We start from the raw sequence: 57,671 nt of genomic DNA, 5'->3' as shown, positions 1-57,671 counted from the left end.
CGGTTTCTCGGGAGGAGAGATCAAAAGGTCAGAACTTCTCCAGCTGACCGCACAGCGGCCCGACTTCCTCATGCTGGACGAGCCCGAATCCGGAGTGGACCTGCAGAGCATCGACCTTATAGGGCGCAAGGTGCACGACTTACTTTACGATCAGACCAAATGCCGCAGCGGCGGCCCAAAGAATGTTTCTGCACTGGTCATCACCCATACCGGCCAGATATTGGATTACATAGGTGCGGACAAGGCCTATGTAATGGGCGAGGGAAAGATAAGATGCACAGGAAGGCCGACCGACCTGCTCAACACTATCAAGAAGAACGGATACGGAGAATGCGATTCATGTCAACAAATAGTAACGATAGAATAAAAGAGGCCCTCAAGAAGAAGGCCACTTACGGCGAGGACGTGGACCTCACAAAGTATGAGGCCGGCACCAGAGACGGCCCTGTTATCGAGGACCTGGGCAGCTCCAAGAACGAGTTCAAAGGTACGATGCAGAGTGTGGGCGTGACCACAGATGAGGATGCCCGTTCTGGAACCATTATGTTCATTGACAACTCGCTGAGCCACTGCTCGACCTGCAATCCGGAAGGCGTTGAGGTCATCACCACCCAGCAGGCCCTTAAGAAATACGACTGGGTCCGGGAACGTTTCTGGACTGCGGTCGCACCCGACAAGGACAAGTTCACGGCTCACACATACCTTGAGCAGTCGGACGGATACTTCATCAGGGTCAAATCGGGATACCACATCGATATTCCGATTCAATCATGTATGCTCCTGAACGCCAACAAGGTCATCCAGAACGTACACAATATGATCTTTGTTGAAGACAACGCCTCCATAGACGTGATAACAGGATGTGCCACAAGCCCTCATGCCAACGAGTCTGTACACGTGGGCGTTTCAGAGATGTTCATAGGGGAGAACTCCTCGTTGAAGTATTCGATGATCCATAACTGGGGAGACAAGACCTCGGTAAGGCCGAGGACCGGCATCAACGTGGGGAAGAACTCCAATTTCATCAACAATTATGTAATACTCGATAAAGTGGGAACTCTCCAAAGCAACCCTGTAGCCAATCTCAACGGACCAGGTGCGACGGCCAAGTTCAATTCCATGTGCATCGCGCACGAAGGGTCGAACATCGACAGCGGCTCCATAGTATCTCTGAACAGCAAAGATACATCCGCCGAGATCATCAGCAGAAGTATAACTGCGGGAGGCAGAATGATCGCCCGCGGGAGGCTCGTAGGAAACGCGCCCGGGGTGAAGGCTCATCTTGAATGCAAGAGCATCATACTCAAAGACGGCGGAACGACTCTCGCCATCCCTGAGCTGGAAGCCAACGTAGCCGATCTTGAGATGACCCACGAGGCCGCGGTGGGAAAGATAGCCAGGGACCAGATAGAGTATCTGATGTCCAGGGGTCTTTCGGAGGATGAAGCGGTGAGCATGATCGTCAGAGGTTTCCTTTCCGGAGGAATTACAGGACTTCCGCCTCAGCTGGAGGCCAAGATCAAAGAGGCCACGAACATAGCCGATCTGGGCAATTGATCAGAAGAACGAGTCCACGGCGTGCTTGTCGACCGCTCTGATCACATTGCCGTCGGTGTCGCGGAAAGACGTGTATACGCCGATGGGCCCCATTTCGGGATCTACCATGAAGACCACACCCTCGTCGATCAGGCGCCTGTGGAGCGCATAAGGATCGTCCACCCCTATGTAGAAGCCCGTATCGATGCCTGTGGAAGACGATACGACGAGCAGAATCACAGCCTCTTTACGCCTAAGGATCGCGTGGTTCTCCTTACGGGCCACGACCTCCATGCCCAGCATATCGGAATAAAAACCAATACTGGTGTCGAGATCGCTTGTTGGAATTCTGACAGCGATTATGTTCTTGGGAAGTCCCTCGTCAGTATACTCGAAATCGCCGCCGTGCGGATCACCTAAGGGCATAGCCTCCCATGTCCTCTTTCAGATAAATCCATTGCGCTGACATTTGACGGCCGATAGTTCTTAAAAGACGGAGTCGCTGACGGGACGATAGAAATGGCAGGAGTCATCAGCGCTAATAAGATAGAAGAGGACACCAGACTCAAGGACAGCCTCGGAAGGATTAAACATGTCATAATCGTTTTAAGCGGAAAGGGAGGGGTCGGAAAGAGCACCGTGTCCTCGAACCTTGCCTGCGCCCTGTCCAACATGGGATATGATACCGGCATAATGGACGTGGATATTACTGGTCCGAACATCCCGAAGATGTTCGGCATCGAGGACGAGAAGTTGGACGTTCAGAACAACAAACTTATTCCGGTTATCGTCCCGCCTTCCCTGAAGGTCATGTCCATGGCGTTCCTGCTACCCACTAGAGACACGCCTGTGCTCTGGAGGGGGCCCGTTAAGATGACCGCGATAAGGCAGTTCATCGAGGACGTGGAATGGGGGGACCTGGACTATCTTGTCATAGACATGCCTCCGGGGACCGGGGATGAGGCACTTTCGATAATGCAGCTTATTCCCAAACCTGACGGCGCCGTCATCGTCACTACACCTCAGGACGTCTCCCTGATGGACAGCCGCAAGACTATCACCTTCTCCGCCGAAGCGAAGATACCGATAATCGGGCTCGTGGAGAACATGAGCGGATTCATCTGCCCCCACTGCGGCCAGGAGACCGACATCTTCAAGAGCGGCGGCGGAGAGAATGTCGCTAAAGAGTTCGGCATCCAATTCCTTGGAAGAGTGCCGATCGAACCTTCTGTTGCACTGTCGGGAGATAACGGGATGCCTGCCGTGCTGAGCGACCCGGACTCTGCATCCGCAAAAGCATTCAACTCGATCATCAAAAAGATAATAGCGACGGTCGAGGCAAAATGAAAATAGGAGTGCTTGCAGAGGGGGACACGCTGGATTCCTACGTGGCCGATGATTTCGGTCGCGCACCCTACTTCCTGATCGTCGACATGGATACGCTGGACTTCACTGTTGTGGAGAACGAGCACAAGGATGCTGCCTCCGGGGCCGGTATGCTCGTTGCGGATTCCATAGTCGGCATCGGCGTCGATGCCGTAATCGTGGGCGGCATAGGTCACCATGGCTATGATAAACTCGTTGCCGCCGGCATAACCGTTTCAACCGACGAGGAAGGTACCGTCGAAGAAAGCATCAAAGATTTCAAAAGACGCTACGAGCACAGGAAAAAATTCGAATCCCAAAAAGATTCAGACTGAACGCCTGTCGCCCCATATGATCTTGTGCAGTTGGGGCAGCACACGGACTTCGAGCTTTCTGCTCAGCACCTTCTCAGCGAGCGGCCTGAGGTCCATCCCCCCCACCGGCGAGAAGATCACGTTGGTCCCAACCGTATATTTTTTCAACACGTCCACGGCAAATTCAAAGTCGGCATCGTCGCTGATGATGAATTTTAGCTGGTCTTTTTTCCCGAGAACGGCTATGTTGGACATCATCATGCAGTTCGTCATTCCGGACGAGGGGCATTTGATGTCCATGCTTATCATCAGGTTTTCATCCTTGGGAAGTCCGCTCACATCGATAGATCCATTGGTTTCAAGAACCACATGCTTCCCCTCGGAGAGAAAAACGTCTAAGAGTTCGGGCAGCTCGTCCTGTAGCATTGGCTCTCCGCCGGTAACACATATATTGGAGATGTCGGCGGCCGATTCTGCCAAAGTTCCAATGCTGGCATCATATCCGCCGCTGAATGCATATTTGGTGTCGCACCACGAGCAGTCGAGATTGCACCCCACCGTGCGGATGAAAAGAGTGGGTACCCCCATCATGAGGCCCTCGCCCTGCAACGATACGAATGTTTCACATATTTTCATTGGATCACTCGTAATCTATCTCGTCCTTGTATCCTGCCTCTTCGAAGCCTTTTAGCCTCAGTCTGCAGGAATCGCAATGGCCGCAGGCCTTCTCTCCTCCCTCGTAACATGACCAGGTCAGGTTCAGAGGGGCGCCGAGCTTCTTGCCGAGAAGAACAATATCCGCCTTGGACATATGAAGGATCGGCGTTACGATCTTTATCGGATTTCCTTCGACACCTGCCTTGGTCCCCTTTGACAGCATGTTCTCGAACGACCTGAAGAACTCGGGGCGGCAATCCGGATATCCCGAATAATCGACCACGTTGGCCCCGATATATATCTTGTCTGCATCCACAGACTCGCACAATCCGGCAGCGATGCTTAGAAAAATTATGTTCCTCGCCGGAACATAGGTTATCGGTATTACTTCGTCCAGGGACCCTTCGCGGTCCATCGGGACATCGATATCCTGATTTGTAAGGGCCGACCTGAAAGACGTGAGGTTTATATCGATGATAGTATGCATCACGCCGTAGTGCCTGCATACTTCCGTTGCGGAAACAAGCTCCCTGCTGTGTTTCTGGCCATAGCGGAAGCTGACCGCATATACCTCGCAATCGTCCTCTATCGCCTGAGCCAGCGTCGTAGTTGAATCCAATCCTCCGGATAGAAGGACGACCGCTTTATTCATCTGATCTCCACTGTATACCATGCTGTCTGTCCCCGCTCCTCGTCCAGACCTATTGACACAGCCCTTACGTTCTCCGGGAACTTCACATCGTTGATCATCTTGTGGACCATCAGTTTGGCCATCTCCTCGGCCGTGGTGTTTGGAAGATCCAATATAATCACGTCATCTGCCGGGAACACATACCTCTTCCCGCATGTAACAGCCTCGACGGATGTCTCGGTCAAGGTAATGATGACGTCTTCGGATGCTGAAGGCAACAAAGTCCTGTGGTCCAGCAACATCATGATTTCGCGGAGCTCCTTTTTTAGGACTACGAAGTCCATGAGCATACCGTTCTCTCCGATATCCCCTTCCAGCTTCAGACGGACCACATAAGAATGGCCGTGGAGCCTGGAGCACTTGTCATGTCTCGGAATGAAATGGCAGGCCGAGAACCTTATGCCCGAATATTCTCCATCGATCTCTAATTGCATTTTTATCTCTCCGTAAGTCTTAGTGCCAGGGCGATAGAGTCGCGATAGTCCTTTTTCGCCCTGGACGTGTCTATGAATATTTTTTCCGCGTTTACTATGGGTGCTCCTAGCGCCATAGTGTTACCGACAAGGTGCATTGCCCTGAAAAGCAGATTGCCGGATATGCCTTCAGGCGCGATAACTATGTCGGCCTCCTTAACTGCATCTTCTATCAATATTTGAGAGTGGTATGCATCGTACCCTCTCTCTTTCAACATTTTTACCAACGATCGAGCATCATCTATGCTGCTGTTCACGGCCTTACAACGTCCGTAATCCTCGCATCTGCCTCCCGACATGACAGCGATTTTTGTTCCGAGGCCTATCTTCCGTGCAAGGCCTACCGAACTTACGGCCAGCCCGAATTTCTGCTGTACGGTCCAACCTTCATCGATTCCCACGGGAGATAAAAGGAAAAGCTTTCCTCCGGGGGGCTCCATCAGAACCACTCTTTCAAGGGTCTTTAAACCGAGTGCCTGTTTTACCAGAGGCAATAGGACGGATGACGACATATCTCCCCGCACAGCGGCATCTATCTTACCAGACACCAGATCTTCCACCAGTTTCGGAGGATCGTCGTATATTGTGACGCAGCCGCTTTTGAATGCTTCAGCGCTCCTCTCCACATTTCCTTGGTCCGACCCGCGGCCGATGCCGACGCGGGCATCGGGCAAAGGCCCGGAAAGGAACTCTTCCGACGTTACCATGGGTGACCATTACTTCGGGATTATTTTAAGGTACTCGGCCACCGGCAGAACAATATCATTTACGTATTGCATCGAACTCGTAATCTTCCCAGTCACGGAGGCCCAGTGCGATCTCGGCCTCCGGGACCGTAAGTATGGGTTTGTTGAACCTCGCTGATTCGTCCATGGCGATACGCGGGCACGCGGTGTTCACAAAAGCGTCCACACGGTAATGTGCCAGAGTTTCAGGGTTAATCTCATCTAAAAGCATGATATATGCCTTTTTTCCTGCGCCCCTTATCTTATTTGTAATCGTTTCCGCTTCTGAGGAACGGTTCTGTCCGACTTTGCTGCATACGATTACCATGAATGCCTTTGCCTCGGATGCGACCGTAATAGCGGCAAATCGTTTCCTGAGGATACGGTCCTTGATGCTGTCGATATTTCTCATCTCGCCCGTGACCGGATTCAGGACGAAGAGTGCCTTTTCGGTTCCGAATGCGGCGGCGAGTGGGTGAAAGTCCCCCTCGCCCAAGAAAAGGAATCCGTCTACAGACTGCGACACTGCTTCTGCTGCGCTGCAGTCACAGCCCAGAACCTGTCCCGGATACGTTATGCGTTTGTCTCCGCCCGAGACGAAGGCCTTCCTGCCCGACGACTCGATTATCTTTACGGCCTCATCGATGAGGCCTATGTACTGGACTGATGCCAAAACTCCGACGTTTTGTGGAAGTTTCACAACCGATTCGTTGAGCGGACCGGTAATGGAGCAATCGGCGCGGGCTTCGATAAAAAGTACATCCGGATCGTTGCCGAGAGAAGGCATTGCAGAATGACCGTAATGCACCAATGCATCGGCAATCTTCTTGTAATCAGAATAATAGTCGCAGGCACCATAACATGGGCGCCCGATTATTATTACCTCGGCGCCTGCGGAACTCAGGGCGTCGGAAATATCCGACGACCTGAGCTTAAGTCCTTCCGGGAGCTGAACTGCCACCCTGGAATAACCGTTAGATTTTATCCAGTCGGTGGTCCGTTCAAACTCCAGGTCGAACATCACTTGGCGTATTCCTTGCCCTCTTCTACATCGATGTAGCAGGGAGATGGCATTTTCATCGATGCTCTCCAAAGAGCATCTTTGGCGGAGTTGAACACGGCAGGGGTGCAGCGGATGGTGTAAATTGCCTGTCCGCGCTCGACCCTGGCGGCCGTTCCTACATTCTTTCCGAACGAGTTGCGCATTCCGCTTGAAACACGGTCAGCACCTGCTCCGGTAGCCATCTTGTTCTCTCTCAGAACCATGTGGGGATATGTCCTCAATGTGAAGTGATAGTTGCTTGATCCGAGCTTACCGAGAACCCTGTTGGCGGCAATACGTCCGGACTCTAAGGCCGTGTGCCTTATCTGAACTCTGTTCTCCACTCTGAGCGTAATCTTGATCGGGAATTCTGCCGTGAGGTCGCCCATTTCAAACTGGCTGATCCTGCTTGCGGGGACTCCTCCCATGTATTCGCGGCGAGTATACGCCTGTCCTTTAATTTCTCTGTACATCGATGCGGGCTTTCTTACCATTTGCACCACCAAGTGATTGCGACGGGCACACATTCCTGATTTTATATTTAAGGGCTACTGTCTTTTCTTTTAATAAAAGGCAGACCTGGTTGTGTGACTCTCGATGTCACTTGATATACAGGTGCGCTAAATAACTTGCTACGACGGATGTCGTTCGCATTCTTCAGGAATCATGTTAAAAACAAGGAATGCATTGCGCTTTTGCCCATATGGATAATCTGACTTTCAAGGTGGTCCCCGATGGAGGGAGAGAAATTTCTGCAGAACAGGCGGACCGGATAATGGGAGATATCCAAAGCATGCTTTCGCATGTGGGCATGTTTATCGTCACTGCCGAGATGGGGCTGCAGGGGAGACCGCCGGAGGGATTTGATAGAATATTCGACCTAAGCACAGATCCCAGGGGTCACCGGGCCGAAGAAAACTCGATACTCGGGGCAGCTTTGGGAAAACTTGAGAACACCCTTGATGTCGCAGGTAGTGAAATAATAAACCGCTGGCTCTCTGAAAATTATGCAGATCCGCGCTACAGGGCGGCAGTCGCAAAAGACCTTATGAAACTTTGCAGCGACCTTGAGGGATGCAGACTGAGCTATGGACGCGGAAGAAGGACAAAGGACCTTATGAATGCCAGTCCAGAACGTTTCCAGAAAAGTGCCAGCACTGAAACAAAGATGTTCACTTGCGCTCTGGCCGGAGCGATTTACAAGAAGAGCGATATGAAAGGACGCAACACATACTATCTAGATTCCGGAGACCGTAATTCAAAGATTGCAATCGGCAAGGATTTTTCCGAGAAGAACGCCAAAGTGTGTTTGCAGATGGGCGCGTGCCTGGTTTCCGGAATGGCGGTTCTTGACGAAAACGACAATATCATAGAGATACGCGATGTATGCGGAGTGAGTGATTTTCCAGGCATCGTATTCAAACGCATCATTACGCCCAATAAAGATCTGGCACTCCTGAATCCTATGACTGCCGAGGTGTCTTTCGACAGAATTTCCCACAAATGGACGCTGACTAACGACCTTGTGGGAATTACGGCTTCCAAAGCAAACTGGAACGAAGCCGTCGCGGCCTTCCACGACTATTTTATGTTTGTATGGGAAACATATGTCGAACAGCCCAAAGACGGCCTGAGTGAAGAGGAGATCGAAATACGCGAATACCTTTTGTCGCTGGTTCCTTTCTGAGTTTTTCTCCCTAATATTTATATCACCCGCGCATTGTGACCAATCAATGTCAAAGAGACGCGTCTCCTCCAGACAGGCAACTGACCTGGGCCTGCACCGCATAGGTGTTCTGACGTCCATGGCCTCGGAAGCCACAAGGGAAGGGAGAGCGGATAGGGCAAGGCGTTACGTTGAACTCGCCAGGCGCATAGGTATGAAGACCCGCACCGGAATCCCGAAGGATTTCCGATATTGTGAAGGGTGCCTCGTTCCTTTGGTCCCGGGAGTCAGTTGCACGGTGAGGCTGAACAACAGTAAGGTCAGCATCACGTGTACGGAATGTGGCGCCGTGAAACGTCTTCCATATATGAGGGAACAGAGAGATGACCGAGAAAGAAGCCAGAAAAGAGCTGATGAGACGCGCCAATGAGCTGAATCCGACAGTTCACGTCGGGAAGGAAGGTACGGACGAAGGTCTAACGGAAGAGATCGTTAAACAGCTGAAGAAAAACAGGCTGATAAAGGTCAAGGTTCTCCCCAACTCCGAAAGCGATACTTCAAAAATCGCTGCGGAACTTACAGAAGCAACCGATTCCGTCGCAGTGGATGTCCGCGGTGGCGTGATCGTGCTGACAGACAAACGTACATGGAATTCGTTGTGCCAAAAAAAATTCTGAGATGATAGGATGCTTGATGTCAACATCATAAGGTCTGAACCCGAAAAAATTAGAAAGATGCTCGTCGACAGAAATAAGGAAACTGTCATTCTCGACAGATTCTTGGAGGCCGATTCCGAATGGAGAATCCTCACCAACGAAAACAATGAGCTCAGGAAGATCCGCAACGAAGTATCCGCGAAGATCGCCAAAATTCAAAAGAGCGAAGAAAAGGATGCGATGATCGCCGAGATGAGAGAAATAGGCGATAGGATCAAAGCCAACGATGCAAGGATGTCCGAGCTGGAGGAAATAAGGAACGAATGCGTCCTTAACATACCTAACATTCCTCACGACAGCGTTCCGATAGGAAAAGACAGCACCGAGAACGTGGTCATCTATGAGTGGGGACAGAAAAGAAAATTCGATTTCAAGCCTAAAGAGCACTGGGAGATCGGAGAGGACCTGGACATCATCGACTTCGAGAGGGGCGCAAAGGTCGCAGGAAGCGGCTTCTATTGCCTTAAAGGCGACGGCGCAAGACTGGAAAGAGCGCTTATCAACTACTTTTTGGATGTTCACGGAAAACAGGGATACAAGGAAGTTTTCCCGCCTGTAGTAGTCAACAAGGCAGCAGTGACCGGAACTGGACAGTACCCGAACCTGAAGGATGACATGTACTACATGGAGAAGGATGACCTGTACCTGAACCCTACTGCCGAAGTTCCGCTCACCAATATGCTACAGGACGAGATACTGATGAAAGAGGACCTTCCTGTATTGTTTACGGCATATCTTCCTTCTTTCCGCAGGGAGGTCGGAAAGCACGCAGACACCAGGGGGATAATCCGGGTCCATGAGTTTAACAAAGTGGAGATGGTCAGATTCGTTCTTCCGGACACATCCTATGATGTGCTCGAAGATCTGAGAGGAAACGCCGAGGACCTTATCAAAGGCCTAGGAATTCCATACCGGGTGTTGCTTCTCTGCACGGGGGATATGAGCTTCTCGTGCAGCAAATGCTACGACCTTGAGATATTCGCACCGGCAAAAGAGGCCTGGCTCGAAGCATCTTCGTGCTCCAACTTTACTGACTTCCAGGCCCGCAGGACCAGGATCAAATATCGTCCAGAACCTCACCTTAAGAGCGAGTTTGTGCATACGCTCAACGGCTCAGGTCTGGCATTGCCTAGGACAATGGTGGCAGTACTGGAAAACTATCAGAACGGGGACGGCACCGTAACCATACCGGAAGTGCTCAGACCTTACATGGGCGGCCAGGAGACCATCGGCAATTAAATCTTGATGCGACCGAGCCTTATCACTAGCTCTCTGGCATTGATTCCGCCACCGGCGTCCATCAGACGCGTGAGCAGCTCCTGCTCGCCTTCGGTTAGCGACTGCGAGGATATCCCATAGCTTGCAGAGACATGGGCTTCCATGTATGCCGCCAGTAAGTCGCATGTCTTGATGCTCTTTCCGTCACGCGGTCTTTGATCTGAATTGCAGCATGATTCAAAGGGGTCGCATATCATATATCTCATCTCGTCGTGCCAGGACCCAGGGATCAGCGGCATTATATTGGACTCGATCAGCTCCCGCTCATAACTTTCCAAAAGTACTGCTAGACCGCTCACGTTATTTTTAACGGGCGATATTACGTCCTTGGTCAGAACTTCCGGCAGGTCGTGGAAGAGAGCAGAATAATAGTCGTAATACAACTGCCGGCCCGTTATTTTTGCATCCAGATCGTGCAAGAACATTGAATTTGCCACCATGAGCGAATGTCCCAGCACTGTTGTTTTAGGTATCCTGGGAGTTCTCGCCCATCTCTGTTGGAACCTTAGCTGTCCAAAAAGGTCGATGAATCCCTTGATGCCTTTGTCGTCCGTGATCTTTTCTACACCTACGAATTCTTTGTATCGGGAAATTTTGCCGCCTATATTTTTTTTCGTGTTCTCCGCATCGAACATCCCCCGGTTCATCTCGAATATAAGATCGAATTCCCACTTGGTTGCAAGATAATGTGCGGCATCTATTATGCGGTCCTCCCTGGAGTCCCGTTTTGAGCTCAGGTATTCGGAAAGGCGGTCATGAAAACCCTGGTCGGTATCGGGTACGTACCTGTCGAACTCCTCCATCACGTACTCGTTCACCTCTTTGGACTTTTCTTTGACTATACGGTGATATAACTGGGGCTTGAGATCCGTCAGTACGAGACGGCTTATTAATTCGAAAATATTGTGCTCTATAAGGGCGGCCCAATCTATCTCCCTACCTTCGTCCTCCTCGTATTTTGCAATGACCCAGGCTATTGCAGCCTTGTGAGCCTGTTTATCCTGTTCGGTGAGGTCGAGCGGTCGGAGATGGTCGTTCCACCTGTGCATATTTGCCGACTCGAACATAAAATATAACATCTCGGCGTTCAGAGCGTTTCCCATATCAATCGTCTCCGTTATCCTGTTCTTCCTCGACGGGGGATTCTGCCTCGTCTTTGGTTTCCGGCCCCTTGAGCAGGCCCAGCTTGAAGGCATCGTAGAATACGATAACTGCCGACAGCATTATCAGAGATGTACCGGCGATGAACATTGTTAACCCTCCCTCGAAATCCATAAGGCCTATTACGCCCAACATGCCCAATACTGTTGTGATGATTCCCACAACGTTCAGAACCAGCCAAACCCATCTGAAGCCTCTGACCATCGACCACCCAACGTCATGACGATATAAAATCAGTGCTAGTGGCTAAAATAATATAGGAAGCGCACACGATTACGGCGTATGAAACCATCGAAGAGACTGTCTTCAATCCCGATGTCCGGGATTAGAAAGATGTTCGACCTCGCGGGGCCGGGATCCATAAACCTCGGACTCGGAGAACCGGACCTTCAGCCTCCTAAGGCGGCCGTTGAGGGAATGAACAAGGCCGCGTCCGAGGGAAAGAACAAATACGGTCCGACCGCTGGGATTCCCGGCCTCAGAAAGGCCGTGGCCGACAGATACAGGATGTACGGTGAAATAACGGATGAGAACATCATGATCACTCCGAGCGGCTCCACGGCCCTCTTGGAAGTGTCGCAGTCTTTCATCGACCCGGGCGACGAGATGCTTGTCCCGAGCCCCGGATTCGTTATCTATGGGCCGCATTCAGTTCTGGCCGGAGGTACATATTCAGAATACAGGCTTACCGACGGGGACTTCCAGCCTGACATCGATGATATCCAGAGCAAGATTACCGACCGCACAAAGATGATTGTCGTGAACAATCCTTCGAACCCGACCGGCGGAGTTCTTTCACAAGAATCGTACAATGCGCTTCTAGACGTTGCCGATGATCACAACATCTGCATCCTTGCGGACGAAGTCTATGATTCCTTCGTCTACGAGGGGAAACACCTATCGTTTATGAACAGACTCGACCGCGCCGTCGTGGTCAACGGATTCTCTAAGATGATGGCCGTCACCGGATGGAGATTGGGATTCATCTGTGCAAGCCAGGAGTACATGGCGGACCTTATCAAGATGCAGTACCACGTATGTGCCAGCCCTGCGATGCCACCTCAATACGGTGTGCTGGCCGCACTTCCCGAGATCGATACGTACTTGGAGGAAGCCAGGAATGTGTTCAGATTCAGACGCGACCTGATAACAGAGAGGATCAACGATATTGACGGAATGAGCATGGCTCCGCCCAAAGGTGCATTCTACGCCTTCCCGTCTTTCGACATAAAAATAAGCTCCCAGGAACTTGCCAACACGCTGGTTACCAAAGGTCTGATATGCACTCCCGGATCTGCGTTCGGAAAATATGGAGAAGGCCATCTGAGATTCTCATACGCCGCCGACGAGAAGAAAATATCAGCAGGAATGGATATACTCGAAAAGACTGTCAAGGAGCTTAGAAAATGAACGATGACAATTACGACCCCAACGCGGGACTGTTCGGAAACGATGAAGAAGAATCTGAGGAGGAAATACTGGCTAAACAGCTTTTCGGCAAGAACCCCAACAGGGTTTCGGCACTCCGCGACCTGATCTTCAAAGAAATGATGGAATCTATCGATACTGAGAAGATGCCGGAGGACGCTAAACGCGAGCTGATATTCAAAATGGCCATCAACTCCGTCCTGGATATGATCATGGAGGCCACACCTGACGAGATATCTGAAGAGATGACGTACGCCTTCGACAGCTACATAGGCGTGGCACTTACCAACAGGAAATACGGCGTGGACCTCTTCAAAGAGCAGAACAAAGCGCTCCTGAGCGTCGACCCGAAGCTTTTCAACGATGACAAGCAGTATGAAGACGCCCTCAGAGAGTTCGAGGAACAGTGGTGGTCGATACCTCAGCCTTTGCTCGGACAGAGGAATCCTAACGATGCTATAACCGAAAGCATGAAGAAATACGGGCTGCTCGAATGATATCGGTGACCGCATCTGCTCCGGGGAAGTTCGTAGTACTGGGAGAGCACGCTGTCGTATATGGAAAACCCGCAGTGGCACTGGCGATAGACAGACGCTTCAGGTGTACGGTCACGGAAAGTAGCGGGCTCCTATTGAACGGAATGCCCGATGACCTGTCCTTGCACCCACACATGAGACATATCCTTAAAGAACACGGAATAAGGAGCATGAGTATCGGGACGGACAGCGACCTGCCGTCTGGGTCCGGACTTGGCTCCTCCGCTGCATTGTCGGCGGCGCTCTCCTGCGCTGTACGCACCCTTATTGAAAAACCCGCGGATGAGAAGGATATAATAAACGAGGCTTATGAGGCCGAGTTCAGCGCCCAAGGCATCGGAAGCCCGATGGATACCTCTGCATCCGTGCACGGAAAAGGCATTGCGGTGAACATACCCAGTGATGAGGATCCGCTGTGGACCATAGAACGCAACGGCAATAGATGGGAGGTCAGCGACATCCACGCGCCAGAAATGACATTTGTTGTCGGATATACGGGCATAAAGGCACTGACCGGCCCTCTGGTGGAAAAGGTCCGCAGATACAAGGACCGCAACCGTTTTGCCAAAGATATTGTGGATGAGATCGGCTCCGTAACTCTTGAGGGCACTGACGCGTTGCGCAGGAACGACAGAGTAAGGCTGGGCGAGCTCATGACCGCCGACCATAAACTGCTTTCGATATTAGGGGTCTCCAGCCCGGAACTTAACCGGCTGGTTGATGCGGCGGCCGAATATTCCTACGGTGCCAAGCTGACTGGTGCCGGGGGAGGCGGGAGCATGATCGCTCTGACCGATGAACCAAAAAAAGTCTGCGAAACCATCCGCCTGCACGGCGGTACGCCCATGATCGTCAAGACCGGTGTGCCCGGCGTGACGGTAGATAAAACTTTATAAAAATATCACACCGGCCTTCCGGCCGGTAAAATTGTTTCAGATAAGGTCTTCGAAGCCTTCGACGACCTTAGGATACTTGTCCTTGATGACCTTCAGAAGGTTATACACGTTGACTTCTTCGATGGCGGACGTGCTTATGATCTTGATCAGATCGTCGATCGTATCATCATCGAGCTCGTTGAGCCTCTCTTTGGCCATCCAATTCCTGTATATCTTGTCCTCCATCCTGTCACGCCAGAGTTTCTCGTAAGGTTTAAGCGCAACCTTCGAGAAATCCTTCTTTTTGGCGCATTCGGCGAGCACCTTTCCGGCATACATCCCTGTCCTGCAGGCGTGGCATATGCCTCCGCCGGTGATCGGGTCGATTATCCTTGCCGCGTCCCCTACGATCACAAGGTTATCGGCGGTGGCGGAGTCGAGTCCGGGGCAGGTGGATACCATGCCTCCTACGATCTCCAGGATCTGCCCGTCCTTCAGGCGGTCGTCGCCTGCGACGAATTTGTCAAGATAGAATTTGGGGTCGCCCGGCTTCTTACAGCGCTTGGCCATTACGCCGATACCGACGTTGGCGGAGCGGTTTCCCTTAGGGAATATCCACAGGTATCCTCCCGGCGCTATCTCGTTGCCTATGACGAACTCGCAGTACTTCTGATCGATATCGATGTTGGACATCCTGTACTGTATGCATGTATCGATATCGTTCATCTTTGGAGTCGTTTCTACGCCTGCCCATCTTGCCACCTGGGACTCATATCCGTCCGCCGCGACGACGCAATCTGCATAGATCTCGATGGGCTCTCCCATGACCTTGGCCTTGATGCCTACCAGCTTTCCGTCCTTCTTTATCACGTCGGTGCACGAGGTGCGCATCATTATCTTGGCGCCTGCTTCCGCAGCGTCCCTGGCGAGGGCCTTATCAAACAGGTGTCTCTCGAGCACGTATCCGACCTCGGACCCCGCCCTGCTCTCGTCGAGCTGGAACGTATATCCGCTGGGGGACCTGATCACGGCTCCGGCCATATCGGCGCAGATCCATGCCGGGTCAGGCTCTATCCCGACCTCCGCGAGCCATTTCTTCGATACGCCTTCGGCGCATCTCAGGGGTGCGCCTATCTCGGCCTTCTTTTCGATCATGATCGTATCCAGCCCTGCCTGTGCACAGAATTTGGCGGCCATGCTGCCGCCCGGTCCCGCACCGACGATCACTATGTCGCAGTTGTAGATTTTCATATTATCATTCCATCCTGAGCGCCGCGACCGGGCATATTTTAACGCATCTTCCGCAGGAATTGCATTTATCGTTGAATTCGAGAACAAAGTCGTTCAGGAATATCGCGTTCTTCGGGCATGACCCGGCACATCCCCCGCAGTGCAGGCATTTGTAAAAATCAACCAATATCGTCATATTATCACCTCAGGCCCTCTGGTCTTCAGGGACCACCATTGCTTCTTCCAGCGCTTTCGCCTCTTCCTTGTTCCGCTGTTTCCATTCCGCGAGAGGGATCGAGAACTTAGCCTCGACCTCGTCACGGTATTCCGGTCCGCCGTTGTAGGCGCAGAATGGTATGATCTTCAGGTCCGGCGTTATGTAGTGGATCGCGCAACGCTCGACCCTTGCGACGTCGTAGTTGAACGAGTCCTGGAAATGCATAGCGCCGACGTACATCATCTTCCATGAAAACTTAGCAAGGGTCTTCTTGGATTTGCTTCCTACAATACTTGTTATTGCTTCGATGAACTTCTTCTTGGTCATTCCCGGGGGCATCTTGCTGCTGTCTACGCACTTGTTGAGCAACCTCAGTAGGCTGATCGCCCTCAGTTTCCTGAACCTGGAGCCTTCCATCTTCCCTGCAATCTCGTTGATTCCGTCGGAGAACGCTCTTATGTCGACGAATCTCGGAAGCGGCGTGACCTTGCCGTCCTCCGACTGGAACAAGTATGTGGCAAGCCCGCAGTGCGGGTGTGCCGTGAACGTGACCTTGTTCTGAGAAAGGAACTCCGAAGCGAAGTTGGAGATGGGAGCGACCACCGGGACCGGGTACCAGTCTTCCGGCACTGTGTATCCGGTCTGTTCACCGAACTTGTGGACCAGATCGGTCAGCGTTATCCTTCCCTTGGAAACTTCTTCCCTGGTTATCCTGCCCGTGAACGCCACCGGCTGGAAATTTACCCCGCGGATAACGTCGGAGTGCTCGAATGCGAATTCCGTTATGGCCCCGACCTGATGGTCGTTGACGCCCCTTACCAATGTGGGCACGAGGACGATGGACGGCGAGTGCCCTATTTCCTCCTTGAGCTTCCTGCAGTTCTCTATGACCTTCAGTTTTACGTCGAACATCTTCCTGTCCCTCGCCTGAAGGTACACGTCGTCGCTGACACCGTCGAAAGAAAGATAGATGGAATTCAGGCCTGCCAGCTTGCATGCCTTCAGCTTCTCATAGTCCTTTGCGAAAACTATTCCGTTGGTGGCTACCTGGACCTGCGCGAATTTGAGCTCCTTCGATTTCTTTATTATGTCGACAAGTCTGGGGTGGACCGTCGGCTCCCCTCCGGAGAACTGGATTGCAGTGCACTTTATGGGCTCCTCGGCGCGCAGGGCCTCCATCATTGCGACCACTTCGTCGTAAGAAGGTTCGTAGACGTATCCGGACTGGTTCGCATTGGCGAAACAGATGGGACAGTTCATGTTGCATCTATTGGTAAGGTCTATCAGAGCCAGAGCGGTACAGGACAGCATGTCGTACCTCTTGCCGTCGACCAGGAAATTGACGTTCTCTCCTTTGGCGAGAGACGCGTCATGGGGGTTCCTGAGACCGACGCCGTCGTATGCGTAGTGCTCGGCCCTGAGATATGCCTCGGCATCTGACCAGTATATATCGGAGAAATGCCCGTGCTCGGGACATTCCTTTTCCATGAATACTTTACCATCTTTTTCGTAGATGTTCGCCTCTATGAGTTTTCCGCATTCCGGACAAAGTGATTCCGTCTTCTTGGGAAGCCCCTTCTTGAGTGCGCTAGGTTGTGTTGTTGAAGACATGGTTATCCTCTTCGAATTAATGCACACGTATTATTCTTCTTATTAATAATACTCCGTGACTGACCGAGGGCGACATTTGGCCTGTTGTATATGCTAATTGCTGTTGGGAACTTTAAGTCCGTAGGCGAAGAATCATGTCGATATGAGAAAAATCGCGGTCAGGAACAGCAGACGCGGCAACATGCCCTTCGCAATAATTGCAGTTACGATATTGGCCATAACTCTGGCATATTCGGTGGTCAGCGCTCAGACCGAGAGGGCCGAGGAGAACGCGGGAGACGTCGCCGAAGAAATCGAATCCATAGGAAATGCCGTACGGGATACCGAGATCTTCGTCAACAGGGGAATGGGCGAGATAATAGCATCCATCGGTAAAGACCCGGGAGCGGGCACGATCTCTTCCAGATCGGAGCTCTTCGCCAGTTCGGCGAAAAAATGGATAGGATCTCAATTCCCATCTGTGAACGGATGCGTTCGCATAACGGCCCTGGATTTCGATGTGGGCATGACCTCCGAGAATATTAACGTCGACGGGGGAGGCTACATGCCTACCTACTTGAAAGCGACCGGCTCTTTTACCGCCAGATACGAAAGCGATTCCGGATCCGCAGAAAAAACGGTCATAATATCATCCGACGGAAGCTGCGCACTGCCGCTTGTAGCCGAGCAGGGCTCTCTGTTCGAGCTTTGCCTTAGCGGGGAAGGTTCGGTACTTTCGCAGATGATGACCTATCAGCTCACGGCACTGGCACAACAGAGGGTCATAAATGGGTATGGGTCTGCGGCGGCGGTCGGGAGCATGGGCACCCGTCAGATAATAACCGATGAAGACGTCATGGAATCATACAGGTGCTGTGTTTCCGCGATAGAGATGATGAGCTTCAGGAGCTCTTCCGAGGGGCCTGTAAGCGGCACAGGCGGCCTGGACCTGGCCGACGCCCTTGCAGCAAAAGACGGAAAAATAAGCATCGACCTAGGGGCCGTCTATGCACAGGCCCTGATATCTGTTCTGGACGATATCGTATTGCAGTGGGCGGATTACTTCTGCGGCAACCTTGTGATCGATTTCCTGGACGGCGCGTCCGACAGTGTTAGGAACGCCTGGGACTCCATCGTTAACTTCTTCACCGGCAAAGATACGATGTCGGCTTCGCCGTACATCCGGGAGATAATGGAGTCTAAGGGATATTCCGAGGCTGAATACAGGTACCTTTGGAACAATAAGTCCACAGACTATTACGTGCCCGAGTTCACTGTGACAAAGGAGATAGAAGGCCAACAGAAGACGTTCAGCGTGGGAGGATACAGCGCCCATATCGAATATCCGGACGTCGACATTCTGAAATGGGACGGGCTGAGCCATTTCAAGAGCGAATATAGACTTCAGAGCAACGAAGTACGCGAATGGATAAGAAGCGTCCTTAACACGGCGGCCATAAATATCGGGGCCGATCGCTCGATGGGGTGCATCTCTATATCGGTAGATGAAAACGATGGAGAACCGTTCACCGATGAAATAAGGAGGTGCCTCAACGGCTCCCTTTCTAAATTGGACTCAGATGTCGAGAAGGTCGTGAACAGCTCTATCCGCGACCAGACGATCTATGATCCGTTCTATTCGGCCATCTGCGATAAGCTGACCCGCAACTTCGAAAACGCCTTCGGCGTGGATCAGTTGAAAAATGACGTTATGAAAGCCATTGATTTCGACGAAATCGAGAGAACGCTGGAAACATACCAATTGAACGATGAAGAGAAAGATTACCTCTTGGAATCCCTGAGATCCGCATCGATCTACGAAGAGATAGTCTCCGATTACGAGAGGGCCGCACATGAAATGCTGAAGAAGTTCGACGCCCTCATGAACGTCTCGGACGGACAATGCGGCCTTATCAAAAAGTTCCTTACGATGATCTGCGAAAAGGCCATGCCTATGCTCGCGGTCATTAATGATATCCCGGAAAGGATGAACAACCTTTGCAACGAAATGTGCCAGAATATGTATATGAATCCGTATTGCGGCATAATCGACATTCCTGCGGAGGGATCTTTCACGCTAACGGGCTTAGACGGTACAGCTAAAGAGACCATATCGATAACGGACGGCCTGTCCCCCGATATCAGGGTATACGGCCCGAACGAAAATCTTGCTGATTGCGTCCACTTTGTGGGATTCAACGAAAACAAAGGCGCCTCGTATTGTACGGTTTTCAGAGTTGGTCTCAAAGATACGATCGATTACACCGCCGAAGGCACAGGTACAATAGCTTCTCTGCTGGGAATTAACGATTCCTCCATATCTGGCACAGTGCCTGTTTCTTTGAATATCAAGATAATAGTGATCAGCGGATGGGGCCTTTCTGGGGTTTCGTCTTACATTGCCAGCAACAGCATCTTCAGCGACGGATGGAAACTGCTCATGAAAGCCGTGGAGCCGCTCTTGGAACCGCTCACTAAGATCTTCGCCATGGTACGCGAGGTTGTCGTTCTCATCAACTCGGCACTTCTCGATGTTTCCAAGTATGTCTCAAAGGTGATCGAAAGGCTGTACGAATCTATAATGGGGCCTTTATTGGAGCTGAAGAAATTCGTAGATGAACAGCTCAACACCCTTATGAACCGGACGATTGGAGGGTTCGCTGACATTATCCAGTTCATATTCGCCGTGACAATGAAGAAGCAGACGGTCGGAATGTCCTTCATGGGCCTGACCCTCACATTCTCCACCGACGTCGTGTCTTTTGTCAAAAGCGTAAGAAACCTTCTCACCGTCAGGCTTTCTGGCGATATCAGCGGCCTGGAAATAGATTGCGGCATGACCGTAAAAGAAAAGGACACTAGAGGCGAAAGGGATTATTTCATAACCGGCGAGGCCGAGGTAGTGGGGGAAGATTGGGACCTGGAACTCGATTTCGATCCGTTGATGAAATCAACGGACCACCTGGTCACCATCAACGGGAGTGTCCGTGGAACTTCCTTTGATATTGTGATGCCGGATATCGTACAGTACAGGGAGGCCAGCATTTGCCTTTCTGACATAGAGGGGATAGGTGCTGTTCTTTCGAACATACCTCTTCCTGCCCTTGGACTTAAGGGGAGCCTCGACGCGGGGCTGAACCTGAAATACAACATCCCATTCGAGTCCGGCGTCGTTGTTAACGAGTTCGAATCAAATCCTGCAGGAGAGGATTCGGGCGAGGAGTGGGTCGAGCTTTACAACTCATCGAACCGTTCGGCCGACATATCGGGATTCAGCATTTGCGCGGGATCCAACGAGAAAATGAAAGTGATGAAATTAGAAAATCATGAGATGGTTCCCCATGAGAGGCTGCTTATAATGCTGGATAAAAATGTAAGGCTGCTGAACGACAAAAACGATTCCCTGTCCGGGGAATGTATCATCCTCAGGGACCGCGAGGGCATCGAGATCGACAGGACCCCCGTGGCAAAGGACACGCAAAACAGTAGCTACACGTGGCAAAGGGTGGCCGACGGCGCATTGGATTGGACGTTCGCGAAGGGGACGCCGCTGACCGGCAACTGCGGAGGACTGGTGAACGGGGACCTTGTCAAAGGGCATATAAAGAATATTTTCAAGGAGTCGGCCATGAAAACCCTGGAGGACATGGACGGCGTCCTGAATGGCACCGAAGACCTTAGCGAGTTCCTCCAGAGGGCAATACAGGATGCTATAACGACTTCGATAGAAATGATCGCTGGATGCCTTGTGGAGGCCTCGATTTTCATTTCGTTCGAGGTCTCGGACGCCGTTGGTGCAACGGCCACCGGCATCAGGGTCGCTTTGTCGATAGATTCTAAGACGGTCGGAGATACGATCAAGTATCTTGTCGGAAAGATAGAGACCTTGCTGTTCAACATGGAGAATCCCTACGGTATTGACGGCAGCACGATGTTCTATGACAACATCGATCTCGCCATGACAGCGTACACCGGCATGAAAGCGCCCAAAATACTTGCAAAGACAGACAGCATACCGGACGTGAAACTCGGAGTATATATCTCCAGTAATATCTCCGGGCTTTGCACGATATTCGGAAACGACATTGGAAAATGGTCGGTCACTGCCGGGGTGCTGATCGAGGACTGTCCGTCCGCGCTCATCCCTTCGAAAATGAGCACTGACCCCGATTTGAAGTCCGACCTCTGGCTTATAAGAGCGATTATAGGGGAGTCCTGACGCGGGGGTTGTTTATTATACGCGATTCCCATCACTCTTTTATGGCTTCACTGGAACGCAAAATACCGACCGTCCTCACTTCCGAGGAGTTGATGGATAAGGCGTACAGCAGAGCATCTAAGATCACAAAGAACGGCACCAACGCCCTGGACGGCAAGAAGAAAACGACCTTGGCGAAGGTGACCGCTTCGGGCGACATCGTCGTGACTACTCTCAACGGATATGTAAGCCGCTTCCCCAGGATGGACAAAGAGGAGGATTTCTTCCCTCAGCTCGTTGACCTGGTGATCGGCATCGACCAATACAAAAAAGCCCTGGGTGCACTGAACTGGGCGGCCGGGCGTACCGATAAACTAAAGAATGAAAGCCTCCGCGAGATAAGGCGCAGCAAGGACATCTCATATATCGACTCGATAAGGACCAGCTTCTACGGAAGGATGTCCTCGTATATCCGCCAAATATCCAAGGACCTGCTGTTCCTGCAGGAGGCCAAGAATAAATTCAGACATCTGCCGGCGATACAGCCCGACATTCCGACAATAGTGGTCGCAGGGTTCCCGAATGTCGGTAAGAGCAGCCTGGTAAAGGCGGTGAGCACAGCAACGCCCGAAATAGCGCCGTACCCGTTCACTACCAAAGGAATAATCATAGGACACATCGAGGACGACTGGAGGAAGTTCCAGATAATCGACACGCCCGGCCTCTTGGACAGAAGCTTCGAGGAGCGCAACGACATTGAGAAACAGGCGGTACTGGCCCTCAGATATCTTACCAACGTCATGATATTCGTTCTCGACCCGTCGGAGAGCTGCGGTTACTCGATGGAAAAACAGACTGCCCTGCTCAGATCCATACAGCAGGGTTTCGTCGGTGTTGATATAATAATTGCCGAAAGCAAATCAGACATTTTGAAGACGGACAGCGGAAATCTCTTCTTCTCTGCGCAGACCGGAGAGAACATGGAAGAGATTAAAGACCTCATCATCAGCAAGCTAAGAGCTCTGGTGGTGTCGGAAGATGAGTGACGGTCCCGTCGCGAGCAAGGAGATGTACGATTACTTCTCCGAACTTTCAAGGCAAAAGGACATTTGTTATACCGTTGCCCAACAGGCAAGGATGCTTGGTATAGATCCCGAGCCTTTCGTGGAAATCCCCCAGGCGGAGGACCTGGCCTCGCGCGTCGAGGAGCTTCTGCACGATTACGACGTCGGAGGCGTGGCCGAGGATATAAGACGGCTAACATCGGAATACAAGAACCGCGAACTCGTCTCTCTTATGGTGGCGAAAGAGATTGCCCACCGTCCGGCCGAAAGTACCGAAAAAGCGCTTGAAAGAGCCATCAGGGTGGGGTTGGCCGTTCTGACAGAGGGGATATTGGTCGCCCCGCTGGAAGGAATTGCTGACGTTAGGATCAAGAGGAACGACGACGGCACCGAGTTCGTGGACCTCCTGTTCGCCGGACCCATAAGGGCCGCCGGCGGTACTGCGCAGGCCATGAGCGTTTTGATCGCAGACGTTGTAAGAAGAGAACTGAACCTCGGAAAGTACACTCCGACAGACCAGGAAATTGCCCGTTTCGACGAGGAAATTCCGCTTTATAAACAGTCCCAGCATCTTCAGTACTCTCCAACTTCCCAAGAGATAGACCTCATCGTTAGGAACTGTCCGATCATGATCGATGGTGAAGGAACGGAGGACGTAGAGATATCGGGTTTCCGGGACCTTCCGCGCATCGAGACAAACCATGTACGCGGGGGAGCCTGCCTTGTCATAGCGGAGGGATTGTGTCAAAAAGCGGCAAAACTGAAGAAGCACGTCGATACCCTGAAAATTGATGGCTGGGACTTTATAGGCAAATATCTCGAGGCCCACGCGCCGGCCAAGTCAGAGGAAGAGGAAGATACCGTCAAGACGGTGCAGCCGAAGGACACGTATCTTATGGATATCGTCGCCGGAAGGCCCATATTTGGGCATCCCAGCAAGGCTGGGGGATTCAGGCTCAGATACGGCAGGGCAAGGACGGCAGGGCTCGCCGCCCTTGCGTTCAGCCCGGCAAGCATGTACGCCATGGAGGAGTTCATGGCCATAGGCACACAGTTGAAGACCGAAAGGCCTGGGAAGGCGTGCGTCGTCACGCCCTGCGACCAGCTGGAGGGGCCGATCGTCCTTCTGGACAACGGAGACCTGGTCTACTGCGCGACAAAGAATGAAGTTCAGGAAATCAGGAAAAGAGTCGTTAGCATAGTCGACAGCGGAGAGGTCCTGGTACCATTCGGCGAATTCTGCGAGAACAATCAGAAACTTGTTCCGCCGGGATACTGCATAGAATGGCACAGGGAGGAGTTGAAATCCAAAGGAGCAATTCCCGAAGACTGGAAAGAACCGACATATGCCAGGGCGAAAGAGATGAGCATCGATCTCGGAGTGCCGTTGCACCCTCGTTATAATCTTTTCTGGTCGGATTTCGATGTCTCCGCACTAAGCGGGCTGAGAGATTACATAGCCGAAAATGGTTCGTTCGACACAGGCAACATATCGATCCCCTCTGAGAAGGAGATAAAGAAAACACTTGAGAATCTTGGAGCCCTGCACAGGTTCCGGAACGGACGTATAGCGATAACCGACAGATACGGGGAACCCATTTTAGACTGCCTGGGTCTTTCGGTTCGCGACGGAAAAATAGTCAAAAGAGGGGACTTCGGCGGGGAAACAGCACTTGAGGCCGTTAGCTCTGCCGCCGGATTCGAAGTCAGGGGCCGCGGCGGCACTCGCATAGGAATGAGAATGGGACGTCCCGAGAAGGCAGACGCAAGGGAGATGACCCCTAGTGTCCACAGCCTGTTCCCGGTCGGGATGGATATGGACGCAAACCGCGAGATAATGTCCGCCATTGCATCTTCCAGGAAATCGGCCAGCGGCGCAAGGTCCTCGAACACAGATATACAGCTCGAGGTGGGTGCCAGAAGGTGCACCAAGTGCGGAAAGATCACCTGGAGGTCCTGGTGCAGAGAGTGCCAGGCGCACGCGGCCTATGATCCCAAGCACAGGTCGTCCAACCAGACGGGCGGTGCCCATACCATGCCGGTGAACCTGGATGCGGAGCTTGCGGCCGCTTGCGAACTTATCGGCGAGAGCAAACCAAAGGCGCTTAAATGCGTTAAGGGTTTGACATCGAAAAAGAAGGTGCCAGAGGCACTTGAGAAGGGCATACTCAGAGCTAAGAACGGCGTCACCACATACAAGGACGGCACCGTACGTTACGATATGACGGATATCCCTCTCACCCATTTCAAACCGAAGGAGATCGAACTCAGCGTCGAGAAGGCCATCCGGCTGGGATATACACATGACTGGAACGGCGCTCCGCTGACAGACCCGAACCAGATCTGCGAGCTCAAGGTTCAGGATATCGTTCCCCCAAGGGAATGCGGCGACTTCATGGTGAAAGTTGCTACGTTCGTGGACGACGAGCTCGAACAGCTTTACAAATTGCGCCGTTACTATAGCGTAACCGGGAGGGAACAGCTGATCGGACAGATCGTATTCGGACTGGCACCTCATACTTCCGGCGGGATTTTGTGCCGCATCATCGGATATTCGACCGCAAGGGGATGTTTTGGGCACCCGTTCTTCCATGCGGCCAAGAGAAGAAACTGTGACGGTGACGAAGATTGCATCATTCTCGCGATGGATGCTTTGCTTAATTTCTCTTTCAGCTTCCTGCCGGACAGGCGGGGCGGACTTATGGACGCCCCTCTCGTTCTGACCACAAGACTGGACCCTAATGAGATCGATAAGGAGGCCCACAACGTGGACTGCCTGAGGGAGTATCCCCTTGAGCTGTATAATGCGGCCATGGATATGGCAGATCCAAAAAGCATCGATAAGATTATGGATCTGGTCGCCGGACGCATAGGGACTCCATCCCAGTACCAAGGGCTGGGATTCACAAACGACACCGATGATATTTCCGAAGGTCCCAGATATTCGGCCTATATCACCCTCGAATCCATGGCGGACAAGATGGATGCACAACTTTTGTTGGGTAAAAAAATCAGGGCCGTCGATGAAAGAGATGTAGCGACCAGAGTCATCAACAAGCACTTCCTGCCAGACATGGCTGGAAATCTGAGAAGTTTCTCGGCCCAGAAGTTCAGGTGTACCAAATGCGGTGAAAAATACAGGCGCATACCCATCACAGGAAAGTGCCAGAAGTGCGGTAACGGCCTCACAATGACGGTCCACAAGGCCAGTGTCATGAAATATCTGGCAGTCTCTAAGAGAATAAGCGAGGAATACAGACTTGATGCCTACACTCGCGACAGAATAGAGATTCTGGAGATGAGCATGAACTCCGTTTTCAACAACGACAAAGTGAAGAAGTGCACTCTGTCAGATTTCTTCTGAAATCAAAAAAAAGATAAAATAGGGGCGGGTGCCCCTTGAGATGTTTAAATCAGCTGTGCGATCTCTTCGGACAGAGCAGAAGCATTCTTGGAGAGAATCTCGGCCGCCTTGTTGAGGGTCTGCTCTGCCGTGAGCGAACCGTCTGTCTCGAATGTGAACAAGAAGTTCTTATCATCGCCCTCGACAACGATGGACCCATCGTTTTCTACAGAGTCCATGCACGACTTGCAGAGAGTGCAGTCCCTGGGGCGCGCTACCACCAGTTTGCCGTTAGATACGTCGAATACGTCCTTGGGGCAGACTTTCATGCAGTTGAGGGCGCCTTCGGAGGAGGCCTTTGCGGGGTCCACCTTGATTTTGGGCAGATATTTGTAACCCACTCCGTTTGCGACCTGCCACTTCACGTGCTTCTTTGCAGTGCCCATCACGGCCGTAGCGTAGATCAGGACCGCCTGTCCGTCTGTCAGTTCTACGATCGGGATGAACTCGTCCTTAACCTTAAGATCCGGGTTCCCGAGGGGAATCATATTGCCTGACAGCACTGTACCGGGCCCGATTTTATTCAAGCTGTACATTATGGTGCAGTTAGGGCATCCGTCTCCGCCGCAGACGCACTGGTCCTGTGGTGTGAAAAGGTCCAGGTCCGTGGGGACCGGGACCAATCCGAGCCTGTGGGCAACGATCTCGTCGAACAGGGGCGTAACGCTCTCATACTCTTTGTCGTTGGCCATGATCGGGCCGAGATGGAACTCGACCTTGTCTATTGCCATTTTGGGTATGTCAGACAGCATGGTCCTTCTGAGCGCGTTAGCCATGGCGGGCGAGGAATTCTTCAGTATGAACTTGGCCTTCCTCTCAGCCATTTCGATGATTTCAATTTCCATGTCCGTCCCTCAGACCCTGCGTCCTCTGCGTCCGCCTTTCTTCTTGGTACCGTCGTGGGGTATTGGAGTAACGTCCTCGATGCGTCCAATCTTGATGCCTGCCCTTGCGAGGGCGCGGATCGCTGACTGCGCACCGGGTCCGGGCGAGGTCGCTTTGTTTCCTCCGGGGGCACGTACCTTGACGTGAATGCCGGCGATGTCCCTCTCTCTTGCGATCTCGGCGATCTTCTCTGCCGCCCTCTGTGCCGCATAGGGCGAGGACTGGTCCTTCGCCTGCTTGACCACCATTCCGCCTGTGACCTTTCCGATCGTTTCCGCACCGGTTATGTCAGTAAGCGTGATCATGATGTTGTTGTAGCTGGCAAATATGTTTGCTATTGCCCATTTGGATGCCATCAGATCTCACCGTCCTTTACTGTTATTCCTGCCTCTTTGGCATCTTCTTTGGCCGCCTTGGCCTTCTTCTCGAAGTGTTTCTCGGTTACCGCTGCCTTTGCCTCGGTCTTAGCCACTATAGCGTCCGTGGAAACCCTCATGGGGTGCATATCGTCCGTGAACGCAGATGCCGGCGCGTACTCGACGGTGGGCTCCTCGCTCCTGAGAACGATGTATCCGGGAACGGTCACTCTGTGGCCGTTGAGGAATATGTGCCCGTGGTTTATCATCTGCCTCGCCTGTTTGATGGTGCTGGCGAGACCTTTCTCGAAAACAATGGTCTGCAGGCGTCTTGAAAGCAGATCCCTCTCTTTGAGTATCAGGATGTCGTTGAGGTCTCCTCCCGACAAGGGCAGGATGCCCATACGGCTGCACTTGGAGATGAGATTGTTGGCCTCGATGCTCGCCTGGGCATCGTTACCCCTGAGGCGTGCCTGAAGCTCCCTGGACTGTTTCCTGTAGTTCCTCAGAATCGACTGGGCTTTCCAGACTTCTGTCTTGTTCTTTAGGCCGAACTCTACGACGACCTCGTGCTCGGCTTTGATCCTCTCTCCCTGCCAAGGGTGAGAAGGTGTGTCGTAGGCCTTACGTGAAAATTTAGGATCTCCCATTTAAAACACCTCACTTCTTCTTGACTCCGAGAGTCAGTCCTTTCCTTCCGTTAGACCTTGTCCTCTGGCCCCTGACCTTGTGGTGGGTCTCGTGCCTGATTCCGCGGTAGCAGCGTATCATCTTCATCCTGTTGATGTCGTCTTTCTGGACCATGTCCAGGTCGTTCCCGATGAGGTGCATGTCGGCTCCGGACTCGTAGTCCAGCTGCCTGTTGACTGCCCATGAGGGAGCGTACTCGACGTACGTCAATACCAAGTTCTCGATCTCTTTGACCTTCTCGTCGCTGAGTGTACCGATCTTGGCGGACTGTTCAATGCCTGCTTTGTGTGCAATAGTGTGGGCTACTCTGGCCCCCACTCCTTTAATGCTCTGGAGACCGATAATAGTCTTCTTGTGACCGTCTATATCGCTGTTTGCGACACGGACGATAAAGTTAAAGTTCTCGTCCTCGGCCTTTGGTGCCTCTTTCTTTGCTTTTGCCATTTTGTTACCTCCGCAAATGTTCCGAAAGGAATTCATCAAGCGCGACCATGGTAGGTCTGCTCTCAGTGTTCGCTTATGGCGGGTCCTGAGTTTGCGTAATGGGTCGATGGGCTCTTTATTTAAAATGATTTGTGCGCCCAATTATTAAGCGCATCACGACGACATCATCGACAAGATTGTCTGGCTGTAGACGACCGCCGCCGTGGACATGCGATTCGGATTAAAAACAAGGGCCCCGCCCGAGCGTTCCACGATTGTCTTCCGGGCGACATGGTTGTGTGCCGCATATGAAACCTCTCCCGACGTGTAGCTGTAGAAACTCCGCTTTCGAACGTCGGTTCCTCTCGGATCCACACCGACGTTATTTCTGTATGTGGCACATCTTCATCGATGAATGGCGCCGTCGACTTCAAGCCGTCTTCGCCCATATCGGCAGAAACGTCCGTCCCAGAAAAATGCCATCTTTACCGAGGCTGCGGGCGCATGGAACTCTTGACATTCTTGCCGGGGATGTCTCTTGGAAATTGCCCGTCATTGTTCCAGAACCTATGGAACGTCGTAACTGCCAGATGAATGAAGAATGACGAAGTATCGCTACACCTGATCCCATGCTGGCCACCGTGTCGCTGAAGAGTGTCGGATTTGAGGCAACTATGAAAAGTGCCAGCTATATGATTGTTGCAGAAATCTTTATCTTTTTATCCTTATCTACAGCTTATTGGTCTGCCTGGGACCTCCCCTTGTTATCAATGCGCCTCTTGTCTCCGTCCTCGACTTTATCACGGTTTAACATCCTCGTCTCGGCATCTGATTTCAGATTGAAGACCGCCGGCCTGCTGTTTGATATCTCCGATAGAATGAATTTTGCCCCTCACCCCGGTAGTGTCCTGCAAGATAATGGTGCCCGATCCCTGGAAATTTAAACTGTCCCTCCCATCGCCTTTGGTCCCGGCCTCGTATCCGAAAACCCTGTTTCTGGGATCGCATTCTCTCATTCTGCAGCATAAACATCGAAATAAAGTGTCTCTTTTCCAAAATGCTTACGTTTTACTTTGAATGAATACGCATATGCGGGAATGACCGCCTGTACGAAAAAAATGAAAATTTAATCGACGCGCCATTGAAATGATGACTGGGGGCGAATAGAACAATATCGCCGAATCTCCCGATGCAAAGGCCGCCGCCGCGAGAAACAGCGTCTCGAAAGCCGGCAGCGCATGCCTTTGACGTTATTTTCTGCACCCCGTCATATCGATAGGCCAGTGCCGCTTTATCTAGTGTTAGTGCCGAAGGCCGGATTTGAACCGGCGAACCCCTGCGGGAACAGATCTTGAGTCTGCCGCCTTTGACCTGGCTTGGCAACTTCGGCTCAGATGATGTAGAATGCGGTTGTAAATAAACCTCACGGAAGAGTGGTCACTTCCGCCCGGTCGCCAGACACGTAGAATGTGTATTCATGCTGAGATACTATCCCTTTTTTGGCCTCTATAAGCTGGGCGTAGCTCGAGAGCACTCCGCGGCGGATCAATGCATTCACGTGCTTTTCCGCATTGGGAAAGTCACAGCTCCTGGCACAGAACGCAAACGATTTGAACTCGCCTTTCACGTACTCGAAAAACTCCTTCGTTGCCGGATCCTCTATCTCCCTCTCCCTCAGTATGCGCACAATGTTTCCGGGCGGTCCATTGATGACTTCCCCTGAACCATTGGTAGCGAATGGCTCCACAGCCAGTATTGTTCCCAGAGGTATGGTCGTCTTGTCGCCGTTATCGTAACTGGGGACCGACATCCCTGCATGAAGGATGTACTGCGCGATCTGATGTCCGCATAGGTTTCGGATAGGACGGAATCCGTCCTGAGTGATGCTCGTCTCGACCACGCCGCCGATTTCACGCAACGAACACCCGCCGCCGACGAACTCGGCAACCGTATCCCTGGCGCGTTTCGAAGACTGAATAAGTTTAGTGTATCTTCCGGTTCCCGCCTCGGCAGTGCCCGCCGTATCTCCGACCCATCCGTCTATCTCGGCGCCACAGTCTACCTTGACTACATCTCCCAGCTCGAAGACCTTCTTATCCGCAACGCTGGGAGTGTAATGCGCGGCGATCTCGTTTATGCTTATGTTGCATGGGAAAGCGAGTCCGCAACCTTTCTCCCTGATGTATCCCTCTACCTCCTGGGCTACATTGTACAGCTTAACGCCCGGCCGTATCATGCCGAGCCCGATCTCACGGGCCTCGGCGGACACTTTGCCTGCTTTTCTTAGTTTAGAAAGTTCGCTCTCGGTCAGCAACGCAAAGCCTCCTCTATCTGCTCCCTGGATATCGCACCCTGACGGACGATCTCGACCTCTCCCTTGAAGAGCCAAACGATGGTCGACGGCTTTCCGAGCGATGACTGGCCAGAATCAAGATATGTTTCGACTTTGTCGCCCAGGTCCTTGATCGCGGAATCAACGACGATCGCGTCGGGATGGGAGTGCGCGTTCGCCGATGTCGCAACGATCGGGCCGCAACGCCTTATGAGTTCGAGAGCTATCGGATTGTCGGGAATGCGCACGCCTACCTTATCGGACCCGGCGGTGACCATGTCGGATATCTGCGTATTCTTTTTGATTATAATTGTGAGGGGACCTGGAAGGAACGCATCGATCAACCTGTCCGCATTCTCATTCAGAACGGCGACCTGTTCCATCATCTTCTTGTCTGTTACAGCGACGGAGAGTGGCATGTCGAACGGCCTGTTCTTGGCCATAAATACTTTTTTCACGGCCTTCTGGTTGAAGACGTCAGCGCCTATTCCGTATACCGTTTCGGTAGGGTATACCACGAGCCTTCCCGCGGCGATGTCTTCTGCCGCAATAGCTACGGCAGACATGGTGGTTTCGTCCAATTCATTTCCCGAATTACATCTTAGGATCTTCATCTTATTCACCCGTGTATCTGAATCCGTTGATAATAGCTTCCTTGCCTCCGCGCTCCATGCACGGTCCGTGGCCAGGATAAAGGCCGTTGATATCAAGTTCTTTTAATTTGTAAAGCGACGCCCTGAGGTCGTCGATATTCCCGCCCCTGAAGTCCGTGCGGCCGACACCGTTGGAAAAAACCGTGTCGCCCGAGAACAGGGCATGGGTCTCCGTATCGTAGAGGCATATGCAACCTTCGGTGTGTCCGGGAGTCTCGATTACTTTCATAACGTGCCCTCCCAGATCTATTATGTTCCCCTCCGAAAGCTCATGGACCTCTGCAGGACAGGGCATCAGGTCCATGCCGGAGATCCTGTCCTTGCCGCCCTTACGTATTGCGTCAGCGTCCCTGGAACCGGCGAATACCGTTGGACGGAACGCCGGGACAATGTCTTTTAGACCGCCTATGTGATCATAGTGGCGGTGTGTGAGGATGAGCGCATCTAGCCTCCTTCCGTTAAGAAGATTGGCGATATATTCGATGATCGGGCCGGAAACAGTTCCGGACCCTGTATCAATTAGCATGGTGCGCTCTCCTATGATCAAAAACATGTTGGAATCATAGGGAACGAAAGAACCTAACCGGTATATCGTCATCGATAATGCCAGTTGATAATCATATTTAACGTTTAACGTAGAATGAAAAAACGCTAAAAGATAAAGATAAAAAAATAGGCAAATGACATGGATGAGAATTTCATACGCAACCTGTTTAACTGCTAGACCATACCCCAGCGGCGTCGAAGAACGTTAGTAAGCCAGGACTGAATACCTCGGAAACCCTCGGTACTTACATCCGGCTTCTATCAAACTCATCATTTATGAGTGTTCTATGGGTGCCTCTTTTTCAAGACGGCTTCGAGCTTAGATGCATTCAGCTCTTATCCGCTATCGCGTGGCTACTCAGCATGCCTTGTCAGACAACTGATAAACTAGAGGCGACGAATCCCTGTTCCTCTCGTACTAAAGGATCCTTCTCGTCAGGCACCTACACCTCCATCAAAAAGCAACAAAACTGTCTCGCGACGTTTTAAACCCAGCTCACGATCCCTTTTAATGGGCGAACAACCCCACCCTTGGCAGCTGCTGCACCACCAGGATAGGGAGAGCCGACAGCGAAGTAGCAAGCCACGAGGTCGATATGAACTCTTGCTCGTGACAACTCAATTATCCCCAGGGTAATTTTTCTGACATCAATCACCCCCATTCAGGAGGTTGATTGGTTCGCTAAGCCATAGTTTCCTATCTCCGAACCCTATTGTCTGGTTCCGAGTCAAGCTAGCTTTTACCTTTACATTCTTCGGTAGATTTCTGACCTACCTGAGCTAACCATTGGGCGCCCTTGTTATCTTTTTGAGGGCGTGGCGCCCCACCCGAACTGCCTGCCTATAGCTGTTCCTCCGAAGAGGTGAGTCGTAAAAATCAGCAGGGGCGGTGTTTCATCGTAGACTCGGAGAGATGCTAGCGCACCTTCCTGGGTAACGTCTCCCGCCTACCCTACACGTGCCAATTCTTACAACAACAACAGGTTGCAGTGAAACTCCATGGGGTCTTCGCTTTCAGATGGAGGGGTCTGGATTGTGCACCAGACTGATTGATTTCACTAGCGTCTAGGCGGGGACAGTAGAACTCTCGTTGAGCCTTCATGCAAGTCGCCAATTAAGCGACAAGGTATTACGCTACCTTAAGAGGGTCATAGTTACCCCCGCCGTTTATTGGTCCTTCGATCCGTTGAAACAGATTTTCAGATGCCAACACTGGGCAGGCTTCGGCCCCTATACACATCCTTTCGAACTAGCAGGGACCTATGTTTTTATTAAACAGTCGGAGTTCTCTTGCCACTGCGACCAGTAGCTCTCACTACTGGCACCCTTTATCCCGAAGTTACAGGGCTAATTTGCCGAGTTCCCTCGCCTAGATTATGCTAACACGCCTTAGGCTACTCACCTAGGGACACCTGTGTCGGTTCTTGGTACGAATGAAACAGTTGTAACCATACCCTTTTCATGGGGACTAGGAATTTCCGGAAGGGGACTTTCGTCCCCCTCGTCACGCATTCGCTCACTTCTCACCATGACGGTTCTTCATGAGTTTAAACGCTTGAATACACAGACAAGTGTACTCCAGATATCCTACTCCGTAGGTATGGACAAAGACTGCTTCAGTACTGGAATATTAACCAGTTTCCCTTTCGATAGCCTCGATTAAGAGCTACCTTAGGATCGACTAACCCTTGGCTGACGAACATTGCCAAGGAACCCTTGCCCCTGCGGCGATACGGATTCTCACCGTACTTTGCTGCTACTCTCACCAGGATCCTCGTCGGTACACGGTCCACAGGACTTCACAGCCCTGCTTCTGCCCATGCACCGCGCCCCCTTACCAAATTACATTGCTGTATTCTATAGTATCGGTACTCGGTTTAGCCCCGTCCATTTTCTGGGCCCACAATCTAGACTGGTGAGCTGTTACGCTATCTTTAAAGGATGGCTGCTTCTAAGCCCACCTCCCAGTTGTTTTAGACTGCCGACGCCATTTCATATTACACTTGACCGAAATTTAGGGACCTTAACTATAGTCTGGGTTGTTTCCCTTATGGCCATCAAGCTTACCCCGGATGGCCTTGCACCCGATGTCTACGGTGAACACAATTTCGGAGTTTGACAAAACGCCGAGGAATTTCTTCCCCTAAGCGCTCAATCGGTGCTCTACCTCATGTTCCACCTCGATCGAGGTCTAGCTGCGACTAGTTTCAGGGGGAACCAGCTATTTCCGGCCTAGATTGGCCTTTCACCCCTATACCCAAGTCATCCAAACGATTTGCACATCAGAACTGGTTCGGACCTCCACCTCCCCTTCGAGAGGCTTCATCCTGCTCAGGCATAGATCGACCGGCTTCGGGTATCCGCACCATTGACTCCAGGCGAGCACACCTTGCCCCTCATTAAAAATTGCGGGCAATCGGTTTCCCTGCGGCTACCTAATTGAATAGTTAACCTCGCCAATGACCAGAACTCCCTGGCCCGTTTTTCTAAACGGACAATATAACACTGGTCCACCAATAATATTGGCTTCTTCCCTTTGATGCTATATAAATCTTTAACCGCATGGTTTCAGGTCTTTTTACCTCCCGTTAAGGGTACTTTTCAGTTTTCGCTCACGCTACTACTACACTATCGGACTAGAGACGTATTTAGGGTTGGAAGTGAATGCCTCCCAAATTCATGCGCGATATCCAACGCACACTACTCAAGGACATCTAAAATCTCCATTCCAGCCTTCTCCTAAGGGGCTATCACCCTCTATGGCACGGCTTTCCAGCCGATTTTGGATATTCTGGACAAAGGAGTAAAAGAGCCTACAACACCACACCTCCCGAATGTTTCCATACGGGATTCGGTTTGCCCTGTACCGCGTTCGATCGCCTTTACTAACGGCATCTCTGTTGATTTCTTTTCCTGCGGGTACTAAGATGCTTCAATCCCCCGCGTTCCCGATCATTACTGATCATTCCGAAGAATAGGAAGTCCCATTAGGTCATCGTCGGATCATAGGCTTCTTGCACCTACCCGACGCATATCGCAGCTTGACACGACCTTCTTCAGCGCTCTAGCCGAACCATCCCCCATGCGGCGTAGCATCGCCGCTGGCGTATGATCTAGCACACGTCCAGGTTGCGTATGATTGGTGATCATCGAGCTTGTCCGATCTCATCCTCCATTAACGGGGCCCTTCCACCTCTTCCCCGAAAGAGGATCTCTCTCCGGGTGCATGTCATTTAGATTAATGCCATATTTTCGTTGCCGAACTTGGCGAAATCACCGTAGACTGAAGAAGTATATAATACCTCCCAGCGTCACGGTTTCCCACCCTGGCATGGTATCCGCGACGGTCCCCCGTCGGGTCACCAGGCCCGAGCAACTCGACCCATTCGAATCGAGCAACCCCACTATATTCATTCCATATTTAAGGTTTGGGAATTTCCACTCACGGAATGAAGGCCAGCACCACCGCAGTGGGGTATTTCCGGCGTAGATCGGCAAGATTTGGGTTGTAAAATCGTAACATATCCGTTCTGTACGGACGTTTGCCCAGGATCTTGGACATCACCGAAGTCTCCGTCTCGCCGTCCACCTTCCATGCTCCGCCCTCGGCCGAGGTGTCCGTGCTTACTATGATCGGTATCCGGAGCCTGACCTTCTCGGCATCGGTGCAAATATCGGCGATCCCCTTGAGTTCCAATGGGTCCATGTCGAAGACCTCTCCGCTGCGGGTCCGATAAAAATAATCTCCATTTTCCAAATGGTCGATCAAGGTTCGGCGGGAGACCGGGATGTTCGAGTTGCACTCTGACAATATCGATCCCACAAACCCTGTGTATCGGTCCATGCTCCATAATGCCAATCATGTTATAATAAAGGGGAGAACATAATGACTCATGGACCGGGAGGAAGATATCAGAAAGGCTTTGGATGCCCATCCTTGCTATAATGAGGAGGCCCACCTTAAATTTGCTAGGATGCATCTTCCCGTTGCTCCCAAGTGCAATATTCAGTGCAATTACTGCAACCGAAGGTACGACTGTTCCAACGAATCGCGTCCGGGCGTTACCAGTGAGGTCCTGTCCCCCAGGCAGGCCGCCGATAAGGTCAAATTCGTCCTGGAGAAGATCCCGAACCTCAAGGTGTTGGGAATCGCCGGTCCGGGCGACCCGCTGGCGAACGAAGAAACCTTCGAGACCCTGAAACTAATAAAAGAGGAATATCCGGAACTGACGTCATGCGTTTCCACCAACGGCCTTATGTTGCCGAAACGTGCACAGGAGCTCTACGATCTCGGCGTAAGGTTCCTTACCGTCACGATGAACGCCGCGACCCCCGATGTCGGCGAACGGATCTACGGCTCCGTCATCTGGGAAGGACATAGGCTTTCCGGAAGGAGTGCTGCCGAGAAGCTTATCGGAAACCAGAAGGAAGGCATCAGGATGTGTGCCGAACTGGGAATGGTCGTCAAGGTGAACATAGTCATGGTCCCCGGAATCAACGACGTTCAGATACCCGAACTTGTCTCCGAAGTTAAAAATCTCGGAGCTTACATCGTCAACATCCTGCCACTGATACCGGTGGCCGGGACAAAGTTCGAGAACATGCGCGCTCCCACTCCTTCGGAAAGGAAGAATATGATGGACCTCTGCTCTGCCGATGCGCGCATGATGAGGCACTGCAGACAGTGCCGTGCAGATGCCATAGGTCTGCTGGGCGAAGATCGTTCCTCGGAATTTGTCCATATAGGTAACTGCGCCGCTGGGTGCGGTCCTTCAAAGGAAAGAATAGCCAATATAACCATCGAAGAACCCGACAAAGAAGAAGTTCTTGTGGCGGTCGCAACGACGGACGGTAAGAACGTGGACAGCGGCTTTGGTAACGCAAAGATGTTCAGGATCTATGCTTCCGACGGAAATACCGTGAGATTCGTCAGAGATGTGAAGGCTATTGAAGACGCGCCTGTGGCGGGCCAACGGCACAAGGACCGTATTTCCTCTACCGCCGACCTGCTAGAGGGCTGCAAAGCTGTTGCAGTGTCGGAGATCGGGCACATGCCGGAGAATGTTCTTATCTCAAGGGGCATCGCCGTTGTTATTGCACACACCGATGCCGATACGGCCGCAGCCGAAGCCGCCGCCGCGGTGTTGCAATAAGGGTTTTCTTATTTTTTCGGACACATATCGGAAATAAATTAATATACCGTGCTATATGTTAGCACGTAGCACGGTTAGGAATATGTTCGGAAAAAACGTCAGAATGGAAAGAATAATAGATAGGAAAACAGGCAACTGCGTCATAGTGCCCATGGACCATGGAATATCGATAGGACCTACCGACGGCCTGATCGATATGAAGCATACTGTAAACGCCGTCGCCAACGGGGGTGCGACTGCAGTGCTTATGCATAAGGGCCTGGTCCGCCACGGTTACCGCGGCGGGGGCCATGACATCGGGCTGATATTGCACCTGTCGGCGTCCACTAATATGGGCGACACCAACAACAGCAAGGTTTTGGTCGCCGGCGTGTCCGAGGCCCTGAAGATGGGTGCCGATGCCATCTCTATGCACATTAATTTCGGTGCCGAGACAGAACCGGAGATGCTCCGCGACCTCGGAAGCCTGTCTCGAGAATGCGAAGAGTGGGGGATGCCTCTGCTGGTGATGGCATACCCCCGCGGACCTAAGATCGAAAACTCATACGACCCTGCCCTCGTGGCGCATAGTGCCAGGGCCGCCGCGGAGCTGGGTGCTGACATCGTAAAATGCAGCTACACCGGCGACATCGATTCCTTCAGAGATGTGGTCAGGGGAGCCCTTGTCCCGGTGGTGATAGCCGGAGGGCCGAAGATGTCATCGGACCTGGAGATGCTGACGATGGTGAGGGACTCCATCGATGCGGGCGGACGCGGTGTGTCCATCGGTCGCAACATCTTCCAGCACAAGGACGTGGAAGGCATCACCCGCGCTATAACCGATATCGTGCTGAGAGATGCTAGCGTGGAAGAGGCTATTAGGGGCATCAAGAAAAAATAAGACGGGATAGAAATGGAAAACATAGAGGACCTCAGGTCGGGAATGCGCCGGATAGATGACGGCATCATGGAGCTGATAGGCGAGAGGCTGAAGATATCGGAGAAGATGGGCGTCATCAAGGCCGCCGCCGGCAAGGGCGTACGCGACGTGGCCGTTGAAAGGACCACGCTTGAAAGGTTCAGGGCACTGGCAGACATGGTGGGGCTGAGCCCGGAGGCCGCAGAGGACATCTGCAGGATACTGACGGAACAGTCGATCGGCATCCAGGCCTCGGTCCCCAGGGGATCGTCAAAAAGGAAAAGTATTGCGATAATAGGGGGACATGGGCAGATGGGGAGGATGATGCAGCGTCTGCTCGGCAGGTCCGACCATGAAATAGTCATCATCGATCCTGCAGCAAAAAACGGCAGGAGCCTCGGGGACGCCGCTGATGCGGACATCGTTATCGTATCCGTCCCCATATCCTCCGTCTCCGGAGTGCTCCGCGATCTAGACGGGATCTGTCGCGAGGATGCGCTGATATTCGATATATCGTCCTTGAAATCGCCGTTCCTACACGTGCTCAAGGATATGGCTTCCAGAAGACGCGTATGCTCTGTCCATCCGATGTTCGGGCCATCTGTCCGTTCCATGCACGGCCGTAACCTGATAGTATGCGACTGCGGTTCAGATGAAGCGGCGAATATGGCCGTGGAACTGATGAAAGACCAGGGCGCAGACATCAGGGTGATACCGGTGGACCAGCACGACATGTACATGTCCTACGTGCTGGGACTGAGCCATATAGTCAATATTGCCTTCTTCACCGTCCTGGAGAGGAGCGGCATCTCGTTCGGGGAGATGTGCTCCGTGGCCTCGACCACGTTCGACAAGATGATAGATACCAATATGTCGGTAGCTTTGGAGGACCCGCACCTGTACTACGAGATACAGCATCTCAACGTCAATCGCAACAAGATGCTCTCCGAACTCGGGGACGCCATCCGAGCGGTCAGCGATGCGGCCCTCTCTGACGATTCGGAGGAATTCAGCAACCTTATGCTGAGGGGACGCAGCTACTTGGAAGAGTGATGCGGCGTTCCCGCCGAGGGGTGCGCCCGGACCTCGGCAGTGCCGAAATAAGCCAGCATTTTTAAATAACGAGCCCATCACGCGTATATCCAGGTGTAACATGAAGGCACAGGAGCTCAGAGAGGCGTACGTAGAATTCTTTAGACAGAGGGGCCACGCGTTCATCAGATCGGCTCCTCTTATACCGGAGAACGACCCCACCGTCTTGTTCACAACAGCAGGGATGCATCCGCTCGTACCCTATCTTCTCGGAGAGAAGCATCCTGAAGGAAAGCGGCTCGTCGATTACCAGAAATGCATAAGGACCGGCGACATCGAAGAGGTAGGCGACGCCAGCCACCTGACATTCTTCGAGATGCTCGGCAACTGGTCCCTGGGCGATTACTTCAAGAAAGAATCAATCACATTCAGCTATGATTTTCTCATCAACGTCCTGAAGCTCAGAACGGAACAGATATCCGTCACTGCTTTCGAAGGAGAGGGAACTATCCCCAGAGATGATGAGACGGCAGAAATCTGGAACAAGCTCGGGATTCCGAAAGAACAGATCTACTTCTATGGGCGCTCGGACAACTGGTGGGGCCCCGCGGGCCAGACCGGCCCGTGCGGCCCGGACACCGAGATCTTCTTCGACGACGGAAGACCGAAATGCGACCCGAAATGCGGACCTTCCTGTCACTGCGGCAAGTTCACAGAGATCTGGAACAACGTATTCATGGAATATTTCAAGGATGCCGAAGGAAGATTCACGCCCCTTAAACAAAAGAACGTAGATACCGGCATGGGGCTCGAAAGGGTCCTCAGGATAATGAATGGCCAGGAGACGGTCTATGACACGGAGCTCTTCGCCGGGATCATCGGGACCATTGAGGAAATTACGGGAAAGGATTACGCAGACGACAAGAGGGCGTTCCGTATCATCGCCGACCATATCAGGGCGGCCACGTTCATCATGGGCGACGGCGTCGTGCCCGCAAAAGTCGGTCAGGGTTACATTCTCAGAAGGCTCATCAGAAGGGCCAGCAGATATCTTTCGAAGCTGGGCGTCGACGGAGTCGAGATGTGCGGGATCTGCAATGTTGTGATCAACGAGTACAGCGCATCATATCCTGAGCTGGAAAGGAACAGGGAGACGATACTCTCGAGCATTACCGCCGAGGAGGAGAAATTCCATCAGACCCTCAGAAAGGGGCTCCGCAGGTTCGACGAGATGGCCGAAGGGCATGTGATCGGCAGTACGCTTGACGGAGAGCAGGTTTTCAGGCTATACGACACGTTCGGGTTCCCTATCGAGCTAACTAAGGAGCTGGCCGAGGAGAGGGGCTTCAATGTCGACATCGGCGATTTTGAACGCCGTTTCAAGGATCACCAGGATGTTTCTCGCGCCGGTTCGGACCAGAAGTTCAAGGGCGGGCTTGCTGACAACAGCGAGGAGACCACAAAGCTCCATACCGCAACCCACCTGCTCAACGCCGCGCTCAGGAAGTTCGTCGATCCGAACATAGTGCAGAAAGGCAGCAACATCACGGCGGAGAGGCTCAGGTTCGATTTCAACCTGGACAGGAAGGTTACGCCGGAAGAGCTGAAACAGGTCCAGGACTTCATCAATGACATTATAGTGCGCGACATACCGGTCGTGTGCGAGGAGATGCCGTACGAAGAGGCGAAGGAGCATCATGCCATGGGCGTCTTCCAGGACAAGTACGGCGAGAAGGTCAAGGTCTACACGATAGGTGACGCATCCTGCGAGATTTGCGGAGGCCCCCACGTCAACAGCACGGGCGAGATCGGTGGCTTCAAGATCATGAAGGAAGAGAGTTCTGCCGCCGGAGTTAGACGCATCAAGGCGATAGTTGGCAAGTTGGATTGATCATTGCCAAAGTTCTCCCGTATGCGTACGTCGCCGGCGTGAGGGCCATCGAGGGCGTCCCCGTCATTGCTTGTTCTCTTTGGACACGTACACTGCCGCCACGGCCACCAGCGATCCGACGAACATGATCCCCCACACGGCGGAGAAATTTTCCAACGTGTAAGAGGTGCCTATTATCGCCCCCGCCACGGTCGTCCATACAGAGGCCCCCAAGAACAGGAAGACGTTCATCGCGGCCACTGAAGTTCCGGCTATCGATACGGGGAACCACTCTTTGACCTGGGAGAACGACAGCGTCATGAACCCGCCGAAGAATCCGAAAAGAGTGCACACTGCACCCCAGAAAAGGGCACTGTCCATTTTTCCTGCAAATATCCAAACTGCCAACCATACCGTGGCAAAGCCCACATTGCCCAGAAGCATCATGATGCGTTTCGAACTGATGATCTTGCGGCCGGCCATTATTCCGACCAGCACCGTGCTGACTATCTTTCCGATACCGATCATAGCGACCAGCCATACCGAAAGGACCGTAAATCCGTAGACGGAATCGAAATAGACCTTGGACCATGTGCCCTGGAACACCATGATAGAACCATAAACGAGGAAATATGCCAGAGCCATCGGCCAGAACTTCCTTCCTCCCGCGAACACCGTCTTCAGTCCTTCGACCATCCCTATCTTATTCTGCTTAGCGGGAGCGTCGTCAGGGCGGTCCTTCAGCAGAGCGAGGCACAGCACGGCTATTATGACCGTGATTATGGCTAGCAGTATGAAAGTGCCCCTCCATCCGAAATTGGAGACGGCCACGGCCAACGGCACAGTAGCGGAAATGGCGCCTATATTGCCGACCGCGATGATAATTCCGTTAAGCTGTGGGAAATAATGGGAAGGAAACCATGTCGCGACAAACTTCATCATTGGAATGTAGACTGCGGCCATGCCCGCGGCTATCATCATCTTTCCTATAGCGACAAAACCGAAGGTGTCTCCGAACGCCGTGACCGCAGAACCTGCAGCTGCTATTGTGAGGAAAATGAAAGACACCTTTCTGGGTCCGAACCTATCGGACAACATTCCACAGGGTATCTGCATCGCTGCGTATGTCCAGAAGTACACGGAGCTCAGATATCCGATGTTGCCCCCGACCTCTTCGACGATATCGCGTCCGACGACGGCGACAGACATCCGATGCAGGTATACAAAGAAATAAGCCGCAAGAAGGATGGCAAACATGATCCATGCATAACGGCTCGCCCGCTTGATCTTTAGGTCATTTGTTATGGTATTCACCAACGACGATTGTGATTCGGAAAGGGGTCGAACTCTCAGTCGTCCCGCTGTTCTTTGTATTTGTATGATGGGATTTCTATATAAAAACCGAAACGGCAATTGTCGAAGTACAGGCGTATAAAGTAATTACTGGGCAAAGCGTAGCAATATGGGCCATAGATAAAGTATAAACTACCAGTAATGAGTACTGATAGTAATAAAGGGAGGTAAGAAGTTGGAAGACAAAAACGACGACGAGAAGAAGAAATTGACCAATGAGGTCGGTGCGCCGGTTGCCGACAACGAACACGTGCTCACGGCAGGGCCAAGGGGCCCCATGATGATGCAGGACGTTTGGTTCTTCGAGAAGATGGGTCACTTCAACCGGGAAGTAATACCCGAACGCAGAATGCATGCCAAAGGAAGCGGTGCGTTCGGTACGTTCACGGCGACGCGCGATGTCTCCGATTATACTAAGGCCAAAGTCTTCGAGAAGGGCAAGAAGACCGATATGTTCGTAAGATTCTCCACTGTAGCGGGTGAGCGCGGTGCCGCCGACGCGGAACGCGACATACGTGGTTTTGCAATGAAATTCTACACCGAAGGGGGGAACTGGGACCTTGTCGGCAACAATACGCCTGTTTTCTTCCTCCGCGATCCTTTGAAATTTCCGGACCTGAATCACGCCGTCAAGCGCGACCCCAGAACGAACATGCGCTCTCCGCAGAACAACTGGGATTTCTGGACGCTTCTCCCCGAAGCGTTCCATCAGGTCACAATAGTCATGTCGGACCGCGGAATACCTGCATCATATAGACACATGCACGGATTCGGAAGCCACACGTTCAGTTTATACAACGATAAGAATGAGAGGGTGTGGGCTAAGTTCCACTTCAAGACCCAGCAGGGGATCAGGAACCTTACCAACGAGGAGGCGGCAAAGGTGGTGGCCCAGGACCGCGAGAGCCACCAGAGGGACCTGTACGAAGCGATAGAACGCGGCGACTTCCCTAAGTGGAAGATGTATTTCCAGATCATGACCGAGGAGCAGGCCTTAGCCAGGGACATAGACCCATTCGACGTCACGACCGTCTGGAGCCATAAAGAATATCCGCTGATCGAGGTTGGGACGATGGAACTGAACCGCAACCCCGACAACTACTTCGCACAGGTCGAACAGGCAGCGTTCAGCCCTGCCCATATAGTCCCGGGAATCGGGCTTTCGCCGGACAAACTGTTGCAGGGCAGGCTTTTCTCATATGCCGACGCCCAGCGCTACCGCCTCGGAGTCAACAGCGACCAGATACCTGTCAATATGTCTAAGGTCCCGGTGCACGCATACCACCGCGACGGCATGATGAGGGTAGACGGCAACTACGGCTCCACCAAAGGATATCAGCCCAACTCGTACGACGAGTGGGCTGATCAGAACGAGTACCGCGAACCGCCGGACAGGACATATGGTGACATATATCACTATGATCCCAAAGACTACGCTACCGACAACTGCTTCAAACAGGGCGGGGACCTGTGGAGGCTGATACCGGAGAGCGAGAAGGCCGTTCTGATAAAGAACACCGCAACGGACATGGCTGTCGTAACTAAAAACGTAAAGTACCGCCACGCGACCCACTGCTACCTTGCAGACCCGGAGTACGGCGAACGCATGAGCAGAGCCTTAGATCTCGACTTCGAGACGGTAAAGAGGTATTCAAAGCTAGACCACGAGGGATTGGCAAAGGCGACCAAATGAAAATAAGGAACGTGTTGTTCTGTATTGCCGGTACGGCGATGCTCGTTCTGGGCGCGATAGGGGCGTTTCTCCCTCTCCTGCCCACGACGCCGCTGGTCCTGGGCGCCGCCCTGTGCTATGCTACAGGGAGCCCACGCTTATACAAGTGGCTCACAAACACACGTTTCTTCGGCCCTATAATCAAAAACTATAGAGAAGGTACCGGCGTCCCCGTCAAGACCAAGATCTTTGCGCTGGCGTCGCTGTGGGGAATGCTGGTACTTTCAATGTTGATGACCTATGATGCCCTGTTGACAGTGTTGCTGTCGATAGTCGGAATATGCGTGACGATACATATCGTCCGTATGAAAGGATGCATCAAGATAGAAGCAGAAAGTGATCCGGATGATGGAGTACAGGAATACACCACAGAGGAAATTGGTTCTTGATATCGTAAAGAACAGACGTGATCATCCCAGCGCGGACGAGGTGTACAATGAAGCGCGCAGGTCCGACCCGCATATCAGCCGAGGCACGATTTATCGGAACCTGAAGCTGCTTTCCGAGCAGGGCCTGATCCGCCACGTGCGGATGGCAGGGGGCGTCGACCGATTCGACTGCAGGTTGGATGACCATTTTCATTTCATCTGCGAAAAGTGCGATAAAGTGATTGACGTGAACATACCGCCCGGCATGAATGTAGATTCCCGCATCGTACCGCCCGAAGATGCTGAAGTACACGGGCATTGGGTCATTCTGAGAGGGCTGTGCTCGGAATGCCGGGGCAAGGAAAATCGATGAGCCCCCAAGTATTGAATTGCGACATATCGTACGCCGTTCCCAGAAACTGAAGCCGAACAGGCATCGTTAAAAGAAGAAATTAAAGGAAGGTGGACTGGGCGAGATTTGAACTCGCGACTTCTTGCTTGCAAAGCAAGCGATCTTCCAGCTGATCTACCAGCCCACTGGAGAGGTCAATCTAGCTGAATATTATATAACTTTCGTCTTACATAGAGGATAGAAGAACAATGGCGGGATTAAAAACCGTCAGGAGCTGAACATATTGACGACTGGCATGTCCTGGGGGGCCATTTCTGTAATTAACGCAATGCCCGGAGGGGTGGGCGCCACCATAGGTACGAAGCTCACCACCCGTTCCGATTTTGTTCCGGGCGGCGACGAAAGAGTGGTAAATATTATTAACGACCCTAAGGAATCAACAATGCTCGCCGAGCTTTGCGTTTCTGCGGCGTATAATGCGACAGGCGCAGAGGAACCTGACGGCTGGCACCTGAGTACATTTTCAGAGATGCCTCCTTCCAAGGGTCTGAAAAGTTCCAGCTCTGCATGCAATTCGATCATTTCCGCAGTCTTAGAGGGGCTTGGCTTCGTTACCGACCCGCTTACGGTCATAAAGATGGGGGTCGAATGCGCAAGGCGCGCAAAAGTCACAAGGACAGGATCGTTCGATGACGCTTGCGGATGCCACTATGGCGGATTTGTGATGACCGACAACTATACGGACAGCATCATCTTCCTCGAAAACATACCGAAATACGACGTGGTTTTGCACATACCGGATCTTAAGATCCGCAAAGAGGGCATCGACCTCGGACCGTTAAGGAAGGCGGCCATAGCTCAAAGAGAAGCGATTGCTCTTGCAAAAAGAGATCCTATGGCCGCAATGACGCTCAACGGACGCATCATTGCAGAAGCATCCGGACTGGACAATAGCATTGCGGAGATGTCCCTGAAGGCAGGAGCGTTGGGTGCCGGCATTTCGGGTTCCGGGCCATCGACGGCCATCGTGCTCAAACACGGCACTGCAAAGGCATTCCTGAAAAACACGGGCCTAAATGATGTGATCGTTACTGAAACCCGCAGGCTGAATGAAATCTGAAAATGCGACGGCACGTACATAACGGCGGAACAGCTACGGCTGACCGGACGATCCGCACAATAGCACGCGCGGGGCCTTACGCCTGGCAGCCGACATTATCTGGAATGCCCCGATAGGGGTTTAATCTGTTCTGTCTGGCGCCTGCGCTTCATCCACGGTGGGATTCTCCGCACATAGATGCCTAACCGAGCTCATCAAGGATGTCACGGCCATCACCTATGTGCTGTGGGGCTCAGGGTGTTCGGATGCGGGACTTCCCTCCGAAGGTTTTGTCCGTTACCTTTAGTTCACCCGTGCGATCCCCGCGCGTGCAAGGGCACATACGTAATCTACATTATAAGTAATTTTCTCAAGTTATATCCATTAAAATAAGAAAATAATGATAAACAATGTAAATTATACGAAAATCGTTGATTGTAGATAAAAATTCAACGAAATCTAATATCCGAAATAATCAGATAATACTACTGTATTGGTGCTTCATGTTCCAATTGGGAGAGAAGATAAAATTTACGCTTTTCGGCAGTAGCCACGGGCCTTATGTTGGCTGCATTCTTGAAGGGATTCCTGTAGGAATGACCATAGATTCAGCTCTGATAAAGAAGTATATGGAATTGAGAAAACCTTCTGCGGGAATCGGTACTCCTCGAAAAGAACCGGATATACCCGAGATCGTTTCCGGAATAGAGGGTTCCAAATCTGACGGTACTCCCATTTTGATCAGAATACCGAACACTAACGTCAGAGATTCAGACTATTCCAAATATGGATATACTCCGCGGCCCGGCCATGCCGATCTTCCGGCTGCCGTAAAGGGATTGAACTGCCTTGGCGGAGGAGTGTTCTCGGGACGTATGACCGCGGCGATAGTGGCAGGAGGAAGCATAGCCAGGCAGTTTATTTCAAGTTACGGCATAAATATCTCTGCACACACCAGGTCCATTGGCGGAGTAGCAGATGCCGAGCCACGAGACTATGGACAATCTCTTGCATCGGAAGTATATCCCACTCGCGCATGCACAAAGGACCTTGACAGTGCCATGAGGAGAGAGATCGAACGTGCTTCCGAAGAAGATGACAGCGTTGGCGGAGTAACGGAATGCGTCGTATCCGGACTGCCGATAGGATTTGGAGGCATCTGGTTCGAAGCGTTGGATTCGGAACTGGCTAGGGCGATATTCAGCATTCCTGCATGCAAAGGGATCGAATTCGGCGAGGGATTCTCTCTGGCCAGGATGAGAGGATCGGAGAGCAACGACCAATACTTCTACGACAATGGTGTGAAAACAGCAAGCAACAACATGGGGGGAGTCGTAGGCGGAATGAGCAACGGTGCTCCGTTGTTGTTCCGCACCGTGTTCAAACCTACTCCATCGATATCCAGACTTCAACGTACCGTAGATCTCAGGGCTGGCATCAATACTGACATAAGGGTCGGCGGCAGGCATGATCCGTGCATAGTTCCGAGGGCTGCCGTAGTAGTCGAATCGATGACGGCCTTGGTGATAGCAGACCAGATCGGGAGAGGTTTTTGATGGACAATGACGAACTAAGAAAAAGGATCGCATCGATAGATGAAAGAATCATTTTGCTCGTTGCGGACAGAATGCAGACCGCACATGAGATCGGCCAGAACAAGAAGGCCGCAGGAATTCCCGTTTATGATCCGGAAGTCGAGAGAACCGTAATAGCCAGATACCGCAGGATAGCTGTGGAAGAGCATCTGGATCCTGATTCCGCAGAAGAGCTCGCGAAAATACTTATGGCATGGTCGTGCAGAATACAAGAATGATCAAAGATATTTCCTGTAGTCATAGCGCCCGTCCTTTACCCGAGCTATTACCTCTTCGGAAATCTCTTCGAGCTCCTTTGCATCGAAGTAACCTGACTTGATCTTCTGCGATCCGATAGATGACAGAAGGCTTATGTTGCATCTCGCCAGTCCGTAAGGCCGTGAGAATAGCCCGCTCTCGACCTGGGCCATCTGCACCTTGTCATAGCTCATGGTAGTTATCTTGCGGTCCACAACGCCCATCAAAAATGTGATCTTGTCCTCGCCCTTTCCGTACTGGACTATTCTGCGGGACATCACGCCATTAATGAACAGCCCTACTACGACAACGGCCGAGGCCATTATTATTGCGACCGCAACGTGCTCCGTGTCCGCCCACCCGCCTACTTGCACATGCCTCATCGTGTCATAGAACACATATGCGATGGCCGCAAATATCAAAGACCATAGTGTCGCGCGAATGAATATCGGTTTAGCCGCCTCTTTTGGCTGGTTCTTCATTTCCATATCATAGACGAACTCCGGCACTATTGCAGACATGACCTTTTCTATCGTATCTCTGTCTTTCATCGGACAGAGGAGAGGTGCGATATTGTTGCCATTATTATCATCGTTTGACGCCAGCCCCACCACCTCTGCATCAAGCATGTATCTCTTAATCAGCCTGGGTATCAGCGGACTTCTTATGCGGACAGCATTTATCTTCGAGACCTTGAAGGACTTGTTATAGGTCCTTATGAAGCCGTGGCTTATGTAGATCGTGTCTCCTGCCCTGTAGATTTTATAATTGAAATAGTGGAAAATCATCGCGATGACCGGTACAACGTATGATATGAATGCTAATGCGATTGCAATTAGTCCGGAAGCAAAATCACCCGTTGATATAATCATCTGATAAATTCCGAAAACAAACATTATTATTCCGAAAATAGCCGACCCGGTAGGTTGCGAGAGAAGACCGTGAAGCACCACATCCCTCTTCGTTATTGTCACTATAGATGGGGTGGTCGCATCATCGGCGGGGATGTTGTTATTCTTGTACATCTTCTGGTAAAGATTTGCCCTGATCCTGTCAGAGACATCGACCCCGAATGTGAGGGTCAGTTCCGGAGAATTGGCGTTGACGCTGCTGTTGATATTTATCATCAGCCTCGAGGTGTTTGTAAGCCTGTTGATAATCCCGCGGTTGACATTGGTGGACGCGATTTTCGTATATGCGATCCTTACCTCTTTCTTGAACAACGTATCCCGGAATACCGTAACCTCGGCCTCGCCGAATTTGATCGTCGTCCTTTTCCAGCGCCAGTACGAAATCCATGCTGTAACGCCCACTAACGACGAGAACGTTGTCAGTGCTATGTAGATCGAATATTCGTAGGCAAATTCTTCCCCTGTATCTACAATCGAGATATAGAACCAGAATGCCATGAATGCAGCGGCGATGGACACCTGCGCTACCGCCTCGACTACCTTGATGGGATGCTGGATGAACTCTTCGTTCACGGATATCTTTTCGAAGCGCGGAGATGCCTCAAATGTGGGCTCCGGTCCGTTCTCTTCGTTCATTCCCTCTTCCTCAGAATCTCAGTTATGTAATCATTGAGACTGTCGGCGATTTCTTCGGCGACAGGTATATCGAGATACTGGATTCTGGCTACGCCCCCGGCCGTGGTTATCGTGACGTCTGCAAGACGGAACAGATTGTTGATCGGACCGCGCGCGACCTCGAGCTGATGGACCCTCTCGATGGGTACGACAGTGTGCGATATCACAATTATCCCTTTGCGGATGTCGATTCTATCGCTATCGATCTTATACCGGTAGCGAGCGTAATAAACCAGGGGTCCGAAGGCCAGGTAGATGATGATAAGCGCGTAAACCGCGAACATCGTTATCACGTATATGCCAGGCACATTGTAAGACGGCAATGCGAACATATAGATCCCATAGACTATCGCCGTTATTACGACGGCCGCTATAGTATTGCCTATGTACATTGACCCGATCGACCTCTTCGGCAGAATGTGATATCCGTCCGAGGTCAACCCATTATCGTCGACTTTGAATTCGTTGCTCATTCGATCACTATCATTCGAGATAGGCGCCATTGGCACCGTTGGTGACCAATTTTCTGTATTTTTTCTGAACACCTGTGACGGGTTTCTCGACCCTCTTGACCCTAGACATACGCTCCTCGATCTGAGCGTCGGATAGTCTGACATCCAATCTCCTCGACGGTATGTCTATGTCGATCGTGTCGCCATCCTGCACTGCGGCGATTGGACCTCCTTCGTATGCTTCAGGTGAAACGTGCCCTATGGCTCCGCCCCTGGATGCACCCGAAAATCTTCCGTCGGTTATAAGTGCAACCGAGTCGCCCAGGCCTCTTCCTACTATCAGGCTGGTGGGCGAGAGCATCTCGGGCATTCCGGGTGCACCTTTGGGGCCCTCATACCTTATGATGACCACGTCGCCCGGGACTATCGAGCCGGAGACTATCGCCTCGGTGGCCATTGCTTCGCCGTCAAAAACCCTCGCGCGCCCGGAGAATCTCATCATATTCGGACTTACAGCGGCCTGTTTTACGACCGACCCCATCGGGGCGATGTTTCCCTTAAGGACGGCGATGCCGCCCTGCTCATGGAAGGGATTGTCCAGAGGCCTGATTATATCAGGCTTTACGACCTTTGCAGACTTGGCTATCTCCAATATGCTCTTTCCGTTGACCGTGGGCGCGTCCTCAAGGACGTCCTTCAGCCTGTTCATGACGGCCGGTATACCGCCCGCAGAATCAAGATCGGCCATACTATATGGGCCTGCGGGCCTAAGGCTCGTGATATGAGAAACATCTCTGGAGATATTATCGAAATCGTCCAGGGTCACAGGGGTTCCGAAGTCCTTCGATATTGCCGGTATGTGGAGGGCCGTATTGGTGGACCCGCCTATGGCCATGTCGACCCTGATCGCGTTCCTGAACGACGCTTTGCTCACTATGTCGCGGGGACACGTGTTGGACATTGCGAGTTCGACGGCCTTGCGTCCAGTCTCCTTGGCGATCTGTAATTTCTTTTTATCAGATGCTACGCAAGTAGCGCAACCTGTGAGGCTGAGGCCCATTGTCTCGGTCAAACATGCCATCGTGTTAGCGGTGAACAGCCCGGAGCAGCTTCCCCTTCCCGGACATGCCTTGCATTCGATATTTCTGACGTAGTCTTCATCGACCTTGCCTGCCGAATATTCGCCGAGCGCTTCGAACACAGACTGAAGATCGAGGTCTTTATTGCCGTCCTTTCCGACCTCCATCGCTCCTCCGGTCAACATGATCGCGGGAACGTTCATCCTGCCTGCTGCCATTAGCATTCCGGGCGTGACCTTGTCGCAGTTGGTGATTCCGACCCAAGCATCAAAGGCGTGACCTTCGACCATGACTTCGCAACAATCGGATATAACTTCACGTGATATCAACGAATATCTCATTCCCTTGTGGCCCATCGCAATACCATCGCATATTGCTGGGACACCGAATGTGAAAGGATATCCGCCAGCTTCGATTATACCTTCTTTGACGGCATCCGCGAGCTTGTTGAGGTGTATGTGACCGGGCACCACTTCGTTCCAAGAATTGGCTATGCCTATGAAGGGTTTCTCAAAGTCCTCATCGCACAGGCCATCTGCTCTGAGCAGGCTTCTGGCCGGTGCCTTATCTATGCCGCTCTTTACAGCGTCGCTCCTCATTTGAATTACCTGAGTGGCCTATCGGGAGCGACCGTATATAATTATCTGAAAATAAAAAAATAACAGTTGAAGGGGCATGGAAAAACCATGCCCCTGGGGGAAAACTAGTTTCAGATGCTGCGGAGGACAATTTCGATGTTCACACCGTCAGGGACGTCGATCCTCATGAGCTGCCTAAGGGCGCGCTCGTCGGCATCGAGGTCGATGAGCCTCTTGTGGATGCGCATCTCCCAGTGGTCCCATGTCTCGCTTCCTTCTCCGTCAGGGCTTTTCCTGCAGGGCACCCTGAGTTTCTTCGTGGGCAACGGAACAGGTCCGCGTATGGCCACTCCGGTCCTCTGGGATATTGCCTTGATCTGGCCGCACACGTTGTCGACCTTCAACGGATCGCTCCCGCTTAGAGATATTCTTGCGCGTTGTGACATCTTGATCCCTTGTTTAATTGTACGAGAGGTCCTCAGTTGGACTTCTCAACCTCAATGCATGCACCGGCTGCGACGGTCTGTCCCATATCACGGATGGCGAACCTTCCGAGCGGCGGGAACTCTTTCGCTGTCTCAATGACCATCGGCTTGGTGGGCTCGCACCTTACGAACGCGATATCGCCGGTCTTGATGAAGTCAGGGTGATCTTTCTTGACTGCACCGGACTTGGGGTCGATCGTCTTGATCAGTTCGGTGATCCTGCACGCGGTCTGAGATGTGTGGCAGTGGAACACGGGTGTGTATCCGACAGTGATCACAGAGGGGTGATTCAGAACAACGATCTGAGCAACGAAGGATTTCGCGACGGACGGCGGGTTGTCGGCCGGACCAGCGACATCTCCTCTCTTGACATCGTTCTTGGCTACACCGCGGACGTTGAATCCGACGTTGTCACCGGGAAGGGCCTGAGAAAGGATTTCGTGGTGCTCCTCGATCGATTTGACCTCTCCCAGCACGTGGGAGGGCTCGAATATGATCTTCATGTTGGGCTTCAACACGCCGGTCTCGACACGCCCGACGGGGACGGTTCCGATACCGGTAATCGTGTAGACGTCCTGAACCGGCAGCCTGAGGGGCTTGTCGGTGTGCTTCTCGGGCACCTTGAAGTTGTCAAGGGCCTGAATGAGGGTGGGTCCGGTGTACCAGGGGGTCTTGTCGGACTTGACCTTGATGTTGTCTCCCATGTATGCGGAAACGGGTATTACTTCCATAGGCTTCGCGCCGACGCTTGCCATGAGTTTGATCATGGCCGCCTTTGCGTCCTCGAACTTCTTCTGGTCGTAGTTAACGGCGTCCATCTTGTTGATGGCGACGATGACCTGCTTGACTCCGAGGGTGGTCGCAAGGAAAACGTGCTCCTTGGTCTGTGCCTGTGGCCCCTCGATGGCGGAGCAGGTGATGATCGCTGCATCGGCCTGGGATGTTCCGGTGATCATGTTCTTAACGAAGTCACGGTGGCCAGGGGCGTCGATGACGGTGAAGAAGTACTTGTCGGTGTAGAACTTCTTGTGTGCTACGTCGATGGTGACACCTCTCTCCCTCTCTTCCTTCAGGCCGTCCATGACCCATGCGAAATAGAAGGTACCCTTACCTTTTTCCTCTGCCTCTTTCTTAAATTTCTCAACAATGTGAGGGTCGATTGCACCGGTCTCGAGAAGAATCCTACCGGTGAGGGTAGACTTTCCGTGGTCGACGTGTCCGATGATGACCAGATTCATGTGCTCTTTGTCAGCCATTTTTTTCTCTCCTTAATATGTATTTACTTGGATTGATTAGCCATAATATGTTTATTATTTAATGTTTACACTCCGGCGTAGTACCTTTCATCGTACGGTTCAGGATTGAGCCCCTTCCTCGTCCTTATCTCGGCAACGACCTTCTTCTGGAGTTCGGCGGGCACCTGCTGGAACCCGGAGTTCTCGGTAGACCAGAGGGCACGGCCCTGTGTGGCGCTGCGGATATCGGAAGCAAACCCGAACATATCTGAAACGGGCACGGTTGCGGTTACCGACGCATCGGCCCCTTCCTGTCCCATCTCAACGATTGTTCCGCGGCGCTGCGTGATCATATTGACCGCCGATCCCATGTAATCAGGAGGAACGCTGATGAACAGCTTCTGCATAGGCTCGAGCAGAGTTCTTCCCGCCTGGCACATTGCACCATATATTCCGTCCCTGACTGCGGGTATGACCTGTGCCGGACCCCTGTGAATCGTATCCTCGTGGAGCTTCGCGTCCATGAGCATGACCTTGAGCCCGGAGACCTTCTCATTGGCGAGAGGCCCTCTGACCATAGCCTCATCGAAGGACTGTTTTATGAGTTCCATCGTCTCGTGAAGGTACTGTATACCTTTCGTCGTATCGATCAGGACGTTTGTGTTCTTGAAGCAGACTACTCCCTTGGCCTGATCCTTGCTTACACCGAGCTCCTCGAGCTGCTTTGCAAGTGCCTTGGGGTCCTTGATCTTTGCATCCGGGTCTATGTCGCCCTTGTGGATGGCCTCGATAACGCCTTCCTCCATAGGTTCAACTATGAAGTAGAACTTGTTGTGTTTGTTGGGCGATTTCCCCTCGAACTCGTGGGAGTTCGGCCCCTTGACACTCTCCCTGTAGACCACGATGGGCTGCGAAGAGACTATGTCTACGTGCTGCTCGTTGACAATACGGTATTCGGTGATCTCCAGGTGAAGTTCTCCCATACCGGATATCAGATGTTCGCCCGTATCGTTGTTGATCTCTATGTTCAGCGATGGGTCGGCCTTAGCGATAGATCTGAGAACCTCCACTAATTTGGGAAGGTCCTTCGTGTTCTTCGCCTCGACGGCTTTGGTGACCACGGGCTCCGAGTAATGGGTCATCTTCTCGAAGGGGTCCGTTTCCCTCTCGGATGAAAGTGTAGAACCGGATATTGCATCCTTGAGTCCCGTGAGAGCGACGATGTTGCCTGCCTCGCACGCCTCTATGGGGATCCTGTCGGCTCCGACCATCAGAGCGACGGTCTGCACCCTCTGGGGATTTGGCATTCCGGATATGTAGAGTGTGTCTCCCTTCTTCACTTCCCCCGAGAACAGTCTGCCGAACGCGACTTCGCCCGCGTGGGGGTCCATGATGATCTTGGTTACCATCAGAGAAGTAGGTCCCTTCGGATCGCAGGTCATCATTGCCTTACCGATAGGCGTCTGCTTGTCCCCTTTCCAAATGGTGGGGATACGGAGCTTCTGAGCCTCCAAGGGGTTGGGAACGTGCCTGATGGCCATTCCGAGAGCTACCTCGTGCAGAGGAATCTTCTTTGCCAGCTCGGCCTGTCCTCCCTCGCGGTTGCAGTAATCGAATATGTCGCTGAATGTAAAATTGTACTTCTTCATTGCCGGAACGGTTATAGCCCAGTTGTTGTAGGCCGATCCGAATCCGACAGTGCCGTCCTGTATGCTTACCTGCCATTGCTTGTTGAGCGGTGCGGGCAGGTTGACTGAAATCTTGTGGTTGAACTCGGCGACGAGCTTTGCGAACTTTTCGATCATCATTTCTTTGGTGACCTGCTGTTCGACTATCATCCTGTCCACCTTGTTGATGAACAACATGGGCCTTACGCGCTCTTTCATAGCCTGTTTGATAACCGTCTCGGTCTGAGGCATGATCCCCTCGACCGCACAGCATAGGATGAACACACCGTCCAGGGCCCTCATTGCCCTGGTGACGTCCCCGCCGAAATCTACGTGACCGGGGGTGTCGATAAGATTGATCAGGTAGTCCTGACCTTCCCACCTATGAACCATCGATGCGCTCGCAGCGTTGATCGTGATTCCCCTTGCCGATTCCTGCTCGTCGAAATCCAGGACACGCTGCTCCCCTGCGAGCTCCGAGGACATCATTCCGGCACCTGCAATGAGGTTGTCCGAGAAAGTGGTCTTTCCGTGGTCGATATGGGCCGCTGTACCGATGTTCCTGATGAACTGGGGCGTACTCATTATTTTAGTTGCTTTATGTACGTTATCTTCTTTCCTTCCCATTGGTTTCACACACCGGTTACGATCACCTGGCGGCCTGGGCCACCCTTTCGATCTCTTCCTTCTTGGCTACCGCGAAGGACTGCATGTCCCCTCTGGATGCTAGCAACATTTCATCGGCCAGACACTCAGATATTGATTTCTTGCTCTTGGACGATGACTGGACTACCCCTGTGCTCAGGTTGCGCAGAGCGATGTCTAGCCTCCTCTGAGGCGAAATGTCAACGGCCTTGGGTACGGAGATTCCTCCAAACTGAAGTCTGGTGATCTCTTCCCTGGGCGCGGCGTTCTCGAGCCCTGTCACAAGGATCTGTATCGGATTCTGCTTGGTCTTAGTGGCAACGATGTCAAAGGCCTGGGAAACGGTCTTGTAAGCCTTCATCTTCTTGCCCGTGTACTTCTCGGTCCTCATAATGTCATTGATGAGCCTCTCGACAATGCTCAACTTCGACTTTCCGAACCATCTGTTTGCATGCTTTCCTCCGGAGTGAGGAATGTTCGTCGGGGTGAGGTCGATGTATTTTGCCAGACCTCCGTCTCCTACTACGACCTCTGTCGTGTCGTACTTACCGAACATCAGAGCCTTGGGTGCGGAAAGCACCTCGGTGGCTTCAACCGTTCCTTCTACTACTTCATCTACCATGAAAATCACCTAACCGGTTTCTCCGTCCTTCCTCTGACCATTTCATCGAGGGAGACGTTGTTTACTTTGATTACTTTGAAACGGACACCGGGGATGTCTCCGTAAGAACGGCCCATCCTCCCGCCGATACCTTCTATGAGCACCTCGTCGTGCTCGTCGATGAAGTTGATGGCTCCGTCGCCCACTGCGAAAGCTGTGACCTGGCGTCCATTCTTTATCAGCTGGATCTTAACGCACTTGCGTATGGCGGAGTTCGGCTGCTTAGCCTCTATGCCCACCTTTTCCAGCACGATGCCCCTGGCCTGGGAGGACCCTTCCAGCGGGTCTGACTTCTCCCTGAGCCTGAGCACTCTCTTCTTGTATCCTCTGTCGAGCCAGCGGAACTTCTGCCTGTCCACTTTCATTTTCCTTGCGGTGTTTAGACCATTTCCCAAACTTTCACCTTCGTCGAGTATATCACGCGATATTTCAAGCGTATTTAAAGACCACGTATAGACGGGTCAGTATGCGGAACATGGCTATCATAACTCCCTATTTAAGACCTTTTACGATTCCTGGTACCATATCTATTATTACGCATATATGGTAGCATTATGGGCAATAGAGATGTCTGCACACCTCTCCTAGTATCTTCATACCATCCTCGATTTCCCTGAAATCGGGAGTGGCAAAATTGAGGCGGACCGTATTCTCCCCGCCCTTTATGTGGAAAGGGCGACCCGGCATAGTGACCAGACCTTTATCAAGTGCCAGTTCGAAAAGTTTCATTGCATCGGTTCCGGCCGGCGACCTGAGCCATATGAACATTCCGCCCGCCGGATCGTTCCATCGCATCTCCTCCGGGAGACGGTCTTCCATCGCATCGACAAATATTCTCTTCTTGTTTTTGTAGCCCCTGCGAAGCGATGACAGGTAATCTTCATAGTCTTTGTTCGACAGGAAGTCGTCGATCACCCTCTGGGAGAACAATCCGGATTGCAGAGATGCCGCCTCGATGGACCTGTTGGCAACCTCCCTCATCCACTCGGGAACAATCATCCATCCGACTCTCATGCCAGGCGATATTGTCTTGGAGAAAGAGCCCAGAAGTACCGTGTCCTCGGGAGCAATGCTTTTGATAGTGCTTCCCGGACGCCCTTCGTATCCAAGCTCCCCGTAAGCATCATCCTCCACCAGAAGGCAACCGGAACCTTCGATAATCTTTGAAACTGCAAGTCTGGCACATCTTGAATAGCTTCTGCCTGACGGGTTCTGGAAATTTGGGATCGAGTAGAACATCTTGGCCCCGCCCTCCACCGCATCGCACAGCATCTCCCCGTCGGGGCCGTCGTCCGTCATCTCTACCGCTCTGAAGACCGGCCCGTACGAAGAGAACGACTGCAGAGCGCCGAGATATCCCGGGTTCTCCACCGCCATAGTGTCGCCGCGGTTCAGGAACATCCTGCCCAGCTGGTCGAAGCATTCCTGCGATCCGTTGGTCATGAAAACATCGTCCGCGGAGGCTTCGAATCCCAGTTCGGACCTGCATCTTTCCGCGATCTTCTCCCTCAGCGGACGGAACCCTGCCGTCGCCCCGTATTGGA

Annotated in this window: 54 protein-coding genes, 2 tRNA genes and 1 rRNA gene (2 of these 57 running past the window's edge); 24 read left to right on the top strand and 33 right to left on the bottom strand. The window is 52.2% G+C overall.

Annotated features, from left to right (window positions below; genetic code table 11):
- Together VB016_03225 and VB016_03220 are read left to right on the top strand one after the other, a co-directional pair.
- Positions 1-367, top strand: the end of a protein-coding gene (locus tag VB016_03225; GenBank protein ID MEA4977546.1) for an ABC transporter ATP-binding protein. 389 nt of this gene lie to the left of the window's left edge; 367 of the gene's 756 nt are visible here — the last part of the coding sequence; its start codon lies off the left edge, out of view; it ends in the stop codon at positions 365-367.
- Positions 340-1,557: a SufD family Fe-S cluster assembly protein gene (locus VB016_03220; protein ID MEA4977545.1), complete on the top strand. Its 1,218-nt coding sequence runs from the start codon at positions 340-342 to the stop codon at positions 1,555-1,557. Before VB016_03225 ends, VB016_03220 begins: the two co-directional genes overlap by 28 nt.
- On the opposite strand, the gene VB016_03215 is transcribed toward VB016_03220, so the two are convergent.
- Complete coding sequence (locus tag VB016_03215) at positions 1,558-1,962, bottom strand: VOC family protein (GenBank protein ID MEA4977544.1); 405 nt, start codon at positions 1,960-1,962, stop codon at positions 1,558-1,560.
- A 93-nt stretch (positions 1,963-2,055) separates the two neighbouring features.
- Between VB016_03215 and VB016_03210 the strand changes: the two genes are divergently transcribed.
- A complete protein-coding gene (locus tag VB016_03210) occupies positions 2,056-2,883 on the top strand; it encodes an Mrp/NBP35 family ATP-binding protein (GenBank protein MEA4977543.1) in 828 nt (275 codons plus the stop codon).
- Positions 2,880-3,236 carry a NifB/NifX family molybdenum-iron cluster-binding protein gene (locus VB016_03205; GenBank protein ID MEA4977542.1) on the top strand — a complete coding sequence of 119 codons (357 nt, stop codon included), beginning with the start codon at positions 2,880-2,882 and terminating at the stop codon, positions 3,234-3,236. The genes VB016_03210 and VB016_03205 overlap by 4 nt, the downstream gene beginning before the upstream one ends.
- Here VB016_03205 and VB016_03200 read toward each other — a convergent pair.
- From VB016_03200 to VB016_03175, 6 genes are read right to left on the bottom strand one after another with little or no spacing between them, the layout of a single operon-like run.
- Positions 3,228-3,851, bottom strand: coding sequence for a radical SAM protein (locus VB016_03200; protein ID MEA4977541.1), 624 nt, complete (start codon positions 3,849-3,851; stop codon positions 3,228-3,230). The two genes, VB016_03205 and VB016_03200, sit on opposite strands and share 9 nt — an antisense overlap.
- 4 nt (positions 3,852-3,855) lie before the next feature.
- Positions 3,856-4,524: a 7-cyano-7-deazaguanine synthase QueC gene (gene queC / locus VB016_03195; GenBank protein ID MEA4977540.1), complete on the bottom strand. Its 669-nt coding sequence runs from the start codon at positions 4,522-4,524 to the stop codon at positions 3,856-3,858.
- Complete coding sequence (locus VB016_03190) at positions 4,521-4,997, bottom strand: 6-carboxytetrahydropterin synthase (protein ID MEA4977539.1); 477 nt, start codon at positions 4,995-4,997, stop codon at positions 4,521-4,523. The genes queC and VB016_03190 overlap by 4 nt, the downstream gene beginning before the upstream one ends.
- A gap of 2 nt (positions 4,998-4,999) precedes the next feature.
- The gene (mtxX, locus tag VB016_03185) at positions 5,000-5,743 is read right to left on the bottom strand and encodes a methanogenesis marker protein Mmp4/MtxX (GenBank protein ID MEA4977538.1); all 744 of its coding nucleotides are present in this window, start codon (positions 5,741-5,743) and stop codon (positions 5,000-5,002) included.
- 55 nt (positions 5,744-5,798) lie between these two features.
- Positions 5,799-6,782, bottom strand: a complete 984-nt coding sequence (gene dph2 / locus VB016_03180) for a diphthamide biosynthesis enzyme Dph2 (protein ID MEA4977537.1) — start codon at positions 6,780-6,782, stop codon at positions 5,799-5,801.
- Positions 6,782-7,297 carry a 50S ribosomal protein L16 gene (locus VB016_03175; GenBank protein ID MEA4977536.1) on the bottom strand — a complete coding sequence of 172 codons (516 nt, stop codon included), beginning with the start codon at positions 7,295-7,297 and terminating at the stop codon, positions 6,782-6,784. Before VB016_03175 ends, dph2 begins: the two co-directional genes overlap by 1 nt.
- A 209-nt stretch (positions 7,298-7,506) precedes the next feature.
- On the opposite strand from VB016_03175, the gene VB016_03170 reads away from it, so the two are divergent.
- The 4 genes from VB016_03170 to serS are packed head-to-tail and all read left to right on the top strand — an operon-like array spanning position 7,507 to position 10,424.
- Positions 7,507-8,490, top strand: a complete 984-nt coding sequence (locus tag VB016_03170) for a hypothetical protein (GenBank protein MEA4977535.1) — start codon at positions 7,507-7,509, stop codon at positions 8,488-8,490.
- Positions 8,491-8,536: 46 nt separating this feature from the next.
- The gene (locus VB016_03165; GenBank protein ID MEA4977534.1) at positions 8,537-8,899 is read left to right on the top strand and encodes a ribonuclease P protein component 4; all 363 of its coding nucleotides are present in this window, start codon (positions 8,537-8,539) and stop codon (positions 8,897-8,899) included.
- Positions 8,853-9,146: a YhbY family RNA-binding protein gene (locus tag VB016_03160; GenBank protein ID MEA4977533.1), complete on the top strand. Its 294-nt coding sequence runs from the start codon at positions 8,853-8,855 to the stop codon at positions 9,144-9,146. The genes VB016_03165 and VB016_03160 overlap by 47 nt, the downstream gene beginning before the upstream one ends.
- A gap of 9 nt (positions 9,147-9,155) precedes the next feature.
- On the top strand, positions 9,156-10,424 hold the full coding sequence (gene serS, locus VB016_03155) for a serine--tRNA ligase (GenBank protein ID MEA4977532.1): 1,269 nt from the start codon (positions 9,156-9,158) through the stop codon (positions 10,422-10,424).
- Here serS and VB016_03150 read toward each other — a convergent pair.
- Together VB016_03150 and VB016_03145 are read right to left on the bottom strand one after the other, a co-directional pair.
- Entirely contained in the window at positions 10,421-11,512 is a 1,092-nt protein-coding gene (locus VB016_03150; protein ID MEA4977531.1) for an HD domain-containing protein, read from the bottom strand. The genes serS and VB016_03150 overlap by 4 nt on opposite strands.
- A gap of 55 nt (positions 11,513-11,567) precedes the next feature.
- Entirely contained in the window at positions 11,568-11,828 is a 261-nt protein-coding gene (locus VB016_03145; protein ID MEA4977530.1) for a hypothetical protein, read from the bottom strand.
- 78 nt (positions 11,829-11,906) lie between these two features.
- Here VB016_03145 and VB016_03140 point away from each other — a divergent pair, with 78 nt between their 5' ends.
- From VB016_03140 to mvk, 3 genes are read left to right on the top strand one after another with little or no spacing between them, the layout of a single operon-like run.
- A complete protein-coding gene (locus VB016_03140; GenBank protein MEA4977529.1) occupies positions 11,907-13,034 on the top strand; it encodes a pyridoxal phosphate-dependent aminotransferase in 1,128 nt (375 codons plus the stop codon).
- Positions 13,031-13,549, top strand: a complete 519-nt coding sequence (locus VB016_03135) for a hypothetical protein (protein ID MEA4977528.1) — start codon at positions 13,031-13,033, stop codon at positions 13,547-13,549. The genes VB016_03140 and VB016_03135 overlap by 4 nt, the downstream gene beginning before the upstream one ends.
- Positions 13,546-14,484, top strand: coding sequence for a mevalonate kinase (mvk, locus tag VB016_03130; protein ID MEA4977527.1), 939 nt, complete (start codon positions 13,546-13,548; stop codon positions 14,482-14,484). Before VB016_03135 ends, mvk begins: the two co-directional genes overlap by 4 nt.
- 36 nt (positions 14,485-14,520) lie before the next feature.
- Here the strand turns inward: mvk and VB016_03125 are convergent, their stop codons facing one another.
- The 3 genes from VB016_03125 to VB016_03115 are packed head-to-tail and all read right to left on the bottom strand — an operon-like array spanning position 14,521 to position 17,521.
- Complete coding sequence (locus tag VB016_03125; protein MEA4977526.1) at positions 14,521-15,714, bottom strand: NAD(P)/FAD-dependent oxidoreductase; 1,194 nt, start codon at positions 15,712-15,714, stop codon at positions 14,521-14,523.
- Positions 15,715-15,718: 4 nt separating this feature from the next.
- Positions 15,719-15,889 carry a 4Fe-4S binding protein gene (locus tag VB016_03120; protein ID MEA4977525.1) on the bottom strand — a complete coding sequence of 57 codons (171 nt, stop codon included), beginning with the start codon at positions 15,887-15,889 and terminating at the stop codon, positions 15,719-15,721.
- Between the two features lie 9 nt (positions 15,890-15,898).
- Positions 15,899-17,521: a radical SAM protein gene (locus VB016_03115; GenBank protein ID MEA4977524.1), complete on the bottom strand. Its 1,623-nt coding sequence runs from the start codon at positions 17,519-17,521 to the stop codon at positions 15,899-15,901.
- A 142-nt stretch (positions 17,522-17,663) separates the two neighbouring features.
- Between VB016_03115 and VB016_03110 the strand changes: the two genes are divergently transcribed.
- Genes VB016_03110 through VB016_03100 form a run of 3 tightly spaced genes read left to right on the top strand, consistent with a single transcriptional unit; the run spans position 17,664 to position 26,126 of the window.
- Complete coding sequence (locus VB016_03110) at positions 17,664-21,719, top strand: lamin tail domain-containing protein (protein MEA4977523.1); 4,056 nt, start codon at positions 17,664-17,666, stop codon at positions 21,717-21,719.
- Positions 21,720-21,760: 41 nt separating this feature from the next.
- Entirely contained in the window at positions 21,761-22,744 is a 984-nt protein-coding gene (locus tag VB016_03105) for a GTPase (protein ID MEA4977522.1), read from the top strand.
- Positions 22,737-26,126, top strand: coding sequence for a DNA polymerase II large subunit (locus VB016_03100; protein ID MEA4977521.1), 3,390 nt, complete (start codon positions 22,737-22,739; stop codon positions 26,124-26,126). Before VB016_03105 ends, VB016_03100 begins: the two co-directional genes overlap by 8 nt.
- A 44-nt stretch (positions 26,127-26,170) precedes the next feature.
- Here the strand turns inward: VB016_03100 and VB016_03095 are convergent, their stop codons facing one another.
- The 10 genes from VB016_03095 to VB016_03050 form a co-directional block, all read right to left on the bottom strand.
- Positions 26,171-27,010, bottom strand: coding sequence for a DNA-directed RNA polymerase subunit D (locus VB016_03095; protein ID MEA4977520.1), 840 nt, complete (start codon positions 27,008-27,010; stop codon positions 26,171-26,173).
- Between the two features lie 9 nt (positions 27,011-27,019).
- A complete protein-coding gene (locus VB016_03090) occupies positions 27,020-27,406 on the bottom strand; it encodes a 30S ribosomal protein S11 (protein ID MEA4977519.1) in 387 nt (128 codons plus the stop codon).
- The gene (locus VB016_03085) at positions 27,406-28,056 is read right to left on the bottom strand and encodes a 30S ribosomal protein S4 (protein ID MEA4977518.1); all 651 of its coding nucleotides are present in this window, start codon (positions 28,054-28,056) and stop codon (positions 27,406-27,408) included. Before VB016_03085 ends, VB016_03090 begins: the two co-directional genes overlap by 1 nt.
- A 10-nt stretch (positions 28,057-28,066) precedes the next feature.
- Positions 28,067-28,540: a 30S ribosomal protein S13 gene (locus tag VB016_03080; protein ID MEA4977517.1), complete on the bottom strand. Its 474-nt coding sequence runs from the start codon at positions 28,538-28,540 to the stop codon at positions 28,067-28,069.
- A gap of 1,284 nt (positions 28,541-29,824) precedes the next feature.
- Positions 29,825-29,909: transfer RNA gene (locus VB016_03075), tRNA-Leu, on the bottom strand.
- A 33-nt stretch (positions 29,910-29,942) separates the two neighbouring features.
- The gene (map, locus tag VB016_03070; GenBank protein ID MEA4977516.1) at positions 29,943-30,833 is read right to left on the bottom strand and encodes a type II methionyl aminopeptidase; all 891 of its coding nucleotides are present in this window, start codon (positions 30,831-30,833) and stop codon (positions 29,943-29,945) included.
- A complete protein-coding gene (locus VB016_03065) occupies positions 30,827-31,465 on the bottom strand; it encodes an L-threonylcarbamoyladenylate synthase (protein MEA4977515.1) in 639 nt (212 codons plus the stop codon). Before VB016_03065 ends, map begins: the two co-directional genes overlap by 7 nt.
- A gap of 1 nt (position 31,466) precedes the next feature.
- Positions 31,467-32,102 carry an MBL fold metallo-hydrolase gene (locus tag VB016_03060; protein ID MEA4977514.1) on the bottom strand — a complete coding sequence of 212 codons (636 nt, stop codon included), beginning with the start codon at positions 32,100-32,102 and terminating at the stop codon, positions 31,467-31,469.
- Between the two features lie 134 nt (positions 32,103-32,236).
- Positions 32,237-35,155 (bottom strand): 23S ribosomal RNA (locus tag VB016_03055).
- A 337-nt stretch (positions 35,156-35,492) separates the two neighbouring features.
- The gene (locus VB016_03050; GenBank protein MEA4977513.1) at positions 35,493-35,894 is read right to left on the bottom strand and encodes a DUF61 family protein; all 402 of its coding nucleotides are present in this window, start codon (positions 35,892-35,894) and stop codon (positions 35,493-35,495) included.
- Positions 35,895-35,943: 49 nt separating this feature from the next.
- Here VB016_03050 and nifB point away from each other — a divergent pair, with 49 nt between their 5' ends.
- From nifB to VB016_03030, 4 genes are all read left to right on the top strand, one after another.
- On the top strand, positions 35,944-37,203 hold the full coding sequence (nifB, locus tag VB016_03045; protein MEA4977512.1) for a nitrogenase cofactor biosynthesis protein NifB: 1,260 nt from the start codon (positions 35,944-35,946) through the stop codon (positions 37,201-37,203).
- A gap of 55 nt (positions 37,204-37,258) precedes the next feature.
- Positions 37,259-38,083, top strand: coding sequence for a 2-amino-3,7-dideoxy-D-threo-hept-6-ulosonate synthase (locus VB016_03040; protein MEA4977511.1), 825 nt, complete (start codon positions 37,259-37,261; stop codon positions 38,081-38,083).
- Positions 38,084-38,095: 12 nt separating this feature from the next.
- Positions 38,096-39,154: a prephenate dehydrogenase/arogenate dehydrogenase family protein gene (locus VB016_03035; protein ID MEA4977510.1), complete on the top strand. Its 1,059-nt coding sequence runs from the start codon at positions 38,096-38,098 to the stop codon at positions 39,152-39,154.
- 100 nt (positions 39,155-39,254) lie between these two features.
- Positions 39,255-41,024: an alanine--tRNA ligase gene (locus VB016_03030; protein MEA4977509.1), complete on the top strand. Its 1,770-nt coding sequence runs from the start codon at positions 39,255-39,257 to the stop codon at positions 41,022-41,024.
- Positions 41,025-41,087: 63 nt separating this feature from the next.
- Here VB016_03030 and VB016_03025 read toward each other — a convergent pair whose 3' ends face one another.
- Positions 41,088-42,260 (bottom strand): MFS transporter, encoded by a 1,173-nt coding sequence (locus VB016_03025; GenBank protein ID MEA4977508.1) that lies wholly within the window; start codon positions 42,258-42,260, stop codon positions 41,088-41,090.
- A 271-nt stretch (positions 42,261-42,531) separates the two neighbouring features.
- Here VB016_03025 and VB016_03020 point away from each other — a divergent pair, with 271 nt between their 5' ends.
- The 3 genes from VB016_03020 to VB016_03010 are packed head-to-tail and all read left to right on the top strand — an operon-like array spanning position 42,532 to position 44,829.
- Positions 42,532-44,049: a catalase gene (locus VB016_03020; protein ID MEA4977507.1), complete on the top strand. Its 1,518-nt coding sequence runs from the start codon at positions 42,532-42,534 to the stop codon at positions 44,047-44,049.
- Complete coding sequence (locus VB016_03015; GenBank protein MEA4977506.1) at positions 44,046-44,477, top strand: YbaN family protein; 432 nt, start codon at positions 44,046-44,048, stop codon at positions 44,475-44,477. Before VB016_03020 ends, VB016_03015 begins: the two co-directional genes overlap by 4 nt.
- Entirely contained in the window at positions 44,467-44,829 is a 363-nt protein-coding gene (locus VB016_03010) for a transcriptional repressor (GenBank protein MEA4977505.1), read from the top strand. Before VB016_03015 ends, VB016_03010 begins: the two co-directional genes overlap by 11 nt.
- A gap of 90 nt (positions 44,830-44,919) precedes the next feature.
- On the opposite strand, the gene VB016_03005 is transcribed toward VB016_03010, so the two are convergent.
- Positions 44,920-44,992, bottom strand: a tRNA-Ala gene (locus tag VB016_03005).
- Positions 44,993-45,091: 99 nt separating this feature from the next.
- On the opposite strand from VB016_03005, the gene VB016_03000 reads away from it, so the two are divergent.
- The 3 genes from VB016_03000 (at position 45,092) to VB016_02990 (ending at position 47,720) form a co-directional block, all read left to right on the top strand.
- Positions 45,092-45,928 (top strand): shikimate kinase, encoded by an 837-nt coding sequence (locus VB016_03000; protein ID MEA4977504.1) that lies wholly within the window; start codon positions 45,092-45,094, stop codon positions 45,926-45,928.
- A gap of 482 nt (positions 45,929-46,410) precedes the next feature.
- Complete coding sequence (aroC, locus tag VB016_02995; GenBank protein ID MEA4977503.1) at positions 46,411-47,463, top strand: chorismate synthase; 1,053 nt, start codon at positions 46,411-46,413, stop codon at positions 47,461-47,463.
- Positions 47,463-47,720, top strand: a complete 258-nt coding sequence (locus VB016_02990; protein MEA4977502.1) for a chorismate mutase — start codon at positions 47,463-47,465, stop codon at positions 47,718-47,720. The genes aroC and VB016_02990 overlap by 1 nt, the downstream gene beginning before the upstream one ends.
- Here the strand turns inward: VB016_02990 and VB016_02985 are convergent, their stop codons facing one another.
- From VB016_02985 to VB016_02945, 9 genes are all read right to left on the bottom strand, one after another.
- A complete protein-coding gene (locus VB016_02985) occupies positions 47,721-49,286 on the bottom strand; it encodes a PH domain-containing protein (protein ID MEA4977501.1) in 1,566 nt (521 codons plus the stop codon).
- On the bottom strand, positions 49,283-49,798 hold the full coding sequence (locus VB016_02980) for a PH domain-containing protein (GenBank protein MEA4977500.1): 516 nt from the start codon (positions 49,796-49,798) through the stop codon (positions 49,283-49,285). Before VB016_02980 ends, VB016_02985 begins: the two co-directional genes overlap by 4 nt.
- A 10-nt stretch (positions 49,799-49,808) precedes the next feature.
- Positions 49,809-51,455: a dihydroxy-acid dehydratase gene (ilvD, locus tag VB016_02975; GenBank protein ID MEA4977499.1), complete on the bottom strand. Its 1,647-nt coding sequence runs from the start codon at positions 51,453-51,455 to the stop codon at positions 49,809-49,811.
- Positions 51,456-51,565: 110 nt separating this feature from the next.
- Positions 51,566-51,880: a 30S ribosomal protein S10 gene (gene rpsJ / locus VB016_02970; GenBank protein MEA4977498.1), complete on the bottom strand. Its 315-nt coding sequence runs from the start codon at positions 51,878-51,880 to the stop codon at positions 51,566-51,568.
- A 32-nt stretch (positions 51,881-51,912) separates the two neighbouring features.
- The gene (gene tuf / locus VB016_02965; protein MEA4977497.1) at positions 51,913-53,175 is read right to left on the bottom strand and encodes a translation elongation factor EF-1 subunit alpha; all 1,263 of its coding nucleotides are present in this window, start codon (positions 53,173-53,175) and stop codon (positions 51,913-51,915) included.
- Positions 53,176-53,240: 65 nt separating this feature from the next.
- A complete protein-coding gene (locus VB016_02960) occupies positions 53,241-55,448 on the bottom strand; it encodes an elongation factor EF-2 (GenBank protein MEA4977496.1) in 2,208 nt (735 codons plus the stop codon).
- Between the two features lie 22 nt (positions 55,449-55,470).
- Entirely contained in the window at positions 55,471-56,088 is a 618-nt protein-coding gene (locus tag VB016_02955) for a 30S ribosomal protein S7 (GenBank protein MEA4977495.1), read from the bottom strand.
- A 5-nt stretch (positions 56,089-56,093) separates the two neighbouring features.
- Positions 56,094-56,522 carry a 30S ribosomal protein S12 gene (locus tag VB016_02950; protein ID MEA4977494.1) on the bottom strand — a complete coding sequence of 143 codons (429 nt, stop codon included), beginning with the start codon at positions 56,520-56,522 and terminating at the stop codon, positions 56,094-56,096.
- Between the two features lie 157 nt (positions 56,523-56,679).
- Positions 56,680-57,671, bottom strand: partial view of a PLP-dependent aminotransferase family protein gene (locus VB016_02945; GenBank protein ID MEA4977493.1) — the 3' portion only. 214 nt of this gene lie beyond the right edge of the window; only the last 992 of its 1,206 coding nucleotides appear in the window; its start codon lies beyond the right edge, outside the window — the gene reads right to left on this strand; its stop codon occupies positions 56,680-56,682.

The organism is Methanomassiliicoccaceae archaeon, assembly GCA_034928305.1.
GTDB lineage: Archaea > Thermoplasmatota > Thermoplasmata > Methanomassiliicoccales > Methanomethylophilaceae > VadinCA11.
The sequence above is the reverse complement of the archived record's forward strand: the minus strand, read 5'-3'. Positions and strand labels throughout refer to the sequence as shown.

What these genes read in the sequence shown, in the direction of transcription:
- VB016_03080 (MEA4977517.1), bottom strand. Translation starts at nt 28,540, where the DNA reads ATGGCAAAAGCAAAGAAAGAGGCACCAAAGGCCGAGGACGAGAACTTT.
- VB016_02955 (MEA4977495.1), bottom strand. Translation starts at nt 56,088, where the DNA reads ATGGTAGATGAAGTAGTAGAAGGAACGGTTGAAGCCACCGAGGTGCTT.
- VB016_03065 (MEA4977515.1), bottom strand. Translation starts at nt 31,465, where the DNA reads ATGAAGATCCTAAGATGTAATTCGGGAAATGAATTGGACGAAACCACC.
- tuf (MEA4977497.1), bottom strand. Translation starts at nt 53,175, where the DNA reads ATGGCTGACAAAGAGCACATGAATCTGGTCATCATCGGACACGTCGAC.
- VB016_03210 (MEA4977543.1), top strand. Translation starts at nt 2,056, where the DNA reads ATGGCAGGAGTCATCAGCGCTAATAAGATAGAAGAGGACACCAGACTC.
- VB016_03110 (MEA4977523.1), top strand. Translation starts at nt 17,664, where the DNA reads ATGAGAAAAATCGCGGTCAGGAACAGCAGACGCGGCAACATGCCCTTC.
- VB016_02960 (MEA4977496.1), bottom strand. Translation starts at nt 55,448, where the DNA reads ATGGGAAGGAAAGAAGATAACGTACATAAAGCAACTAAAATAATGAGT.
- rpsJ (MEA4977498.1), bottom strand. Translation starts at nt 51,880, where the DNA reads ATGTCACAACGCGCAAGAATATCTCTAAGCGGGAGCGATCCGTTGAAG.
- VB016_03060 (MEA4977514.1), bottom strand. Translation starts at nt 32,102, where the DNA reads ATGACGATATACCGGTTAGGTTCTTTCGTTCCCTATGATTCCAACATG.
- ilvD (MEA4977499.1), bottom strand. Translation starts at nt 51,455, where the DNA reads ATGAGGAGCGACGCTGTAAAGAGCGGCATAGATAAGGCACCGGCCAGA.
- VB016_02980 (MEA4977500.1), bottom strand. Translation starts at nt 49,798, where the DNA reads ATGAGCAACGAATTCAAAGTCGACGATAATGGGTTGACCTCGGACGGA.
- VB016_03095 (MEA4977520.1), bottom strand. Translation starts at nt 27,010, where the DNA reads ATGGAAATTGAAATCATCGAAATGGCTGAGAGGAAGGCCAAGTTCATA.
- VB016_03150 (MEA4977531.1), bottom strand. Translation starts at nt 11,512, where the DNA reads ATGCACAGGTGGAACGACCATCTCCGACCGCTCGACCTCACCGAACAG.
- queC (MEA4977540.1), bottom strand. Translation starts at nt 4,524, where the DNA reads ATGAATAAAGCGGTCGTCCTTCTATCCGGAGGATTGGATTCAACTACG.
- nifB (MEA4977512.1), top strand. Translation starts at nt 35,944, where the DNA reads ATGGACCGGGAGGAAGATATCAGAAAGGCTTTGGATGCCCATCCTTGC.
- VB016_03200 (MEA4977541.1), bottom strand. Translation starts at nt 3,851, where the DNA reads ATGAAAATATGTGAAACATTCGTATCGTTGCAGGGCGAGGGCCTCATG.
- VB016_03105 (MEA4977522.1), top strand. Translation starts at nt 21,761, where the DNA reads ATGGCTTCACTGGAACGCAAAATACCGACCGTCCTCACTTCCGAGGAG.
- mvk (MEA4977527.1), top strand. Translation starts at nt 13,546, where the DNA reads ATGATATCGGTGACCGCATCTGCTCCGGGGAAGTTCGTAGTACTGGGA.
- VB016_03135 (MEA4977528.1), top strand. Translation starts at nt 13,031, where the DNA reads ATGAACGATGACAATTACGACCCCAACGCGGGACTGTTCGGAAACGAT.
- VB016_03190 (MEA4977539.1), bottom strand. Translation starts at nt 4,997, where the DNA reads ATGCAATTAGAGATCGATGGAGAATATTCGGGCATAAGGTTCTCGGCC.
- VB016_03170 (MEA4977535.1), top strand. Translation starts at nt 7,507, where the DNA reads ATGGATAATCTGACTTTCAAGGTGGTCCCCGATGGAGGGAGAGAAATT.
- VB016_03215 (MEA4977544.1), bottom strand. Translation starts at nt 1,962, where the DNA reads ATGCCCTTAGGTGATCCGCACGGCGGCGATTTCGAGTATACTGACGAG.
- VB016_02990 (MEA4977502.1), top strand. Translation starts at nt 47,463, where the DNA reads ATGGACAATGACGAACTAAGAAAAAGGATCGCATCGATAGATGAAAGA.
- VB016_03120 (MEA4977525.1), bottom strand. Translation starts at nt 15,889, where the DNA reads ATGACGATATTGGTTGATTTTTACAAATGCCTGCACTGCGGGGGATGT.
- VB016_02985 (MEA4977501.1), bottom strand. Translation starts at nt 49,286, where the DNA reads ATGAACGAAGAGAACGGACCGGAGCCCACATTTGAGGCATCTCCGCGC.
- VB016_03175 (MEA4977536.1), bottom strand. Translation starts at nt 7,297, where the DNA reads ATGGTAAGAAAGCCCGCATCGATGTACAGAGAAATTAAAGGACAGGCG.
- VB016_03160 (MEA4977533.1), top strand. Translation starts at nt 8,853, where the DNA reads ATGACCGAGAAAGAAGCCAGAAAAGAGCTGATGAGACGCGCCAATGAG.
- VB016_03100 (MEA4977521.1), top strand. Translation starts at nt 22,737, where the DNA reads ATGAGTGACGGTCCCGTCGCGAGCAAGGAGATGTACGATTACTTCTCC.
- VB016_03165 (MEA4977534.1), top strand. Translation starts at nt 8,537, where the DNA reads ATGTCAAAGAGACGCGTCTCCTCCAGACAGGCAACTGACCTGGGCCTG.
- VB016_03140 (MEA4977529.1), top strand. Translation starts at nt 11,907, where the DNA reads ATGAAACCATCGAAGAGACTGTCTTCAATCCCGATGTCCGGGATTAGA.
- VB016_03030 (MEA4977509.1), top strand. Translation starts at nt 39,255, where the DNA reads ATGAAGGCACAGGAGCTCAGAGAGGCGTACGTAGAATTCTTTAGACAG.
- VB016_03035 (MEA4977510.1), top strand. Translation starts at nt 38,096, where the DNA reads ATGGAAAACATAGAGGACCTCAGGTCGGGAATGCGCCGGATAGATGAC.
- dph2 (MEA4977537.1), bottom strand. Translation starts at nt 6,782, where the DNA reads ATGTTCGACCTGGAGTTTGAACGGACCACCGACTGGATAAAATCTAAC.
- VB016_03145 (MEA4977530.1), bottom strand. Translation starts at nt 11,828, where the DNA reads ATGGTCAGAGGCTTCAGATGGGTTTGGCTGGTTCTGAACGTTGTGGGA.
- VB016_03025 (MEA4977508.1), bottom strand. Translation starts at nt 42,260, where the DNA reads ATGTTTGCCATCCTTCTTGCGGCTTATTTCTTTGTATACCTGCATCGG.
- serS (MEA4977532.1), top strand. Translation starts at nt 9,156, where the DNA reads ATGCTTGATGTCAACATCATAAGGTCTGAACCCGAAAAAATTAGAAAG.
- VB016_03085 (MEA4977518.1), bottom strand. Translation starts at nt 28,056, where the DNA reads ATGGGAGATCCTAAATTTTCACGTAAGGCCTACGACACACCTTCTCAC.
- VB016_03015 (MEA4977506.1), top strand. Translation starts at nt 44,046, where the DNA reads ATGAAAATAAGGAACGTGTTGTTCTGTATTGCCGGTACGGCGATGCTC.
- VB016_03220 (MEA4977545.1), top strand. Translation starts at nt 340, where the DNA reads ATGTCAACAAATAGTAACGATAGAATAAAAGAGGCCCTCAAGAAGAAG.
- VB016_03050 (MEA4977513.1), bottom strand. Translation starts at nt 35,894, where the DNA reads ATGGACCGATACACAGGGTTTGTGGGATCGATATTGTCAGAGTGCAAC.
- VB016_03115 (MEA4977524.1), bottom strand. Translation starts at nt 17,521, where the DNA reads ATGTCTTCAACAACACAACCTAGCGCACTCAAGAAGGGGCTTCCCAAG.
- VB016_03125 (MEA4977526.1), bottom strand. Translation starts at nt 15,714, where the DNA reads ATGAAAATCTACAACTGCGACATAGTGATCGTCGGTGCGGGACCGGGC.
- VB016_03090 (MEA4977519.1), bottom strand. Translation starts at nt 27,406, where the DNA reads ATGGCATCCAAATGGGCAATAGCAAACATATTTGCCAGCTACAACAAC.
- aroC (MEA4977503.1), top strand. Translation starts at nt 46,411, where the DNA reads ATGTTCCAATTGGGAGAGAAGATAAAATTTACGCTTTTCGGCAGTAGC.
- VB016_03040 (MEA4977511.1), top strand. Translation starts at nt 37,259, where the DNA reads ATGTTAGCACGTAGCACGGTTAGGAATATGTTCGGAAAAAACGTCAGA.
- mtxX (MEA4977538.1), bottom strand. Translation starts at nt 5,743, where the DNA reads ATGGTAACGTCGGAAGAGTTCCTTTCCGGGCCTTTGCCCGATGCCCGC.
- VB016_03205 (MEA4977542.1), top strand. Translation starts at nt 2,880, where the DNA reads ATGAAAATAGGAGTGCTTGCAGAGGGGGACACGCTGGATTCCTACGTG.